This is a genomic window from Nocardia sp. NPDC058633, assembly GCF_042717045.1.
Taxonomy (GTDB): domain Bacteria; phylum Actinomycetota; class Actinomycetes; order Mycobacteriales; family Mycobacteriaceae; genus Nocardia.
In genome coordinates this window covers 1-52,929 of record NZ_JBHXRA010000026.1, presented here as the reverse complement: position 1 = coordinate 52,929, position 52,929 = coordinate 1, and the positions used below count along the sequence as shown (strand labels likewise).

At 67.8% G+C, this 52,929-nt stretch carries 45 protein-coding genes and 1 tRNA gene; 26 read left to right on the top strand and 20 right to left on the bottom strand.

Annotated features, from left to right (window positions below; genetic code table 11):
* Positions 1-290: 290 nt before the first annotated feature.
* Positions 291-512 carry an RNA-binding S4 domain-containing protein gene (locus ACFWUR_RS27585; protein ID WP_378910684.1) on the bottom strand — a complete coding sequence of 74 codons (222 nt, stop codon included), beginning with the start codon at positions 510-512 and terminating at the stop codon, positions 291-293.
* 151 nt (positions 513-663) lie between these two features.
* Here ACFWUR_RS27585 and lysX point away from each other — a divergent pair, with 151 nt between their 5' ends.
* The 3 genes from lysX to ACFWUR_RS27570 all read left to right on the top strand — a co-directional run bounded on the left by lysX (position 664) and on the right by ACFWUR_RS27570 (position 5,182).
* Positions 664-3,942, top strand: a complete 3,279-nt coding sequence (gene lysX, locus ACFWUR_RS27580) for a bifunctional lysylphosphatidylglycerol synthetase/lysine--tRNA ligase LysX (RefSeq protein WP_378910686.1) — start codon at positions 664-666, stop codon at positions 3,940-3,942.
* Between the two features lie 160 nt (positions 3,943-4,102).
* Entirely contained in the window at positions 4,103-4,420 is a 318-nt protein-coding gene (locus tag ACFWUR_RS27575; RefSeq protein ID WP_378910683.1) for a hypothetical protein, read from the top strand.
* Between the two features lie 141 nt (positions 4,421-4,561).
* Complete coding sequence (locus ACFWUR_RS27570; RefSeq protein WP_378910681.1) at positions 4,562-5,182, top strand: histidine phosphatase family protein; 621 nt, start codon at positions 4,562-4,564, stop codon at positions 5,180-5,182.
* Between the two features lie 77 nt (positions 5,183-5,259).
* On the opposite strand, the gene ACFWUR_RS27565 is transcribed toward ACFWUR_RS27570, so the two are convergent.
* The 8 genes from ACFWUR_RS27565 to gltB form a co-directional block, all read right to left on the bottom strand.
* A complete protein-coding gene (locus ACFWUR_RS27565) occupies positions 5,260-6,114 on the bottom strand; it encodes a cutinase family protein (RefSeq protein ID WP_378910679.1) in 855 nt (284 codons plus the stop codon).
* 268 nt (positions 6,115-6,382) lie between these two features.
* Positions 6,383-6,754, bottom strand: a complete 372-nt coding sequence (locus ACFWUR_RS27560) for a hypothetical protein (RefSeq protein ID WP_378910677.1) — start codon at positions 6,752-6,754, stop codon at positions 6,383-6,385.
* A 10-nt stretch (positions 6,755-6,764) separates the two neighbouring features.
* Positions 6,765-7,268 carry a roadblock/LC7 domain-containing protein gene (locus tag ACFWUR_RS27555; RefSeq protein ID WP_378910676.1) on the bottom strand — a complete coding sequence of 168 codons (504 nt, stop codon included), beginning with the start codon at positions 7,266-7,268 and terminating at the stop codon, positions 6,765-6,767.
* A complete protein-coding gene (locus ACFWUR_RS27550; RefSeq protein ID WP_378910674.1) occupies positions 7,265-8,200 on the bottom strand; it encodes a hypothetical protein in 936 nt (311 codons plus the stop codon). Before ACFWUR_RS27550 ends, ACFWUR_RS27555 begins: the two co-directional genes overlap by 4 nt.
* Positions 8,197-8,544: a hypothetical protein gene (locus tag ACFWUR_RS27545; protein ID WP_378910672.1), complete on the bottom strand. Its 348-nt coding sequence runs from the start codon at positions 8,542-8,544 to the stop codon at positions 8,197-8,199. Before ACFWUR_RS27545 ends, ACFWUR_RS27550 begins: the two co-directional genes overlap by 4 nt.
* A gap of 340 nt (positions 8,545-8,884) precedes the next feature.
* Positions 8,885-9,511, bottom strand: coding sequence for a tetratricopeptide repeat protein (locus ACFWUR_RS27540; RefSeq protein WP_378910670.1), 627 nt, complete (start codon positions 9,509-9,511; stop codon positions 8,885-8,887).
* A gap of 262 nt (positions 9,512-9,773) precedes the next feature.
* Positions 9,774-11,246 (bottom strand): glutamate synthase subunit beta, encoded by a 1,473-nt coding sequence (locus ACFWUR_RS27535; protein ID WP_378910669.1) that lies wholly within the window; start codon positions 11,244-11,246, stop codon positions 9,774-9,776.
* Complete coding sequence (gltB, locus tag ACFWUR_RS27530) at positions 11,239-15,906, bottom strand: glutamate synthase large subunit (RefSeq protein WP_378910668.1); 4,668 nt, start codon at positions 15,904-15,906, stop codon at positions 11,239-11,241. Before gltB ends, ACFWUR_RS27535 begins: the two co-directional genes overlap by 8 nt.
* 913 nt (positions 15,907-16,819) lie before the next feature.
* On the opposite strand from gltB, the gene ACFWUR_RS27525 reads away from it, so the two are divergent.
* Entirely contained in the window at positions 16,820-18,646 is a 1,827-nt protein-coding gene (locus tag ACFWUR_RS27525; RefSeq protein ID WP_378910666.1) for a DUF4407 domain-containing protein, read from the top strand.
* Positions 18,647-18,664: 18 nt separating this feature from the next.
* On the opposite strand, the gene ACFWUR_RS27520 is transcribed toward ACFWUR_RS27525, so the two are convergent.
* On the bottom strand, positions 18,665-20,176 hold the full coding sequence (locus ACFWUR_RS27520) for an MFS transporter (protein WP_378910665.1): 1,512 nt from the start codon (positions 20,174-20,176) through the stop codon (positions 18,665-18,667).
* Between the two features lie 80 nt (positions 20,177-20,256).
* On the opposite strand from ACFWUR_RS27520, the gene ACFWUR_RS27515 reads away from it, so the two are divergent.
* The 6 genes from ACFWUR_RS27515 (at position 20,257) to ACFWUR_RS27490 (ending at position 26,924) form a co-directional block, all read left to right on the top strand.
* Positions 20,257-20,802: a TetR/AcrR family transcriptional regulator gene (locus ACFWUR_RS27515; protein ID WP_378910663.1), complete on the top strand. Its 546-nt coding sequence runs from the start codon at positions 20,257-20,259 to the stop codon at positions 20,800-20,802.
* Positions 20,803-20,965: 163 nt separating this feature from the next.
* A complete protein-coding gene (locus ACFWUR_RS27510; protein ID WP_378910661.1) occupies positions 20,966-22,582 on the top strand; it encodes an adenylate/guanylate cyclase domain-containing protein in 1,617 nt (538 codons plus the stop codon).
* 152 nt (positions 22,583-22,734) lie between these two features.
* A complete protein-coding gene (locus ACFWUR_RS27505; RefSeq protein WP_378910660.1) occupies positions 22,735-23,619 on the top strand; it encodes a hypothetical protein in 885 nt (294 codons plus the stop codon).
* Positions 23,616-24,641: a DUF4129 domain-containing protein gene (locus tag ACFWUR_RS27500; RefSeq protein ID WP_378910658.1), complete on the top strand. Its 1,026-nt coding sequence runs from the start codon at positions 23,616-23,618 to the stop codon at positions 24,639-24,641. Before ACFWUR_RS27505 ends, ACFWUR_RS27500 begins: the two co-directional genes overlap by 4 nt.
* Positions 24,638-25,633, top strand: a complete 996-nt coding sequence (locus ACFWUR_RS27495) for an AAA family ATPase (RefSeq protein ID WP_378910657.1) — start codon at positions 24,638-24,640, stop codon at positions 25,631-25,633. Before ACFWUR_RS27500 ends, ACFWUR_RS27495 begins: the two co-directional genes overlap by 4 nt.
* 4 nt (positions 25,634-25,637) lie before the next feature.
* Positions 25,638-26,924 carry a DUF58 domain-containing protein gene (locus ACFWUR_RS27490; RefSeq protein WP_378910656.1) on the top strand — a complete coding sequence of 429 codons (1,287 nt, stop codon included), beginning with the start codon at positions 25,638-25,640 and terminating at the stop codon, positions 26,922-26,924.
* A 180-nt stretch (positions 26,925-27,104) separates the two neighbouring features.
* Here ACFWUR_RS27490 and ACFWUR_RS27485 read toward each other — a convergent pair whose 3' ends face one another.
* Positions 27,105-27,851: an RDD family protein gene (locus ACFWUR_RS27485; protein ID WP_378910654.1), complete on the bottom strand. Its 747-nt coding sequence runs from the start codon at positions 27,849-27,851 to the stop codon at positions 27,105-27,107.
* An 18-nt stretch (positions 27,852-27,869) separates the two neighbouring features.
* Between ACFWUR_RS27485 and ACFWUR_RS27480 the strand changes: the two genes are divergently transcribed.
* Complete coding sequence (locus tag ACFWUR_RS27480; protein WP_378910652.1) at positions 27,870-28,904, top strand: stage II sporulation protein M; 1,035 nt, start codon at positions 27,870-27,872, stop codon at positions 28,902-28,904.
* 822 nt (positions 28,905-29,726) lie between these two features.
* Here the strand turns inward: ACFWUR_RS27480 and ACFWUR_RS27475 are convergent.
* Complete coding sequence (locus ACFWUR_RS27475) at positions 29,727-31,148, bottom strand: hypothetical protein (RefSeq protein WP_378910650.1); 1,422 nt, start codon at positions 31,146-31,148, stop codon at positions 29,727-29,729.
* A gap of 93 nt (positions 31,149-31,241) precedes the next feature.
* On the opposite strand from ACFWUR_RS27475, the gene ACFWUR_RS27470 reads away from it, so the two are divergent.
* From ACFWUR_RS27470 to ACFWUR_RS27460, 3 genes are read left to right on the top strand one after another with little or no spacing between them, the layout of a single operon-like run.
* Positions 31,242-31,880 carry a methyltransferase domain-containing protein gene (locus ACFWUR_RS27470; RefSeq protein ID WP_378910649.1) on the top strand — a complete coding sequence of 213 codons (639 nt, stop codon included), beginning with the start codon at positions 31,242-31,244 and terminating at the stop codon, positions 31,878-31,880.
* 42 nt (positions 31,881-31,922) lie between these two features.
* On the top strand, positions 31,923-32,765 hold the full coding sequence (locus ACFWUR_RS27465; RefSeq protein WP_378910647.1) for an alpha/beta fold hydrolase: 843 nt from the start codon (positions 31,923-31,925) through the stop codon (positions 32,763-32,765).
* Positions 32,762-33,298, top strand: coding sequence for a TetR/AcrR family transcriptional regulator (locus tag ACFWUR_RS27460; protein ID WP_378910645.1), 537 nt, complete (start codon positions 32,762-32,764; stop codon positions 33,296-33,298). The genes ACFWUR_RS27465 and ACFWUR_RS27460 overlap by 4 nt, the downstream gene beginning before the upstream one ends.
* Before the next feature lie 75 nt (positions 33,299-33,373).
* Here the strand turns inward: ACFWUR_RS27460 and ACFWUR_RS27455 are convergent.
* Positions 33,374-33,456 (bottom strand) — tRNA-Leu (locus tag ACFWUR_RS27455).
* A 219-nt stretch (positions 33,457-33,675) separates the two neighbouring features.
* Here ACFWUR_RS27455 and ACFWUR_RS27450 point away from each other — a divergent pair.
* The 8 genes from ACFWUR_RS27450 to ACFWUR_RS27415 all read left to right on the top strand — a co-directional run bounded on the left by ACFWUR_RS27450 (position 33,676) and on the right by ACFWUR_RS27415 (position 44,108).
* Positions 33,676-35,094 carry an FhaA domain-containing protein gene (locus ACFWUR_RS27450; RefSeq protein ID WP_378910643.1) on the top strand — a complete coding sequence of 473 codons (1,419 nt, stop codon included), beginning with the start codon at positions 33,676-33,678 and terminating at the stop codon, positions 35,092-35,094.
* A 168-nt stretch (positions 35,095-35,262) separates the two neighbouring features.
* Complete coding sequence (locus ACFWUR_RS27445) at positions 35,263-35,739, top strand: FHA domain-containing protein (protein ID WP_266294852.1); 477 nt, start codon at positions 35,263-35,265, stop codon at positions 35,737-35,739.
* Complete coding sequence (locus tag ACFWUR_RS27440) at positions 35,736-37,184, top strand: PP2C family protein-serine/threonine phosphatase (RefSeq protein WP_378910641.1); 1,449 nt, start codon at positions 35,736-35,738, stop codon at positions 37,182-37,184. Before ACFWUR_RS27445 ends, ACFWUR_RS27440 begins: the two co-directional genes overlap by 4 nt.
* Positions 37,184-38,656 (top strand): FtsW/RodA/SpoVE family cell cycle protein, encoded by a 1,473-nt coding sequence (locus tag ACFWUR_RS27435; RefSeq protein ID WP_378910639.1) that lies wholly within the window; start codon positions 37,184-37,186, stop codon positions 38,654-38,656. Before ACFWUR_RS27440 ends, ACFWUR_RS27435 begins: the two co-directional genes overlap by 1 nt.
* Positions 38,653-40,125, top strand: a complete 1,473-nt coding sequence (locus ACFWUR_RS27430; RefSeq protein ID WP_378910637.1) for a peptidoglycan D,D-transpeptidase FtsI family protein — start codon at positions 38,653-38,655, stop codon at positions 40,123-40,125. The genes ACFWUR_RS27435 and ACFWUR_RS27430 overlap by 4 nt, the downstream gene beginning before the upstream one ends.
* A 37-nt stretch (positions 40,126-40,162) precedes the next feature.
* The gene (locus tag ACFWUR_RS27425; protein ID WP_378910636.1) at positions 40,163-41,692 is read left to right on the top strand and encodes a protein kinase; all 1,530 of its coding nucleotides are present in this window, start codon (positions 40,163-40,165) and stop codon (positions 41,690-41,692) included.
* Positions 41,689-43,590, top strand: coding sequence for a Stk1 family PASTA domain-containing Ser/Thr kinase (gene pknB, locus ACFWUR_RS27420; protein ID WP_378910635.1), 1,902 nt, complete (start codon positions 41,689-41,691; stop codon positions 43,588-43,590). The genes ACFWUR_RS27425 and pknB overlap by 4 nt, the downstream gene beginning before the upstream one ends.
* Positions 43,591-43,688: 98 nt before the next feature.
* Positions 43,689-44,108 (top strand): CBS domain-containing protein, encoded by a 420-nt coding sequence (locus ACFWUR_RS27415; RefSeq protein WP_378634571.1) that lies wholly within the window; start codon positions 43,689-43,691, stop codon positions 44,106-44,108.
* Position 44,109: 1 nt separating this feature from the next.
* Here the strand turns inward: ACFWUR_RS27415 and ACFWUR_RS27410 are convergent, their stop codons facing one another.
* From ACFWUR_RS27410 to ACFWUR_RS27400, 3 genes are all read right to left on the bottom strand, one after another.
* The gene (locus tag ACFWUR_RS27410) at positions 44,110-44,568 is read right to left on the bottom strand and encodes a deaminase (protein ID WP_378910633.1); all 459 of its coding nucleotides are present in this window, start codon (positions 44,566-44,568) and stop codon (positions 44,110-44,112) included.
* Between the two features lie 144 nt (positions 44,569-44,712).
* A complete protein-coding gene (locus ACFWUR_RS27405; RefSeq protein ID WP_378910631.1) occupies positions 44,713-45,393 on the bottom strand; it encodes a RibD family protein in 681 nt (226 codons plus the stop codon).
* A 58-nt stretch (positions 45,394-45,451) separates the two neighbouring features.
* Positions 45,452-46,114, bottom strand: coding sequence for an aminodeoxychorismate/anthranilate synthase component II (locus ACFWUR_RS27400; protein WP_378910630.1), 663 nt, complete (start codon positions 46,112-46,114; stop codon positions 45,452-45,454).
* Positions 46,115-46,207: 93 nt separating this feature from the next.
* Between ACFWUR_RS27400 and crgA the strand changes: the two genes are divergently transcribed.
* Complete coding sequence (gene crgA, locus ACFWUR_RS27395) at positions 46,208-46,471, top strand: cell division protein CrgA (protein ID WP_378910628.1); 264 nt, start codon at positions 46,208-46,210, stop codon at positions 46,469-46,471.
* 84 nt (positions 46,472-46,555) lie between these two features.
* Positions 46,556-46,996, top strand: coding sequence for a PH domain-containing protein (locus ACFWUR_RS27390; RefSeq protein WP_378910626.1), 441 nt, complete (start codon positions 46,556-46,558; stop codon positions 46,994-46,996).
* Between the two features lie 114 nt (positions 46,997-47,110).
* Here the strand turns inward: ACFWUR_RS27390 and ACFWUR_RS27385 are convergent, their stop codons facing one another.
* Positions 47,111-47,644 carry a peptidylprolyl isomerase gene (locus ACFWUR_RS27385; protein WP_378910625.1) on the bottom strand — a complete coding sequence of 178 codons (534 nt, stop codon included), beginning with the start codon at positions 47,642-47,644 and terminating at the stop codon, positions 47,111-47,113.
* A gap of 69 nt (positions 47,645-47,713) precedes the next feature.
* Between ACFWUR_RS27385 and ACFWUR_RS27380 the strand changes: the two genes are divergently transcribed.
* Entirely contained in the window at positions 47,714-47,863 is a 150-nt protein-coding gene (locus ACFWUR_RS27380) for a hypothetical protein (protein ID WP_170112099.1), read from the top strand.
* Between the two features lie 6 nt (positions 47,864-47,869).
* Here the strand turns inward: ACFWUR_RS27380 and ACFWUR_RS27375 are convergent, their stop codons facing one another.
* Together ACFWUR_RS27375 and ACFWUR_RS27370 are read right to left on the bottom strand one after the other, a co-directional pair.
* The gene (locus ACFWUR_RS27375; RefSeq protein WP_378910623.1) at positions 47,870-48,724 is read right to left on the bottom strand and encodes an ABC transporter permease; all 855 of its coding nucleotides are present in this window, start codon (positions 48,722-48,724) and stop codon (positions 47,870-47,872) included.
* A complete protein-coding gene (locus ACFWUR_RS27370) occupies positions 48,721-49,722 on the bottom strand; it encodes an ATP-binding cassette domain-containing protein (RefSeq protein ID WP_378910621.1) in 1,002 nt (333 codons plus the stop codon). The genes ACFWUR_RS27375 and ACFWUR_RS27370 overlap by 4 nt, the downstream gene beginning before the upstream one ends.
* A 606-nt stretch (positions 49,723-50,328) precedes the next feature.
* Between ACFWUR_RS27370 and ACFWUR_RS27365 the strand changes: the two genes are divergently transcribed.
* Entirely contained in the window at positions 50,329-51,930 is a 1,602-nt protein-coding gene (locus ACFWUR_RS27365; protein ID WP_378910620.1) for a serine hydrolase, read from the top strand.
* Here the strand turns inward: ACFWUR_RS27365 and ACFWUR_RS27360 are convergent, their stop codons facing one another.
* Positions 51,931-52,830 (bottom strand): acyl-CoA dehydrogenase, encoded by a 900-nt coding sequence (locus ACFWUR_RS27360; protein ID WP_378910618.1) that lies wholly within the window; start codon positions 52,828-52,830, stop codon positions 51,931-51,933. It abuts the gene before it with no gap.
* Between the last annotated feature and the right edge of the window lie 99 nt (positions 52,831-52,929).

The following is a 52,929-nucleotide window of genomic DNA, read 5'->3' as shown; positions in this document are numbered from 1 at the left end:
GTCAGCCGCCGTTGCGTAGGCGACGAAGGAGCAAGCAACGGCGGCTGACCGGCGGCCCCTCGGGGCCGCGGACACGCGCGCGCCAGCGCGCCAAAAACACAGCGTCAAACCTCTTGGGACTACCGAACCCAGGTCATCCCGCAACCCCCCACCAGCACTACTTCAACCCCGGGACTGCTTCCCGCACATCCCCATAAAAGCTCATCCCCCACAACAACATCCCCGAACACCAGTCCCCAAAGCCCAGTCAGCCGACGAACTGGTCACCGGTGCCCGAGCATCCCCCAGAACTAGTCCCCGGACACCCGAGCCTTGTTCCCCGCAAGAAGAACAACATCCCCGATCTGCAACTGCCTCCCGCGCCGCAACTCCACTTCATCGTTGACCCGCACCAACCCCTGCGCGATCACCGACTTGGCCTCGGAACCCGAATCGATCAGGTTGGCCAGTTTCAGGAATTGCCCGAGCCGGATGACAACGTCATCGATCGGCACATCAACTGGTTCTGACATGCGCTAATACTTACCTCGTCACCGGAAACCGGTCACCACCGCCCCCGGCGTTGTGCGCGGTGACGAACACGCCGCAGCCACCGCCACCCGGATCCGGCTCGATTGGACGCACACTGGATCGGTGACTCCCACACAGGACGAGCAGCACCCCATCGTCGAGGACCGCACGCCGGTGCCCCATCGCGCGCACGGCCGGTTGTCCGAGGTACCGCACATCGCCGGGTTGGTTCTCGGTGTGTTCGCGGTGTTGTTGTTCCTGTGGAGCCTCTCGCCCAGCCTGCGCAGCCTCACGCAGGTGCCGCGGCACTATGTGGACACCTACTACTTCGACGCCCCCGACACCAGCCTGGTGTGGGCGTTGGTCGTCGGGTTGCTCGCCGGGGCGACCGCGGCCCGTAAGCGGATCGCCTGGTGGCTGCTGGTGGTGTATTCGCTGCTGTACGCGGTGGCGAACATCCTGGACTTCTTCGCCGACGACGACGTGGACGCGCTGGTCGCCTGCATCGCGCATGTGGTGGTCATCGGGATCCTGATAGCCGCGCGTAAGGAGTTCTACACCCGGGTTCGCCCCGGCGCGCTGTGGAAAGCTCTCGGCGTGCTGGTGTCCGGGCTGGTGCTCGGCTGCCTGCTCGGCTGGGGCCTGGTCGAGCTCTTCCCGGGTTCGCTGCCCGCGGGCGTCCAGCGGCCGCTGTGGGCGGTGTATCGGGTCACCGCGGCCGTGCTGGTGAACAACGAGCATTTCGACGGGCATCCGCGGTCCTGGGTGAACTTCCTGCTGGGTCTGTTCGGCGCGATCGCACTGCTGGCGGCGGTGGTCGTGCTGCTGCGCTCGCAACGCGCCGACAACGCGATGACCGGCCTGGACGAGTCGGCGATCCGTGGGCTGTTGGCGGGCAGCGATGTCGAGGACTCGCTCGGCTACTTCGCGACCCGCCGCGACAAGGCGGTGGTGTTCGCGCCGAACGGCAAGGCGGCGATCACCTATCGCGTCGAGTTGGGTGTGTGCCTGGCCAGTGGCGATCCGATCGGACCGAAACAGGCGTGGCCGCAAGCGATTCAGGCGTGGTTGGAGCTGGCCGACCAGTTCGGCTGGCAGCCCGCGGTGATGGGGGCGAGCGAACTCGGTGCCACCGCCTACCGCAAGGCGGGACTGTCGGCGCTGCGCCTCGGCGACGAGGCGATCCTCGATACCCGCACGTTCTCGCTGGCGGGCCCGGAGATGAAGCAGGTGCGTCAGGCCGCGAACCGGTTGCGCAAGCACGGCCTCGAGGTACGGGTGCGCAGGCACCGCGACATCCCCGCCGCGGAGTTCGCCGAAATCGTCACCCGCGCGGACGCGTGGCGCGACACCGAGACCGAGCGCGGCTTCTCGATGGCGCTCGGCCGTCTCGGCGACTCACTCGACGGTGACTGCCTGCTGGTCGAGGCGGTGGACCACGACGACCGGGTGCACGGCATGCTCTCGCTGGTCCCGTGGGGACGCACCGGGGTCTCGCTGGAACTGATGCGCCGCGACCCGCAGAGCCCGAACGGCGTGATGGAGCTGATGATCTCGCAGCTCGCCCTGAATTCCGACCAGTACGGCGTCACCAAGGTGTCGCTGAACTTCGCGGTGTTCCGTTCGGTGTTCGAGGAGGGCGGCCGGATCGGCGCCGGGCCGATCCTGCGGGCGTGGCGCGGGGTGCTGCTGTTCTTCTCCCGCTGGTGGCAGCTCGAGGCGCTGTACCGGTCGAATGTGAAGTATCACCCGCGCTGGGTGCCGCGGTTCTTCCTGTTCGAGGAACGCAGGCAGTTGCCGCGGGTCGCCACGGCGAGCGGGCTGGCCGAAGGGTTCCTGCCGCGCATCGGCAAGGCACCCGACGCTGGCGTGCACACGGGCACGAAGTCCGCTGTCCCGGCGACGGTCACCGGCCTGCACGCCGACGGCAGTGCGCCCGAGGCACCCGAGGGCACCGACGACGAGCAGGGCCCGCGCAGGCCGGAGCAGGTGCGGGTGCGTCTGGACAAACTCGACCGCCTCACCGCCTCCGGCGTGGACGCCTATCCGCCTGCCTACCCGCCGACCCACAACATCGCCGAAGCGCGGCGCTGCCCCAAGGGCACGACGGTGCGTATCGCGGGCAGGCTCTTGCGGATTCGCGACTACGGCGGGGTGATCTTCGCGATGGTGCGCGATTGGAGCGGCGAGATCCAGTTGGTGATCGACCGCGATCGGGTCGGGGTCGAGCGCAGCAACGAGTTCACCGAGTTCTTCGACCTGGGTGATCTGATCGAGATGAGCGGGCAGATCGGCGCCAGCCGCAACGGTGAGCTGTCGCTGCTCGCGCAGGACTGGCGGATGAACGGCAAGTGCCTGCATCCGCTGCCCGACAAGTGGCGTGGCCTGGCCGATTCCGAGGCCAAGGTCCGGCAGCGCTATGTGGACATGGCGATCAACCCCGAGACTCGCGAGGTGATGGCCAAGCGCAGCGCGGTACTGCATTCGCTGCGCGATTCGCTGTTCGTCTGGGGCTTTCTCGAGGTGGAGACGCCGATCCTGCAGCAGGTGCACGGCGGTGCCAACGCCACGCCGTTTCGCACCCACATCAACGCCTACGACCTCGATCTGTATCTGCGCATCGCCCCCGAGCTGTACCTCAAACGGCTGTGCGTGGGCGGCATGGAGAAGGTGTTCGAGATCGGCCGGACCTTCCGCAACGAAGGCGTGGACTTCAGCCACAATCCCGAGTTCACGATCCTGGAAGCCTATGAGGCGCACAGCGATTACCAGCAGATGATGCACCTGTGCCGTCGGTTGATCCAGCACGCGGCGATGGCCGCCAACGGTGCCGAGGTGGCATTGCGCCCCAACGACGACGGCGGCTTCGACACCGTCGACATCTCCGGGGAGTGGCAGGTCAAGACCGTGCACGGCGCGGTGTCGGAGGCGATCGGCACCGAGGTGACCCCGCGCACCGAGCTGACGCGGTTGCGCGAACTGTGTGACGAGGCGGGCGTGAACTACCAACACGGTTGGGACGCGGGCCAAGTGGTGCTGGAGATGTATGAGCACCTGGTGGAGTCGCAGACCACCTACCCCACCTTCTACCTGGACTTCCCGACCTCGGTCTCCCCGCTCACCCGCTCGCACCGCAGCATCGCCGGGGTGGCCGAGCGCTGGGATCTGGTGGCCTGGGGCGTCGAATTGGGCACCGCCTACAGCGAGCTCACCGATCCGGTGGAGCAGCGGCGCAGGCTCACCGAACAGTCGATGCTGGCCGCGGGCGGCGACCCGGAGGCGATGGAGCTCGACGAGGACTTCCTGCAGGCGCTCGAGCACGCGATGCCGCCCACCGGTGGCCTCGGGATGGGGGTGGACCGGGTGGTCATGTTGATCACCGGACGCAGCATCCGCGAGACGCTGCCCTTCCCTCTGGTGAAACCTCGATGACATCGGGACAGCTGTTCACGAATCGCGGCGTGTGCGCGATCAACAACCGCTCCGCTGGTACGCGCGCGGCTTTCGTGCCGAAAGCCGCAGCGAGAACGCTAGTCTCGGAGTTCCGGCACCGGGAGGATGTCGGGCCACCAACAAATCGGGATGGGATCACATGTATCTGGACTTGCTGACCACGGCCACACTCGTCGATCCGCACGTGTTCGCCGCCGGCTTCGACACCCTCGCGGGCTCGGACGCGGTGAACAACGCGCTGGAACTCGCGGCGAAGAAGAAAAAGAAGAACAGCAGCTTCTTGATCATCGGCGGCATCTGCTGCCTGGTCGTCGTGGTGCTCATCGTCGGGGGCATCTACCTGCTCAAGAACAAGAAGAAGAACGACCAGCCGCCCTCCAACGGCGGTCAGCCGCCGTTCAACGGCCCGCAGGGTGGTCAGCCGCCTTACGGCCAGCCGCCTTACGGCCGGCCCTGACCTGACCGGAGGACTCGCGGCGATACCCCTCGGTCGGACGACGAGGCATTTCCGCGGGTCCTCGGAAGCCCACGGTCGCGAGAAGATCATCGTGGGGCCGTCCGTAGCCCGCGTACACCTCGATACGGCAGAGTGTGTGACGTGCAGCTGATACTGGTGCGTCATGCCCAACCCGAACGCGTAGTCGGCGACACCACCGCCGCCGACCCCGGCCTCACCGAGATCGGCGGACGCCAAGCCGACCGCGTCCCCGCCGCGCTCGCCGCCCACGACATCGCCCGCGTGGTCAGCAGCCCGCAGCGCCGCGCCCGCGACACCGCACTCCCCACCGCGACCGCGCGCGACCTGCCGGTCGACATCGTCGACGACCTCGCCGAGTACGACCGCGACCTGCCCGCCTACATCCCCATCGAGGACGCGAAAACCGAATTCGCCGACGCCTACGCCCGTATCAAAGCGGGCCATTTCCCCGAACAGATCGACGGACCGGCCTTCACCGCGCGAGTCCTGGCCGCGGTCGAGAACCTCGTCGCCACAACAGCACCCACCGACACCGTCGTAGCCTTCGCCCACGGCGGCGTGATCAACGTTCTGCTGGCCGACATCCTCAGCCTGCCCCGCCCGCTCACCTTTCCGATCGACTACTGCTCGGTCACTCGAATCCTGTACTCCCGCACCGGCACCCGCACGGCGGCCACCATCAACGAAAACGCCCACGTGTGGAACTTGCTGCCGAGGTCCCTGTCCCGATCCACACGCTAGGTCGGCCGCCCGCTACCGCACCCACCGACAGAAAGGGCCCGGCACCGCCGAAGCGATACCGGGCCCGGTGAACCGGCTCAGACAGCCTGAGCGATCCAGTTGTGCATCCAGGTGATGGCGGTCTGTCCGCCACCCACCGAGTAACTGCCGTACAGCGTGTGCGCCTGCGACCGGTAGAACTCCTCCAGGTCCTTGGCACGCTTCTGGTTGGCGGCGTCGGTCAGCTGCGCCCCCAGCGTGGGCACCCCACCGTGCGACATCAGGTCGGTCATGATCGCCCCGGCCTCGAGCTGGTAGCGCCACAGGTTGGCCGGATTCGCATCCGAACTCTGTGCGAGGAACCCCGCGAACCGCGTCACGAAATCGTCGGTGGCGGTAGCGCAGTACAGATCGTCGACCGCGCAGATGGTGCGAGTGCGGTCGCTCAGGAAGCCGAACCCGCCCGGGCGGGCGCCACCGGCACCGGCGCCGGGGGCGACCGGGCCGATCTGAATATCGGTCGGCGAACGGCGGGGATCGGAGATGAGGCCGACAGCGGCGATCCGGTCCTGCGAAATCGGGCTGATGCCGGTGCCGATCTCGGCGGCCAGATCGCCTGCGGCGTCGGCACCCTGGCTGTAACCGACGATCGCGGCCCTGGTGTTGCCGCAGGAAGCCAGCTTCGCGCTGATCAGGCCGCGCGCGGAGTCGACGGCCTGCTTCTTGGAATTGCCGTAGACGTCGCCCTCCCAGGGAAACGCCGTGGCGGCATAGGTGACGTAGTCGACGTCGGTGTTTCTCGGCAGGCCGTTGGTGACGCCGGCGAGCATGCCGGGGCCGGGGGCCTTCTCGTGGCCGGTCTCCCAGGTGCCGGGAATGGCGACCACATACAGACTCGGGCAGGCGGGCGCCGCGTTGGCGCTCGTGCTGCCGACAACAATTCCGGACATCATTGCCGCGGAAGCTCCCAAAGCCGCGACAACCTTTTTCAACTGCATACCGCTCCAGTTCACCCTTGCTCGTCGATGTGAGAGCAAACCCCGATTACTGACGTTGTGGCCCCGGACCTCGCCGCGAATCACAATAGGCGTACGAGCCGTCCCGTGCCACACGGCCTCTCGATTTTATGGCAGGCAACCTCGACAGATCGAGCAGAACGCGCATTCCAGTGACGGAATGTCGGCGGCACGTCACCGCCGACACACCCCCCGTTCGCGAAACTCACACCTCCAGGTCTTCTTCGATGCCCTTGAGCTTGTGCCGCCCCAGCGCCAGATTGGCCCGGCTGCGATCGAGGGCGAGGTAGAGGAACAGCCCTTTGGACTTGCGCCCCGTCATCGGACGGATCACGTGGTACTGCGTGCCCAGGGTGATGAGGATGTCCTCGATCTCCTCGTTGAGGCCGAGCTGCTCGATGGTGCGCATCTTCGCGCGCACCACCTCGGTGTTGCCCGCCGCGGCGACCTGCAGGTCCAGCGACTTGGTGCTGCTGAGCATTCCGAGCGCCATCCCGCTGCTGTAGTCGACGATCGCGGCGCCGATCGCGCCCTCGATCACCATCATGTCCTTCAGAGCCAGATCCATATTCGACATGTCGTGCCTTTCATTCGTCGATCGTCGCCTGGTCTTTCCCAGGCGAATGCGCCGCCGCCAGATGGCCGGCGATGGCGCGAGCTACCGGTCGCGACTCCAGATGGAGCCGACCGACATTCACTTCGGGTCCGGCGAGCACGGTCAGCGAGGTGTAGCCGGCGGCGTAGATCACCACCTGCCCCTCGGTGCCGTGCACGACGACCTCGCTGAACCCGCCGCCGTGCGCGGTGTTGGCCAGCCGATACGACAGCGACAACTGCGCGGCCGACAGCGCGGCCAAGCCCGCGGGTTCGAGATGGGCAGGCAGGTCGTGTTCGATGAGCAGCCCGTCGCTGGAGGCCACCAGCGACCCGGTGAGCTGAGGTAGCCGCTCACGCAGCGACTTCAGTTCCGCCTGCACGGCCGGATAGTGTTCGGGAGCTCTGTATTCGGACTCCCTGGGTTCGGGCGCGGTCATCGCCACCTTCGTCAACCTTCCCCTCCATTCACCGAGCAGTTTCTTCCGCGCGGTCACGCAAGCTCCTCCAACGCCGCCCTGAGCCGGATGAGTGTTTCGCGGTCGACCTGGCGCCAGCGTTCGGGTTCTGCCGCGCTGGAGAGGTTTCCGCGGTGGCGGGCGGTCGCGGTCGCTTCCTCGTCGATCGCGTGCCTGCCGTGTGGTGCGCCCGGCCCCGCCAGGGGTCGGGTCGGTCCCGCGCTGCCCGGAATGCGCCGGGGCAGGGTGGGCACGGGTGGTGTCGACACTGTCGACATGGCGTGCTCGGCCGGGTCCGGCGCGAGGGCGAGGTGGCGCCCACGCTGTGGTTGTTCGGCCGGGACAGCGGGTTCCGGTGTCTCGATCAGGCCCGCGGCGGTCAACTCGCGGACGGCGACGAGGCAGCCGTAGGTGGTGCGGCCCAGATCGCGGGCGATCTCGGCGATGCTGCGACGAGTGTCGGCGGCGGCGAGCACCTCGGCCTGGCTTCCGGTGAGTACCACTTGATTTCGCTTGATGCGACGCGCCGGAACCACCGCGACCTCGGTGACGTGGTCGGCCGACCACGGGCCACGGTCGCCGTCGTTGCGGCGTTCGCATTCGTGGACGAGTGCGCGCGGAGCGATATGGCAGACCGGAGCAAGCCAATGTTCGGGTGTGGGGCGGAATTCCGGTTCTTCGGCGGAAGCGAGCAGAAAGTAGGCGGCGTCGAACACCGAAAGTAGCGCGAGGGTTTCCAATTGCGGCTGGTCCAGCAGCGGACCCGGGTCACCGGCGCCGGCGCGGCGCCAATCTTCCGCCGTGGCCACCCCGGCTTCGACCACCAATCGGTCGAGTCCGATGGTGCGCCCGCAACCGACCGAGGCGATAGTGCCGCGCACCAAATGGAATTCGCCGTCGCCCGCGCGCAATACACCGGTCGAACCTTCTTCGCCGAGCCGATGCAACGCGTCGGCGAGCGCGACGCTCATCGTTTCCCGCCCGTCAGTTCTTCCAGCGCCGACCTGAGCTGATAGCGGGCCATTCCGAGATTTCCGGTACCGCCGTCGAAGACGACATGCATGAACAACCTGCCGTCGAAATCACCGTCGACCAGATGTAGGAGGTGAAAGCCCCTGGTCCGGCACACCACGATCTCGGTGAGGTCGTCGTCGGCACTCCCCAACGCCGGACACCCGAGCGCGGCCCGCACCACATCGGTGGTCCCCGCCGCGTCTTCGTGCTCGTCGACGCCCTGATGCTCGCCGGCGCCGGCGACGGCCAAGCCGCTCGCCCCGTCCACCAGCGTCGCACTGCGCGCCCCGGGAATATCCATGATGCGTTTCAGGCACCCATCAAGAGAATTCACCGAGCCCCCGAACCGTCATCGATTATTGATCGAAACGAGACGCTATACCCCTCGGCTATCTTCCGCATCTCGAACGCCGGAAAATTGCTGCCGCACAATATGTTTGCTGATGGTTGCTGGAAAACCGCTCGGTATCAATACTTTTCAGTAACTTCTATGCCGATTCGCTGTCCACCGCTATAACCGGTGATCACTCCCCTATTTCGCCCGCCAGCGATCTTCGCGCGAACTTCGGAATCAGCTTCTTCGCAGACCTCGCCGAATCGACGGCACACCGCTGCCCGACCGATGTGCTCGAAATATGCGATCAGCCCGCGGCGCGGCGGTACCAGGACTCCGCTTCGCGGTGAGCGCCTTGGGCCTCCAGGAGCGCGGCGAGGTTGGCCATGGCTCGGGGGTGGCCGAGGTCGGCAGCACGACGGAAGCAGCGACGCGCCTCGGTGGTGGCGCCGCGACGGCGCAGCAGCATACCGAGGCAGTTGATGGCATCGATGTCGCCGTGATCGGCGGCCTCGCCGTACCAGGCTTCGGCGTCGTCGAGGCGGTCCCGGTCCTCCAGCAGCCGAGCGAGGTTGAACATGGCGTCGACATGGCCGGCCATCGCGGCGTGGTGGTACCAGGTTTGGGCATCGCGGCGGTCGCCACACTGGAAGAGCATGGTGGCCAGATTGAACATCGCGTTGCAGTTGCCCGCGGCCGCCGCACGGCGGTACCAGGATTCGGCCTCGTCGAGTTCGCCGAACTGATCGAGCAGAACGGCGAGGTTGTTCATCGAGCGTGTGTGCCCCGCGGCGGCGGCGCGCCGAAACCAGTACTCCGCGGCCTCGAAATCGCTGTGGTCGTGGTAGAAGTGAGCGAGATTGTGCATGGCGGTACCGTCACCACGCTCTGCGGCGCGGCGCAGGTTCGCCAACGCTTCCGGCGGCAACGGCACAGCTCCCCCTCGGAACTTCGGCGTACACCTCGACACGGAAAGTCTATGTGCTGCACCGAAGATCGGCCACGTCGTTTGCGCACGCATCGAACCCGTCGGGCAACCGAGTAGTTCAGTGGCCTATGCACATTCCCGGCTAATCCGTGTCCTGCCCCGTGGAGCCGCGAATGCGATGACGAACCACACTCCGCGCTGTCGGGCAGACGGGACAAAAAGGCGCCCGCGGACTTGAGAGTCCGCGGGCGCCTTGGATTTTCAGCGATCAGCGCTGGGCGACGGCCGTCGGGGGGATCGGCGCGGGAAGCGCGGTCTCACCCTCGAGGTACTTGTCGACCGCCGAGGCCGCGGCACGGCCTTCGGCGATGGCCCAGACGATGAGGGACTGGCCACGGCCCATGTCGCCGGCGACGAAGACGCCGGGAATGTTGGTGGCCCAGCTCTTGTCGCGCTGCACGTTGCCGCGACCGTCGTAACCGACGCCGAGGTCGGTGAGCAGACCCGGCTTCTGCGGGCCGACGAAGCCCATGGCCAGCAGGACCAGATCGGCTTCGAGGGTGAAGTCGGTGCCCTCGACCTTCTCGAAGCGGCCGTTGGCCATCTTGACCTCGTGGGCCTCGAGACCGGTGACCTTGCCGTCCTTACCGACGAAACGCTCGGTGTTCACCGAGAACAGACGTTCGCCACCCTCTTCGTGTGCCGAGGCGACCCGGTACATCAGGGGGTAGGTCGGCCACGGGGTCGAGCCCGCGCGCTCCTCGGGGGGACGCGGCATGATCTCGAACTGGTGCACCGACTCGGCGCCGTGGCGGTGCGAGGTGCCCAGGCAGTCGGCGCCGGTGTCGCCACCACCGATGATGATGACCTTCTTGCCCTTGGCGTGGATCGGCGGCAGGCCGTCGGCGTCGGCGATGTCGTCACCGAGCTGCACCCGGTTCGACAGCGGCAGGAACTCCATCGCCTGGTGGATGCCGTCGAGCTCGCGGCCCGGGATCGGCAGGTCGCGGGCGATGGTGGCGCCACCGGCCAGCACGATCGCGTCGTATCGCTCACGCAGCTGCTCGGCGGTGATGTCGACACCCACGTTGACGCCCGCCTTGAAGATGGTGCCTTCGGCTTCCATCTGGGCCAGGCGACGGTCGATGACCGACTTCTCCATCTTGAATTCCGGGATGCCGTACCGCATCAGGCCGCCGATGCGGTCGTCACGCTCGAACACGGTCACGGTGTGACCGGCGCGAGTGAGCTGCTGGGCGGCGGCCAGACCGGCCGGGCCGGAGCCGACGACGGCGATCTTCTTGCCGGTGAGACGGGTCGGGTACACCGGGGTGACCCAGCCCTCGTCGAAGGCGTTCTCGATGAGCTCGACCTCGACCTGCTTGATCGTGACCGGCTCCTGGTTGATGCCGAGCACGCAGGACGCCTCACACGGAGCCGGGCACAGGCGGCCGGTGAACTCCGGGAAGTTGTTGGTGGCGTGCAGGCGGTCGATGCCTTCGCGCCACGCGCCCTTGTAGACCAGGTCGTTCCATTCGGGAATCAGGTTCCCGAGCGGACAACCCTGGTGGCAGAAGGGAATTCCGCAGTCCATGCAGCGGCTGGCCTGGGTCTTCAAGGTGTCCTGGGAGAACTTCTTCTCCTCGTAGACCTCTTTCCAGTCCAGCAGTCGCAGCTCGACCGGACGACGGGCCGGGGTTTGCCTCGAGGTGTGCTTCAAAAATCCCTGTGGGTCAGCCACGAGCCGCCTCCATGATCGCCGTGTCGACATCCTTGCCGGCCTTCTCGGCCTCGGAGATGGCGAGCAGAACCTTCTTGTATTCGCGGGGCATGACCTTCACGAAGTGGTTCACCTGCTGGGACCAGTCGCTCAGGATGCGTTCGGCCACAGCCGATCCCGTTTCGTCGCGGTGGGTGTTGATGATGTCGCGCAGCCAGGTGAAGTCGTCACCGGAGAGCTGCTCGATCGCGTCGGCCTGATCCGGGTTGACGCGCTCGGCGAGCTTGCCCTCCGGGTCGTAGACGTAGGCGACACCACCGGACATACCGGCGCCGAGGTTGCGGCCGGTGTCACCGAGGATGACCACACGGCCACCGGTCATGTACTCGAGCGCGTGGTCGCCCACACCCTCGACCACCGCGGTGGCGCCGGAGTTGCGCACGCCGAAGCGCTCGCCCGCGACACCGTTGATCAGGATGCGACCGCTGGTGGCGCCGAACATGATCACGTTGCCCGCGATGATGTTGTTCTCGGCGACGAAGCTCTCCGGTGCGTCGGCCGACGGGCGGACCACGATGTGGCCACCCGACAGGCCCTTGCCCACGTAGTCGTTGGCGTCACCGAAGACCCGCAGCGTGATGCCCGCCGGGACGAACGCGCCGAAGCTGTTGCCCGCCGAACCGGTGAAGGTGATGTCGATGGTGTCGTCGGGCAGGCCCGCGCCACCGTAGAGCTTGGTCACCTCGTGGCCGAGCATGGTGCCGACCGTGCGGTTCACGTTGGTGATCTTGGTTTCGATCTTGACCGCCTGGCCACGCTCGAGCGCGGGGGCGCTCTGCGCGATCAGTTCGTTGTCGAGCGCCTTGTCCAGCCCGTGGTCCTGGGTGGTGGTGCACCGGGTGTCCTGGTTCATGAACGCCGTCTCCGGCATGTCCAGGATCGGCGACAGGTCCAGCTTGGCGGCCTTGAAGTGCTGCTTGGCCTTGGCGGTGTCGAGCAGGTCGACGCGACCGACGGCCTCGTCGAGAGTGCGGAAGCCCAGCTCGGCGAGCAGCTCACGCACCTCCTCGGCGATGAACATCATGAAGTTCTCGACGAATTCCGGCTTGCCGGTGAAACGCTCACGCAGCACCGGGTTCTGGGTCGCGATGCCGACGGGACAGGTGTCGAGGTGACACACGCGCATCATGACGCAGCCCGAGACGACCAGGGGTGCGGTCGCGAAACCGAACTCCTCGGCGCCGAGCAGCGCGGCGATCATCACGTCGCGGCCGGTCTTCATCTGGCCGTCGACCTGGACGACGATGCGGTCACGCAGGCCGTTGAGCAGCAGGGTCTGCTGGGTCTCGGCCAGGCCGAGCTCCCAGGGACCACCGGCGTGCTTGAGCGAGGTGAGCGGCGAGGCGCCGGTGCCGCCGTCGTGGCCCGAGATGAGCACCACGTCGGCGTGCGCCTTGGACACACCGGTGGCGACGGTGCCGACACCCGGCTCCGCGACGAGTTTCACGTGAATCCGAGCCTGCGGATTCGCGTTCTTCAGGTCGTGGATCAGCTGGGCCAGATCCTCGATCGAGTAGATGTCGTGGTGCGGCGGCGGGGAGATCAGGCCGACGCCCGGCGTGGAGTGACGCACCTCGGCGACCCACGGGTACACCTTGTGCGCGGGCAGCTGGCCGCCCTCGCCCGGCTTGGCGCCCTGGGCCATCTTGATCTGGATGTCGGTGGCGTTGGTCAGGTAGTGCGCGGTGACACCGAAGCGACCCGAGGCGACCTGCTTGATCGCCGAACGACGCCAGTCACCGTTGTCCTCGACCTCGAAGCGAGCGGGGCTCTCGCCACCCTCACCGGAGTTGGAGCGGGCACCGATGCGGTTCATCGCGATCGCGAGGGTCTCGTGCGCCTCGGCGGAGATGGAGCCGTAGCTCATCGCACCGGTCGAGAAACGCTTCACGATCTCGGTGGCCGGCTCGACCTCGTCGATGGAGATCGACGCGCGCTGACCCGACTTGAACTTGAACAGGCCACGCAGCGCGGCAAGGCGCTCGGACTGGTCGTCGACCAGCTTGGTGTACTCCTTGAAGATCGAGTACTGACCGGTGCGGGTGGCGTGCTGGAGCTTGAACACCGTGTCCGGGTTGAACAGGTGGTACTCGCCCTCACGACGCCACTGGTACTCGCCGCCGACCTCGAGCTCGCGGTGCGCGCGCTCGTTGCGGTTCTCCAGGAAGGCCACGCGGTGGCGCACAGCCACCTCTTCGGCGATCTCGTCGAGACCGATGCCGCCCAGTGGGGAGCGCAGGCCGGTGAAGTACTCGTCGACCAGGTCCTGACCGAGGCCGATGACCTGGTACAGCTGGGCGCCGTTGTAGGAGGCGAGGGTGGAGATGCCCATCTTCGACATCACCTTGAGCACGCCGTTGCTGGCCGCGGTGCAGTAGTTCGCGACGGCCTTGCGGAAGTCGGCGCCATGGTCACCGGTGGAGCCCGGCATCTGCAGCGAACCGCGCTCGAGCATGTCCTCGATGGTCTCGAAGGCCATGTACGGGTTGATCGCGGCGGCGCCGAACCCGATCAGCAGGGCCATGTGGTGCACCTCGCGGGCGTCACCGGCCTCCACGACCAGGCCGACCATGGTGCGGGTGCGCTCGCGCACCAGGTGGTGGTGCACCGACGAGGTGAGCAGCAGCGACGGGATCGGCGCCAGCTTCTCGTTGGACTCACGATCCGACAGCACGATGATGCGCGCGCCACCGTCGATGGCGGCCGAGACCTGGGTGTTGATGGCCGCGAGCGCCTTGCGCAGGCCCTCGCCGCCCTCGGCGACCGGGTACAGACCGCGCACGACCACCGAGCGCAGGCCCGGCTGGCTGCCGTCGTCGTTGATGTGGACGAGCTTGGCCAGCTCGTCGTTGTCCAGAATCGGCTGCTCGAGCGCGATCATCCGGCAAGAATCCGGGCCCGGGTGCAGCAGGTCGGCCTCGGGGCCGAGGTTGCGCTTGAGGCTGGTGACGACCTTCTCGCGGATGGCGTCGAGCGGCGGGTTGGTGACCTGCGCGAACAGCTGCGAGAAGTAGTCGAACAGCAGGCGCGACCGGTTCGACAGCACCGCGATCGGGGTGTCGGTACCCATCGAGCCCAGTGCCTCGCCGCCGGTCTTGGCCATCGGCGTGATCAGCAGGTTCAGGTCCTCGGTGGTGTAGCCGAAGATCTGCTGACGGATCAGCACGCGATCGTGCGACATGTGCACGTGCGGGCGGTCGGGCAGGTCGGCCATGCGGCTCACGCCTGCGTCGAGCCACTGCTGGTACGGCTGCGCCGCGGCCAGGTCCGACTTGACCTCTTCGTCGGTGACGATGCGGCCCTGCTCGGTGTCGACCAGGAACATCTTGCCCGGCTGCAGGCGGATCTTCTGGACCACGGTGGCCGGATCGATGTCGAGCACGCCGACCTCGGAGGCCAGCACGACCAGGCCGTCTTCGGTGACCCAGATGCGACCGGGACGCAGACCGTTGCGGTCGAGCACGGCGCCGATCTTGGTGCCGTCGGAGAAGCACACCGCCGCCGGGCCGTCCCACGGCTCCATCAGCATCGAGTGGTACTCGTAGAACGCGCGCCGCTCGGGGTCGAGGTTCTCGTTGCGTTCCCACGCCTCGGGAATCATCATCATGATGGCGTGGTGCAGTTCGCGACCGCCCAGGTGCAGCAGTTCGAGCACCTCGTCGAAACGCGCGGTGTCGGAAGCGCCGGGGGTACACACGGGGAAGATCTTCTGCAGGCGATCGCGGCCGGCTTCGTCCTTGCCGAACACGTCGCTGCGCAGCAGCGCCTCACGGGCGCGCATCCAGTTCTCGTTGCCGGTGACGGTGTTGATCTCACCGTTGTGGGCGACCCGGCGGAACGGGTGCGCCAGCGGCCACGAGGGGAAGGTGTTGGTGGAGAAGCGCGAGTGCACGATGCCGATGGCCGACTCGACGCGCTCGTCCTGCAGGTCCAGGTAGAACGCACGCAGCTGCGGCGTGGTGAACATGCCCTTGTAGATGAAAGTCTGGCCGGACAGGCTCGGGAAGTACACCGACTCCTTGCCGACGGTGCCCTCACCGGGGCCTGCCTTGCCGAGCTCGTGCTCGATCCGCTTGCGGATCACGTAGGCGCGACGCTCCAGGTCCATGCCCGAGAGCTGCTCGGCCGAGTTCTTCGGCGAACCGATGAAGATCTGCCGGAAGGTCGGCATCGCGTCGCGGGCCAGCGCGCCGAGCGAGGACTCCTCGATCGGCACCGCGCGCCAGCCGAGTACGGCCATGCCCTCTTCGGTGACGATCTTCTCGACGCCGTAGGCGGCACGTGCGGCTTCGCGACGGGCCTGCGGCAGGAAGGCGATACCGGAGGCGTAGGAGCCTTCCGGGGGCAACTCGAAAGCGGCGCCTTCTTCGGCGAGGATCGCACGGAAGAACTTGTCCGGGAGCTGCAGCAGGACGCCCGCGCCGTCGCCGGAGTTCGGCTCGGCACCCGCAGCACCGCGGTGCTCCAGGTTCAGCAGGGCCGTGATGGCCTTGTCGACGATGTCTCGACTGCGTCGTCCGTGCATGTCGGCAACGAACGCGACGCCGCAGGCGTCGTGCTCGAATGCCGGATCGTAGAGCCCGGTGACTCCGGGTGACCTGTGGCCAGGAAGTTGCGTCATGCCTCTGCCTTCAAGAAAGTCGGCTGTCGATGTCGGCCACCCAGCAAGCTGAGCGTGGGCCCTTCGTCGTTTCGCCTCCGTCAAGACTGCGTCCGTACGATCCGAAACCAGCGACGGTGGTGGTTTGCGGCGTTGACGTAGTTGGGGTGCTCAGAGGTAACGGGATGCTTACTTCTCCCTTACCTCTGCGCGGGGTTTCACCCGCTACTCTTGGCCCGGTTTCACCGGACCTCGAATGGGTGGTTGGCCGAACATGGGTGCGTTCGGCGTAAGAGCAAACGATAAGTCAGACCGCAGACCCAACCAACTAAGGTTGTGCTAAGTAACCCGTCTAGCTGGGGTTTGTAACGGCTGCTTGCATCGTCGCGCGCGTCGTCCAGTGTAAAGCAGACCGGGGCCCGGATCGATCCCGGACAACCCGTTCCTACCTGCGCGAACGCTGTCTACGAGCAGACTCGAAACAGCCGCCGACCCGGGGTCGAAAGCTGAACTCACCTGCACCGCACCAGGTTTCCCAGTCGATGACCTGGTCAAACCTCCCACCTCCGCTAACCGGGGGTGCCGACTGTGAGATATTCCCGACACGGGCCCCCACTAGCGCCCCAGTCAGCCGACCGTACGGTCTGTATTGCCGAATGTGTGCCACAGCACACCTTTGGCTAACTTCTGGCAGTGTCGTTCGACACAAATCGGGCACGAGCGGCGGCGCGATCCGGCTCGCCGCGCGCGACACGCCGAGGTCGGTGCCGAAATATCTCGGTCAGCGCGATGGCCCGCCCTGGCCGGTTGTGAGGCTGACCACAAGCAACGCCTCGGCACTCGGTGTGTCGGCGCCCGGCCTGTCACGCTGACACAACGAATCCATGCCAGTTTCGCCATGCCCAGTGGAGCGCACGACCCGGGGAGACCTTCAATGACCGGCTTACTCACCTGGCTCGGCGGAGGCCTCGCCACACCCCGGCGAGGGGACCCCGAAACGGGCGCCGACCAGGCTTTCCGCCATGAACAGGGCCGCTATCTCGTCACCGGTGCCGCGGTGTCGTTGTTCGCCGTGATCGCCGGACTCGTCACCTTGGCCGCCATGCTCGCCGCCGACGTGAGCGTCATCGGTGCGGTGCTGTTCCCACTGGTCGTGGCGGTCGCCATGGCCGCGCTCGGCCGGGCGTTGGTGACCACTCGCCCCGGCGCCGACGACGACCGGCTCGGCGCCACCGCCAGGATCGGGGTCGGGGTGCTGGCTGGGGTCTTCGTCGCCGAACTCGCCGCCACCGTGATGCTCGGCGGGACCGTCGACCGGGAACTGGATGTGCGCGCTCAGGCAGGCGCCGAGAACGCACCCGCCGTGGTCGCCGCTCGCACCTCGTTCGACCTGGCCACCGCCGACCGGGCCGCACTCGACCTGAGCATCGCCAAGTCGCAGGCCGACATCGACCGTGCGCTGGTGATCGCCCGCTGCGAGTACAACCCAACCCCGCAGTGCCCGCAGACCAGGATCACCGGGGTCCCGGGCCGTGGTCCGGAAGCCCAGACCGCCAACGACATGCTCGACGACGCCCGCAAGCAACTCGCCACAGCACAGGGCCGCATCGAAGGGCTCGATCAGCGGGTTCGCACCGAGTCAGCCGCCCTCGCCACCGCCAGGACCAGCGCGTTCGCCGACGGTGACCGTGGTCTCGGCGCCCGCTGGCTGGCCATGAACAGCTACACCAGCTCGCACGCCGGAGCCGCGGCGCTGCGCCTGCTGCTTCTTCTCGCCGGGATCGTGCTGGCTCTGCTGCCGTCGCTGCTGCGCTGGTGGCGTGGCGAAACCGCGCTCGATCGCCGCGTCGACGCCGCGGCAGTGGCCGACCGGGCCCACCGCGAAGCCGACGCCGCCATCGCGGTGAAAAGCGCCGAGGTACGCACCGAGACGGCCGCCTTGCGCGCCGAACAGGAGCTCACCAGCACGCGACTGGCCATCGAAGCCGATACCGTGATCGATCGAGAACGTCAGCGCACCAGGATCATCGCCGCGATCGGCGGTTTCGAGCTCGGGTTCACCGAGCCGCATCGAAAGGACGACTCCGTGTCTCTGGAGCCGAACGTGACATCGCAGCTGCCCGCGGGGTACGTCCAGCCCGCGCTGCCCACCGGTACCGGGGGGGCGCTTGTCCCCGCGCACCAGGCACCGCAGCAGCAGCCGCCCGCGCAGGCGCCGACCAGCGGCGGCGGATTGGAACTGCCGATCATCGGCACGGTGCCGTTCACCGACACCGCCGCCCGCTGGATCCGTCCGCTGGTTCCAGCGTTCGTCGCCAACGCCTTCGACTCGGCCACCCACCCGATGCGTACCGCGCGGCAGGCGTTCGAAGAGGTCGAGGAGGTGACGTTCACGCTGCGACGCACGCGCAAGGTCACCGTCGACACGCAGGACTCCTCGGCGCAGCAGCAGGTTCCCGCCGGGTATCAGCTGCCGGGGCAGCCCGCGCAGGGTTTCCTGCCGCCAGGGGCCTACCCGCAACAGCAGCAATACCAGCAGCCGTACCAGCCCTACGCCCAGCAGATCGCCTCGAACGTGGTCGACGCCCCGTCGAGCCGCTTCCACCCCGACCCGCGGCAGTACCAGTCGGCCCCGACCTATACCGCGCTGCCCGCGGGCCAGGGCAACGGCCTACCCGAGGCGGACGCCCACGGCGAGCTCCCCCGCGCCGACACCAACGAACTCCCCGGTGGCCGCCGTCAGCTGCCGCCCGCCCGCTGAGTACGAGCCGCACCTGGGTCATTCCACCGTGCTCTTCGTCCGCAGCGCGCTGTACGCCGCGAACAACAGCACCGCCACGATGCCGACCACTGTCAGATGGATACCACTGACAAACGCCTGATCGGCCGACGACAGGAACTGCTCGGCCACCGCGGCGGGCAGCTCACCGGCCACCTCGACCGCGCCGCTGAGTGAACCCGACGCCGTCGCCACCGCGTCCTCCGGGAGCAGCGACAGGTCGAGGCCGCGCCGGAAGATGGCCATCACCGCGCTGCCGAGCAGCGCGACACCGAGTGCGAGACCGGTTTCGTAGGCGGTCTCCGAGATCGCCGCGGCCGCACCGGCGCGTTCCTGCGGCGCCGATCCGACGACCAGGTCGGCGGCCACCGTCATGGCCACACCCGCACCGAGGCCGATGCCGACGAAACCGATCGCGAACGCCCCGGCGCCGTTGCCGACGTCGACCGCGAGGAAAGCCGCGGTGCCGATCGCCGTGACCACCAGCGCGCCCGCCAGCACCACCGTCGCGCGCCAGAACCGCACGAGCCAGGCCGCCGCCAGCGAGCCGAGCACGCTCGCCGCGAGTCCGGGCAGCATCAGCAGACCCGCTTGCAAGGGCGTGCGGCCCAGCACCAGCTGCAGATACTGCGAGCCGAAGAACAGCACGCCTGCCAGGGCGAACACCGCGAGCAGGTTGGTGAACACCGCGACCCGGAACCTCGGCAACTCGAACAGCCGCAGGTCGAGCATCGGATCGCTCAGTCGACGCTGTCTGCGCACGAACAGCACGGCCGAGACCACACCCGCCAGACCGACCAGCAGCGGGCCCACCGCCGGACCGTGCGCGGCGGTTTCCTTCACCGCGTACACCACCGGGACCAGCGCCAGCATGGACAGCAGCGCGCTGAGTGCGTCGAAGCGGCCGGGGTTGGGGTCGCGTGATTCGGGGATGAGCAGTGGTGCCAGAGCCAGCAGCACCAGCATGACCGGCAGGTTCACCAGGAACACCGAGCCCCACCAGAAGTGCTCGAGCAGCCAGCCGCCCACCAGCGGACCGGCCGCGGCGCCACCACCGGCCATCGCACTCCACACGCCGATCGCCATGGTGCGCTGGCGCGCGTCCTGGAACATCGAGCGGATCAAGCCCAGTGTGGCGGGCATCAGCGTGGCACCGGCGACGCCCTGCAGGACGCGCGCCGCGATCAGCATCTCCGGCGAGGTCGCCCACGCGGCCAGCGCCGAGGCGATACCGAAGCCGACGGCGCCGATCAGCAGCAGCCTGCGCCTGCCGATCCGGTCGCCGAGGTTACCCATCACGACCAGCAGGCCCGCGAGCACGAACGAGTACACATCGATGATCCAGAGCAGCTGTGGCGTGCTCGGGGCGAGGTCGGCGCTGATCGCGGGCACGGCCAGATCCAGCACGGTCGCGTCCACGGCGAGCAGCAGCAGGGCGAGGGCGAGTACGCCGAGGCCTGCCCACTCACGCGGGGTGGCGCGTGGCGGGGTCAGCACAGTGGGGGTGTTCATCGGTCTCTCGACTTTCAGGTTGGTAAACCGTCCAGACGGTACAGTAACAAAGAAACCGTCCAGACGGTACAGTGATTGCCGTGAGCTCTGACACCCGCGATCGCATCCTCGACGCCCTGGAGACCGTGCTGCTCGAACGCGGCTCGGCCCAGCTGACCCTCGACAACGTCGCCGCGGCGGCGGGCGTGTCCAAAGGTGGGCTGCTCTATCACTTCAAGAGCAAGGACGCCCTGCTGGTCGGTTTGGTACACCGGCTCGGGGAGCGCGCCCGCGCCCAGCTCGACGAAGCCAGAGCGAGCGGGACGCCGATCTCCGCGTGGTATCTACAGACGCCCGACCCCACCACGCAGACCGACGCCGTCGAACTCGCCCTGTACCGCTCCCTCCTGGCGACCATGCGCACGATCGACGCCTCGACGGGCAACGAGCCCGACGAGGTGCAGCGCGCACTCGACGCGGTGATGGCGTCCTGGTCCGACGATCTCGAGACCGAGGTGAGCGACCCGGTCCGCGCCGACACCATCCGACTCGTGGGCGACGGGGTCTACCTGCGCGCTCTACTGGGCCTACCGCAGATCGAACCCGCGCGCTACCGCGCCGTCGTCGAACGACTGACCGAGCACTGAGTGGACACTTGTTCACTCAGCCTCGCTCGGGGCAACACCCCGGTGAGTGAACCGGTAATTGGTCACAAAAGTAGGTACTACCAGTTGGTATAGCCACTCGACTCGCACAGTGACCCGCGCAACTCGGTGGCCGACACCCGGTCCACCGGTTTACAGTGCAGTGGTGATCAACCGCGAGGGACCGACAGGCGCGGCAAGATCAGCGCCGTGGGGCTCCCCACTGCTCGGACCGGAAGACGAGAAATCGACGGTCCGCCGCGTTCGGGTGCAATTGCTGCTCACCGTTCCGCTGCTCATCGCCAACTTGATCGGCATCGCGATGGTCGTGGTGCTGGCGGGGTTCGTGCTCCCGGGGCCCACTGTGTTCACCCGAGAACTACTGCTGGTCAACAGCTTCTTCACGCCCCTGTGCGCGGCGCTCGCGCTGGCGGTCGGCGCCGTGTGGGGCACCGTGGCCGGAGTGCGGTCGATGCGCTGGGCCACCGACCCCGAACACGTGCCGACCCCGGCCGAACAGCAGGTCGCCGTGTCGGCACCGCGCTGGATGGTGCTGCAACAGGCCCTGCTGTGGACGTTGACATTGACGGTGCTCACCGTCGTCTACGGGGTGCTCGAACCCGCGCTGATTCCCAAGGTCGCCCTCGCGATCGGTGCCGCGGCGATCGTCGTGTGCGCCAACAGCTATCTGATCATCGAGTTCGCGCTGCGCCCGGTGACCGCGCGCGTGCTCGCCGCCGACCCCCACCGCCGGCGCGGCATCGGCGTGTTCGGTCGGACCATGCTGTCGTGGTTCGTCGGCGTCGGAGTGCCGGTGGCGCTGACGATGACGGTGGCGGTGTGGGCCCTGGCCGATCCCGCGGTGAGCAAAGCCAGGCTCGCGGTGTGCATGCTCAGTCTGGGCGGCTCGGCGCTGGTGTTCGGATTGATCCTGATGGCCCAGGTCGTCGCGGCGACGGTGGCCCCGATCAAGGGTGTGCGCCAAGCGTTGCGCCGCGTGGAGAAGGGCGACCTCGACGCCGAGATCACCCTCTACGACGGCACCGAACTGGGCGAACTGCAGAGCGGTTTCAACACGATGGTGCACGGGCTGCGCGAGCGGGCCATGATCGAGGACCTGTTCGGCAAGCACGTCGGCCACGATGTCGCGATGGCCGCGATCGCCTCGTCCCAACCGGTGCTGGGCGGCACCGAAACCGAGGCCGCCGCGCTGTTCATCGACATCATCGGCTCGACCACGATGGCCGCCACCCTGCCCGCGCCCGAGATCGTCGGCATCCTCAACCGGTTCTTCGACATCGTCGTCGACGAGGTGGAACGGCACGGTGGCCTGCTCAACAAGTTCGAGGGCGACGCGGCTCTGGCGGTGTTCGGCACCCCGGTCCCGCTGGACGACCTGGCCGGGTCGGCGTTGTCGTGTGGTCGGGCGATCCAGCGCCGATTGCGTGACGCCTCCGATCTCGACGCGGGCATCGGGGTCGCCGCGGGCCGGGTCGTCGCGGGCAATGTGGGCACGCACAATCGTTACGAGTTCACGGTGATCGGCGATGCCGTCAACGAGGCCGCGCGGCTGTGTGAGCTGTCCAAGCAGCACGATGAACGGTTGCTCACCTCGGCGATCACGCTCGACGCCGCGGCCGACTCCGAATCCGCGCACTGGATTCTCGGCGAGACGGTCACGCTGCGTGGGCGTTTGAAGCCGACGCAGGTCGCGCTGCCGAGGGTGTCGGCGCCGGCTGACGAGAGCGCGTCCGCCGGGCTGGGGTCCGCCGAGGTTCGGTAGGACACATCAGGTCTCACCGGGGACGAGGGGCGGTAGGCAGGTGGCGAGATGCCAGGGCCGCTCGACGAGGGGTGTGGGTGGGTGGCGTCGAGTCCTCCGGCGCACGTCGCATCGACCGGGCGGTTCGGGTGGGATTGACTACACTCGGGGCCGTGCGTCCCGCCGTTGACACGGTCGGCGCCGTTGGGGCGGGAGTCGATCCGGCACGGGCGCCCGCGCCGGGGTCGCCATCACCACCGACGGTGCCGATCCGCCCCTTGCGTTTCCGCGAATTGCTCGATGAGCCGTTCGCCCTGATCCAGGCCCATATTCGGACCTTCGCGATACTCGGTGGCAGTGCGCTCGTGCTCGCCGTGCTCGCGGTGCTCGGACTCACGGGGCTGGTTTCCCATCTCACCGACGGCTCCGACGTGGGCACCGCGTGGGCGGCGATCCTGGCGACCGCGGCGGCGGTGTGGTCGACGCGGCTGGTGCTGCGCGGCGCCACCGTCGCCATCGCGCTCGCCGATTTCCACGGAGCGCGCTACGGCGTGCTCGACGGCTTGCGGGCCGCGGGCCGGAGAGCGGCTCCGCTGGTGCTCGCTCAGGTCGTGTTCACGCTCACCGGTATCGGGGTGCTGCTGCTGGGCAGCATTCTGGTGATCACCTATCCGCTCGCGCTCATCTGGCTCTCGTACGTGCGGTCGCGACGGTTCCTCACCGAGCCGGTGATCATCGCAGAGCACGCGAGTTTCGGTGTGGGCGTTGCCCGTTCGAAGGAACTCGTGCACGGTGCGGTCTGGCCGACCGCGGGCCTGTGGCTCACCCAGCGGTGCATCTTCGCGGTACTCGCGGTGCCCACGTTCGGCATTCCGTTCTTCCTGTCCGACTTCTCCGGCACCCACCGCTGGGCCGTCATCACCCTGCTGGTCGGCGGCTTCTTGCTGGTGGTGACGGTGAGCGAGATCGTCGAGGCGACCAGCCGCGTCCTCTGTCACATCAGCAGGCGGTGCGTTCGAGAAGGCATGGACATCCGAATCCCCGGTGATCACCGGTGACCGACCTTCCCGACGAAGTCCCGCCGCGGCCCCGCCTCGGTGCGGCCGCCGAACACCGCGCCGCCGCCGAAAACGCCGCGAGCCGACGCGATTACGACCGGGCGCTGCGCGAACGTTTCCGCGCCGTCCTACGCGGACTCGAACAGGACGGCAGCTTGCCGGTGCGCCGATCGCGCACCGCGCAGGAAACCGCCGACGACGCGACCACCGCGCTCGCGCCGCAACATTCCACCGAACTACATCCGGCGGCCCGCAGTTTCGACGAAGTCGTCTACGGCGGGCGCGCGGCCACCGAGCACGAGTACCGCCGCCTCGAATACGCCGACCGATACTCCCAGTCCGCACCACCGCCCGTGCTCGACCCGCTCGAGATCGAGGTCGTCGAACGAGAACCGAAGCAGCGCAGGACCATTCCCCCGCTGCCCGGGATCCTGCGCAGCCCGCGGTTCTGGGCGGCGCTCGCCGCCGGACTCGCCATCGCCCTGTTGCTCTACGCCACCATGCAGTCGTGCGGCGCCCCCAACGCGCCCGACACCCCCGACCTGCCCGACCCACCGAGTCCCCCCGAGAAGCCGCGCGAGGACGACCCGTTCGAGTTCGGCGGCGGCAAGGACTCGATCTTCACTCGGCTGCCCGGCTGGCTGGCGTTCGGCGGCTTGCAGTTCCTGCTCGCCTTCGCGGCGCTGATCTGGTGGCGAGCCCGCAGGCGCGGCGCGCTGGTCGGCGAGCCGCGCCCGGTCGAGGTCGCCGCGAACGAACTGCTCGCGGGGCAAGCGGGGCTGTATCGCCGTTCCGGCGACGTGGCCCATGTGGCGCGCATCCTGCGCACCGCGACGCTGCGCCGGATCAAGCGCCGCCTGGGCGGTGAGTTCACCGACGACCAACTCGTCGCCACCGTGGCGACCCGGCTCGGCGTGCCCGCTCAGCAGGTCGGCACTGTCCTGTTCGGCGACGTACCGGACGAACAAACCCTCAATGACATTGCCGCACACCTCGAATGGATCGAGACGGAGCTCGGATGACAAACATTTCCAAGGACAGCGTTGTGCTCGACACCCCGAACGCCCAGGAGGCGGCGGCGGCACTGGCCGCGCTCCGGGCCGAGATCGGCAAAGCGGTGGTCGGCAACGACCAGGCGGTGCTGTACCTGGTGCTGGCACTGCTGTGCCGTGGCCACGTACTGCTGGAAGGTGTTCCGGGCGTGGCGAAGACGCTGCTGGTGCGCGCGCTGGCCACCTCGCTGGCGCTCGATCACGCGCGCGTGCAGTTCACCCCCGATCTGATGCCGGGTGATGTCACCGGTTCGCAGATCTACGACCCGCATTCGGCCGAGTTCACCTTCCGCAAGGGCCCGGTCTTCACCAACCTGCTGCTGGCCGACGAAATCAACCGCACCCCACCGAAAACCCAGTCCTCGCTGCTGGAATCGATGGAGGAGCGCCAGGTTTCGGTGGACGGCCAGCCGCGTGCGCTGCCCGATCCGTTCGTGGTGGTCGCCACCCAGAACCCGATCGAGCAGGAGGGCACCTATCCGCTGCCCGAGGCACAGCTGGACCGGTTCCTGTTCAAGGTCGACATCCGGCTGCCCGACCGCGACGACGAGTTCCGCATTCTGCAACGCCATGCGAGCGGTTTCGATCCGCGCGATCTGGGTGCCGCCGGACTGCGGCCGGTCGCCGGACCCGAGCACATCGCCGCCGCGCGCGCCGCGGTGGGCGAGGTGGTGGTGAGCCCGGAGGTGCTGGCCTACATCGTCGATCTGTGCCGCGCCACCCGCTCCTCCCCCGCCGTCGCCCACGGCGCGTCTACCCGTGGCGCGACCGCGTTGCTGGCCGCCGCCCGTGCCTTCGCCTGGCTCAACGGGCGCCCGTATGTGACGCCCGATGACGTGAAAACCGTGGCGACGGCGGTGCTTCGGCATCGCCTGCAGTTGCGACCGGAGGCCGAGCTCGACGGGGTGAGCGCCGAGGGCGTGCTCTCGTCGCTGCTGGTCTCGGTGCCGGTTCCGGTCTAGCGACGTGGTGGTCACAGGCCGGTTCGCGCTGCTCGCCACGGTCGCTGCGGCGGTGGTGATGTTCGTGGTGCCGACAGGGGTCGGGGTGCTCGGCACGTGCGCGTTGCTGGTAGCGCTGCTGCTGGTCGACGTCGCGCTCACCGCCAGGGCGGATTCGCTGTCGCTGACCCGCGATCCACTGACGGTGGTGCGGCTCGGGCGCGGCGCCGAGGTGGAGTTGGTGGTCACCAATACCGGCACGGCCACGGTGCGCGGCAGGCTGTGGGACGCCTGGCCCGACAGCGCACGCGCCGAATACCGCGAACAGCACCTGGATCTGGCCCCACATACCCGAATCCGGCTGCGCACCAAGCTGACTCCCACCTATCGCGGGGATCGGGTGGCGGGCCCGGTGACGGTCCGGCTGCTCGGACCGCTGGGCCTGGCCGGACGTCAGAGCCGGATCGAGGTGCCCGCCAGGGTGCGCGCGCTGCCCGCGTTTCGCAGTGAGCGACTGCTGCGTTCGAAGGTGAAGCGGCTGCATCATCTCGAGGGCCGCAATGTGGCGAATTCGCGCGGGCAGGGCACCGAGTTCGACTCGTTCCGCGAGTACGTGGCGGGCGACGACGTGCGCAGCATCGATTGGCGGGCCACCGCGCGCGCCGACGACGTATTGGTGCGGACATGGCGGCCGGAACGCAACCGGCACATGCTGATGGTCATCGAAACCGGACGAGCCAGTGCGGGGCGGGTCGGCGAGGGGACCCGGCTCGACAGTGCGATCGAAGCGGCGCTGCTGCTCGGTGGTCTGGCCGCGGCCGCAGGCGACACTGTCGACCTGGTGGCCTACGACCGGCGAGTGCGGGCGGAAGTGAGTGGTGTCGGCGGCAATCAGTTGCCCTTGAAACTTATGCACACCCTTGCCGGTGTGTCTCCACAGTTGGTGGACACCGACACCCACGGGCTGGTCCGCACCGTGATCTCGCGGGTTCGCAGGCGGGCGTTGATCGTGTGGTTCACCAGTCTCGACGGGCCGACCGTCACCGAGCACCTGTTGCCCGCGCTACCGACGCTCACACAGCGTCATCGGGTGTTGATCGTGTCCGTCACCGACCCCGACATCGCCGCGGCGGCCGGTGATCGCTCCGCGGTCTACACAGCGGCCGCCGCCGAAACAGTGCTGGCCGAACGGGCTCTCGTCCAGGAGTCACTGCGGCGGCGCGGGGTGGCCGTGGTGGCCGCGGCACCCGATCAACTGCCCGAGGCGCTGGCCGACGAATACCTCGAACTGAAGCAGTCCGGCTCGCTGTGATCTGTGGACATCGCGAATTGTGCACAACCGTGCGCACTTGTGGACAACCTGAGTTTCCACCTGCACTCACAGTTCATCCACCGATTCACCAACAGATTCATCCACAGGCTGACTTGTGCACAGGTGGGTGCGCGCACAACCTGATTCGTGCACAGGTCGATTCATCCACAGGCTGGTGATCTAGACCAGTGAAAGCTGCTGTCGCCGAGCCAGAATCGCCCCGAGCACGTGATACGGCGGGTAGCCGGCGGGCACCGGGCAGCGCAGCGCCGCACACATCGCCTCCACCAGTTGAGTTCCCAGATAGTGCTGTGTGGGCGGCGTCAGGGTCGGCAGCCTGGTCAGATACCGTCGTGCCGCACCGGCCAGTTCATCGGAGATCGCGCTCGGATCCAGTTGCGCCGACCAGCCTGCCAACCACGGCGGCGCCACGGCCAGCGACGGAGCGGGCATCGTCTGGCGGGTGTGCACAACCACCGTTCCGGCGAGCACGTCGCCCACCCGCCTGCCATCGCGCGAACACAGCGACGTGACGACTGCGACAGCGCCGAACGCGCCCAGCATCCAGAAATCCACGATCGCGCCCGTCAGGCCGCGGGTGAGCGCGTGCCGGAAGTCGATCGGCCCGGCGTCGGCGCGCACCACGCGCAATCCGAAGGCCAGCTTGCCCAGCGACCGTCCGCGCGAGACGGTCTCACTGCACACCGGGTAGCCGATGAGCACGGTCACCAGCGTGACCACCGCCGTCACCGAGAACCAGGCGGAGTCGGCGTGGGTGGCGAACAGCATGAGCATCAAGACGTACTCCAGCGTCGCGGCGAGCGCGAGCTGGAGCATCAGGTCGAGCAGAAAAGCGCCCGCACGGCTGGGGATGCGCGCGATCGGGAGTTCGAGCGCCACCGCTTCGCCGGTGGTGAATTCAGCCATGTGGCTAGCATTCCCGATATGGACACCGATGCCTACAGCTGGGCGAGACAACGGTCGTGGTATCGGCTCGATCAGCTGGTTCGCCAGCGCAAGTTGTCGGGTGCCGAGGCCGATGAGCTGGTCCGGTTGTACCGGTCCACGTCGCAGCAGTTGGCGAGATTGCAGGGCCACCATCCCGATCCGGAGCTCATCGGCCGGCTGAGTGCGCTGGTGGCGCGGGCCCGCGGGCGGGTGTTGGCGGCGCGGTCGCAGCCGTGGCGCGAAGTCGGCCGGTTCTTCACCCGGCACTTCCCCGCGGCTGTGTACAGAGCCTGGCCGTGGTGGTTGGGGACAACTGCGATCTTTCTCGCCGTCGCGGGCGTGATCGGCGTGCTCGTGGACCGTTCGGCCGGAGCCCGCGAAGCGCTGGGGATACCCGAGGGCGACCTGTCGAACATCACTGGACCTGGGGGTTCGTTCGAGTCGTACTACTCCGAGCACCCCAACGAAGCCTTCGCCGCGAAAGTGTGGACCCACAATTCGCTGGTGTCGGCCATCGCGTTGTTCACCGGTGTCCTGATCCTCCCGGCTGTGTACGCACTGTTCATGAACGCGCTGAATCTGGGGATAACCGGTGGATTGATGGCCGAGGCGGGGCGGCTGGATTCGTTCTTCGGCTTCATCCTGCCGCACGGCACACTGGAGCTCACCGCGCTGTTCGTCGCGGGCGGAGTGGGGTTGAAGCTGGGCTGGACGCTGGTCGACCCGGGACGGCGCAGCAGGGCGGCCGCGATGGCCAGGCAGGGGCGCGCGACCGCGACGGTGGCGCTCGGGTTGGTGTGCGTGCTGCTGGTGTGTGGACTGCTGGAGGGCTTCGTGACCCCGAGCCCGCTGCCCGTCCCGGTGCGGATCGCGCTCGGGTTCGCGGCCGAGGCGCTGTTCCTCTACTACGTCTTCGTGATCGGCAGGCGGGTGGCCGAGGAACAGGACGCCGTGGCGATGGCGCCGGTCACGCCGGCGGACCCGTCCGCACGATGGCTGATGGCACCCGCACAGGCGCTCGACCGGGCATGAGCTCGCATCTGTGCGTGCATCTGTGAGGCCGACAACTTCGAGCACACCGCGCACGGACAGCACCGGACAACGGGCAGCTACGGAAGGTTAAGAGACGGTGACGAACTCCCCCATTTGAGTTCCGCTGGCCGCAGCGAGTCGGGCTCGAACTGCGGCCAGCGTTACCGTCAACTGTACACAATCGTTATGCCCGCGCAACCCCCAACGCGCAGGTCCGGGGTACGAATTGCGAACCTGCAAAGGCCTGTGAACGCCCTGATTTCCACCCCCGCAGCAAACTTCTGGCGCTACCCTCGCCGAGCGCTCGGCGGCACCGAGAATTCATCCCGGGCAAACCTTCGATAACGAATCACGCATCCTCGACAGCATCGGCGCGCGAATGTCGAGCTGGGTTGCCCCCGATCACAGCGAGCCGCCCACATAGCTGTCACCTGGGGTTTCGGCAACGGAATTACGGTTGCCGACTACTTGAAACACGAAAAGAAACTTCAAGTTTGTTAACGGGGTTGCAAACTAGACGCACGCCCAGCAATCAGCGTGAATCACCGCCTTCGCGGCCTCTAACTGGTTGGACGACTGGTTGCGAACGGTCCGCCGAACGATCAGAAATCAGCAGAAGAACATCCGGAATACAAGCTTGCACGGACAGTGTGACCTTCGCCTCACCTGCGAGAATCGGGACTATTCGACGCCGGTGCGGGCAAGGGAGCGCCGCCGCGCGGGATCGGCACCCCGCACCGGCGTCCGGGCAGCGGAAACAGGACCGAGGTCGGGTTGGGCGCGCGCAGACAGGGTGCTACGACGCCGGCCCCGGAGGTGACCTCAGCCGACCCGGACGATCCCGGTGATGGTTCCCTGCCAGAGCGCGCCGCCGCGGGTGATGAGCGCGGCCATCTGTAGCGGGTCCTCGGCGACCGTCCCCGGCAGCGGGGTGGCGTTGCGCACGGCGCCGGTTTGCGGGTCGATCACGACGTAGTCGAATCCGTCGAGGGGGGTTGTCGCGTCGGGTCCGATCCGGCGCAGCGTGTGGATGCCGCCGTCGGCGAGAGACAGGCGGGGGACGGCCGCGCTGCGTACCCGGCTGTCCCACACAGGGACACATCCGTCGGCGGTGAGATCGACCCGGCTCAGGCCACCGGGAAACGGCGCGCCCGCCGGAACGGCCGGGCCCGCATCCTCGGGAACCGCGGGATACGGATAGCCATAGGTGCTCGCGACGAAGATCGACGAACCGACCGCGATCGGCGAGTTCTCGCTGCCGCCGACGGGGACCGGCACCGAGCAGACCTGTTCGCCCGAACCGGAGCGCGCCACGACCAGCCGCACCTGGCCATCGGCGTTGTCGACGATGGCCAGATATTCGTCGCCGCGCACCGGCCCGAAGTACGTCGGCGTCGAGCCGGTGCCCCAGCTGAGCTGGCCCGGTTTCCGCGCGGACCCGCGATCGTAGGCCGAACGCCAAAGAATCTCGGGCTCACCGTCGTTCGCGGTCAGCTCGTACAAGGCGTGCGTACTGGCCACGGCCACACCACCATTGGGCGCAGACGAAATACTGTTGGCCACCATCTCCCCGGACGGCAGCCCAACCGAACGCACCCGCCCATCCCCTGCGACGAACCCGACGACCCCACCTCCCGTCGCGAACCAGACGTTGCCCTGCCAATCGGGAACCAGCCCGGTCACGTTGTCGCCCTGCGGAATCGAACCGCTCAGATCCGCCTGCACGGTGGCCGCCAACCGCCACGCACCGTCGTCGCCGCGAACATGGGCAACCCGCAACAGCTGCCGCCCACCGTCGACGACCACCAGCCGATCCTCGTTGTCCAGATAGGCGTACACCCCGCCGAGCAGGCTCCCCTTCGCCAACGGCAACGCGGCGAGCGCGCCACCGACCGGTCCCGACGCACCCGAGTCGAACAGAAACACCGTCGGCGTCCGCCCCGCGATGGCGGTGCACAGCCCCACCACCAATCCGTCAGCACCTTCGAGCAGCGTCGGGCAGGCGGCCCCGAGGGGATACACCGTGACCGCGGCCCCGACGGCAGGCCCGGCCAGCGGCGTCACATCCGAGGACCCCGCGTCCCCGTGCATGGTCGCCGTCCCGAGTGGGCCGAGGAAGGGATTGGTCACGAGCGGACCGGTGACCGCCCCCTGCTCGGCCCACGCGGGACCCGACCAGGCACCCGCCGAGACGAGGGCGAGGACGGCGGCGTGGGCGAGGACACGGCGAGCGACAGACGGCACGCTGTGTATCGAACCCGAATTCCGGGTCGGGCAAAAGTATTCGGACCACCCTGCGGGACCGACGGCGGCGAGAACGCGGCCTACGATGGCGACATGACCGGGGTCAGAGATCGCCTGCTCACGACAATCGCCGGGCAGCTCGGCAATCCGCACGGCGTACTCGGCAAGGGTGTGGCGTTCGTGCTCGATCGCGGGAACAAGCGTGCCATCGCCGCAGCCGTCGACGCGGCGTCGCCGCCGGCCGGCGCGACCGTCGCCGATATCGGTTTCGGCGGCGGGGTGGGACTGGGGTTGTTGCTGGCTCGCGTCGGCGCCGAAGGTGTGGTGCACGGCATCGAGCCGTCCCCCGACATGCTCGCGCGCGCCCGTGGCCGCTACGCCGACGAGCTCGCGCACGACCGCCTCGTCCTCGCCGACGGCACCCTCACCGCGCTCGGGCTGCCCGACGCGAGCCTGCACGCGGCGATCACCGTCAATACCGTCTATTTCCTCGACGACCTCGGGGCCGCCTGTGTCGAACTCGCCCGGGTGTTGCGCTCGGGCGGCATCGCGGTGATCGGCATCGGCGATCCGGAAGCCATGGCCGCGATGCCGTTCACCCGCTATGGATTCATTTTGCGCCCGGTGGCCGAGGTGGTGGCGGCGCTGAGCTCCGCGGGGCTGATCGTGGAGCAACGCACCCTGCCCAATACGCCTGTTCCGCACCACCTGTTGATCGCCCGTAAGGACTGATCGACTCTTGACCGACCGGTCGGTCATGGCTACCGTCGGTGCATGAGCACAACGATCACCGTCCCCACCCGGTACGGCGAGGTCGCTGTGCACCTGAGCGGACGCGCGCCCGAAGACGCGCCGGGACTGCTTCTGCTGCATGCGAATCCGGGCGACCATCGCGACTTCGATCAGATCGTCCCCACGCTCGGGCGGACGTGGGCCGTCGCCGCGGTCGATTGGCCGGGCTACGGCACGTCCACGGCCTCCGACCCGAACGCGATCACCGTCGACGCGCTCGGTGATGTCGCCGTGCAGGTGTCGAAGGCGTTGGCGGAGCGCGGTTTCGGCTCGCTCACAGTGATCGGCAACAGTGTCGGCGGATACGCGGCGGTGCGGTTGGCCGAACGCGCACCGGATCGGGTGCGCGGGCTGGTGCTGGTGCAGTCGGCGGGGTTCGCACCGCTGAATCTGTTGACCAGAGCCATGTTTCGCTTGGTCTCGCGCGCAGCGGTGGCCCGACGATTCGTCGTTCGGCACGCACGGCTGTATTTGGGCTCGGCGCGCAACGAGGGTGTTCGACCCCTGTTCGCGCGGGCTCGCGAGATACCCGGCGACCCGGTTCGGCTCGCGGTGTATCGCAGCCTCTGGCGGAGCTTGGACGACCCACGCGTCGATCTGCCCGCCGCGCCCCCGCCGCTTGCCGATATTCGGGTTCAGGTGGTCTGGGGCCGCAACGACCCGACCAACCCCTGGCTGGTGAACCGGCGCGGTATCGCCCGCGCCCTGCCCGAGGCGCGAGTCGTACTACTGCCCACCCGGCACGAACCGTTCGCCGAGGCCCCCGAGTTGTTCCTCGACGCCGTGCGCGAGTTCCTCACCGACCGTGCTGGAATGCGGCCATGAGATCCGCCGAACCCGGACGCCGGGCCCTGTTGAACGCGGGCAGGCAGCTACTGGCCACCGAGAACCTGAGCAAGCTCTCGGTCAACGCGATCGCGGCCGAGGCCAAGATGGCCAAGGGCAGCTTCTATCAGCACTGGCCCAGCCGAGAGTCCTACATACTCGCCCTCCACCGCACCTTTCACGACGAACTCGACGACCAGGTCAGCAAGGCGACCGCCGACCTATCCCCGGGCGAGGAACGCCTCACGGCCGGAATCGCGGCTTACCTCGACGGCTGCCTGGCCGCTCCCGCGACGAAGGGCCTGTTGGTCCAGGCGAGAACCGACGCGGGCCTGGCCACCGAAGTGCGCGCCCGCAATACCGCCGCCGCTGCCCTCGTCGCCGGAAATCTCGCGGAGATGGGCTGGTCCGACGCGGAACCCGTCGCCGTCCTGTTGGTGGCGGCGATCGCCGAAACCGCTCTCCTCGAGCTGGACGCGCAGTCGGCCCGACCGGATCTGCGCGCAGCCCTGCTTCGCCTCGCGCGCCCCTGAGCCCTCGAACGGCCCTCGAACGGCCCTGAAAACGACTGAAGGCCCGATCCAGAAGGATCGAGCCTTTAGTCTTTGTGGGCGAAGGGGGACTTGAACCCCCACGTCCTTACGGACACTGGCACCTGAAGCCAGCGCGTCTGCCATTCCGCCACTCGCCCGAGCGACTGGAAAAATCTAACATGCTCCGCGCGCGAAAATAAAATCGATTCCCTGACCTGCGGTGATGCTGCGTAAACCGGCGCGGGAACCGGGGGGCCGCGCCGGGAGTTACCCAGGTAGAGGATCGTGGATATCATGCAAGGAACGTGGTCGGGTCCGGACACGCCGTAACCAGCGTGTCGAGGAGGGCGGACACGCGCACCGAAGGGAGGGCTGTGATGGGCATCGTGTCGAGATTCGAACGTCGCTTGCAGGGCGCTGTCGGTGACGTGTTCGCGAGGGTGTTCGGCGGCAGCGTGGTTCCCCAGGAGGTGGAGGCCGCGCTGCAGCAGGAAGCCGCAGATCAGATCCAGGATCTGGAGGGCGGACATCGTCTCGCGCCGAACAGTTACGTGATCACGATCAACGAAACCGATCACGGCAAACTCGACGCCGATCACGACCTGACGACCAAAGCGTTCGCCAAACATCTGCAGGATTACATCCGCGAGCAGGGCTGGCAGACCTACGGCGAAGTACACGTGGCCTTCGAGGCATCACCTACGCTGCACACCGGAATGTTCAGAGCGAGCGGCCGCGTCGACCCCGACGCCGGTCGCGGGACGGCCCCACCTCGCCCCGGACCGCCACAACGACCCGCACACCCGCAACCAGGAGCTGGCCCCATGACGCATAACTCAGGCTACGAGCCAAGCCGAGAGCCCGCGGAGTCCGATCCACGCAACCGCGGGTACGCACCGCCGCCCGCCGGCGCGCCAGGGGCTTCCTACCCGGCCGACGATTACGGCCGCGGTGGCGGCTACGGCGCGCCCGAGGCGCAACCCGGATACGGCGGCGATGCCTACGGCCAGCAGGGTGGCGAATACCAGAACGGCTACGACCCCGCCGCGCCCGCGCAGCAGGGCTACGGCCAGCAGGGTGGCTACGGCGCCCCGCCCGCCTACGGCGAGCCCGGCTACGACCAGCAGGGCGGCTACGGCCAGCAGGCCTACAGCCAGGGCGGCTACGGCCAGCAGGGCGCCCAGCCCGGTTACGCCGAGCCCGGCTACGACCAGCAGGGCGGCTACGGCCAGCAGGCCTACGCCGAACCGCAACAGGGCTACGGCCAGCAGGGGTACGGCCAGCAGGGCTACGCCGAACCGGGCTACGACCAGCAGGGCGGCTACGGCCAGCAGGCCTACGCCGAACCGCAGCAGGGCTACGGCCAGCAGGGTTACGGCGCGCAGCCCGGTTACGCCGAGCCCGCCTACGGCCAGGAGGAGCAGGGCGGTTACGCCCAGCCCGCCGCCGGTTACGCCCAGCCGGGCTACGGCCAGCAGCAGGGCGCGGGCTACGGCGCCGCCCAATCGAGCTACTCGGCCACCCTCCAGCTCGACGACGGCAGCGGCCGCACCTACGCGCTGCGCGAGGGTTCCAACATCATCGGCCGGGGCCAGGACGCCCACTTCCGGCTACCCGACACAGGTGTGTCGCGTCGCCATATCGAGGTCCGCTGGGACGGCCAGACGGCCATGCTCTCGGACCTGGGTTCCACCAACGGAACCCTCGTCAACGGCTCCCCCGTGCAGGATTGGCAGCTCGCCGACGGCGACGTCATCCGGGCCGGACATTCCGAGATCCTGATCCGGATCGTCTGATCCCGTAAGCTGCGCGGTGCACGTCACGAGTCGACGCTGTCGGCTCTATGATGCTGCCATTACACGCACGGTCCCGACCTCGGGGCCCGCAAGCCAGCACGCTGGTGGGGGTGGTTCGCCCCGCACCTGCCGTACCGACGTACCCGGGCGAACAGGAGGTGGAACGCCGTGCAGGGATTGATCCTGCAACTGACCCGCGCGGGGTTCCTGCTACTGCTCTGGTTGTTCGTCTGGGCCGTACTGCGGACCTTGCGCAGCGATATCTACGCGGCATCCGGCATACGGATACAGCCGAGGGCAACTCGCGGTAGCCGCGGGTCCATCGGTCTGCCCTCCTTCAGCCGAAGCCAGAAGGGCGCCAAGTATCTAGTGGTGACTCATGGTTCACTCGCCGGCACTCGAATCACGCTCGGTACGCAACCGGTTCTCATCGGACGCGCCGACGATTCGACGCTGGTACTCACCGACGACTACGCCTCGACCAGGCACGCGCGACTGTCTCAGCGTGGTGACGACTGGTACGTGGAGGACCTCGGTTCCACCAATGGCACATATCTCGACCGCGCGAAAGTCACCACCGCCGTCCGCGTTCCGCTCGGCACCCCTGTCCGAGTCGGCAAAACAGTGATCGAGCTGCGATCGTGACACTTGTTCTGCGCTACACCGCGCGAAGCGACCGCGGACTCGTCCGGGGCAACAACGAAGATTCGGTCTACGCGGGCGCACGCCTGTTAGCGCTGGCCGACGGCATGGGCGGCCACGCCGCCGGAGAAGTGGCCTCCCAGTTGATGATCGCCGCGCTGGCGCATCTCGACGACGACGAGCCCGGCGACGACATCCTCGGAAAGCTCGACCACGCCACGCATTCCGGCAACGCCGCCATCGCCGATCACGTCGAGGCCGAACCCGAACTGGACGGCATGGGCACCACGCTCACCGCCATCCTGTTCGCGGGGCGCAAGCTCGGCCTGGTCCATATCGGCGACTCGCGGGCCTACATGCTGCGAGACGGCGAACTGACCCAGATCACCCGCGACGACACGTTCGTGCAGTCGCTGGTCGACGAGGGCCGGATCACCCCGGAGCAGGCGCACACCCATCCGCAGCGTTCGCTGATCATGCGTGCCCTCACCGGCAACGAGATCGAGCCGACGTTGATCATGCGCGAATCCCGCGCCGGTGACCGTTATCTACTGTGCTCCGACGGACTTTCGGACGTGGTGAGCGACGAGACCATCGGCAACACCATGCGCGAGGGCAATACCGACGAGTGCGCCGACCGGCTCATCGAGCTGGCCCTGCGCAGCGGTGGCCCGGACAATGTGACCGTCGTCGTCGCCGATGTGATCGACCTCGACTACGGCCAGAGCCACCCGATTCTCGCGGGCGCCGCCTCCACCGAGGAGGAGGAAGACTCCCCGCCGCCGAACACCGCGGCGGGGCGCGCCGCCGCCATGCGCCCGCCGCGCGCGCAACCGCGCCGGGCCGCCGCGGCACCGCCGCCGCCGGAGACCACCTCGCACAAGCTGCGCTGGCTGCTGCTGTCGCTGGCGTTGATCGCCGCGGTCGCCGTCGGACTCGTGGTGGGCTACAAGATGATTCGCAGCAACTACTACGTGGGCGCCGACAACGACAAGGTGGTCGTGATGCGCGGCCTGCCCGGTTCGATCCTCGGCTACTCGATCCACGACGTGGAGCTCACAGGTTGTGTGAACAACAAGAGCGAGCTCACCCTCGTCGAGGTCGGCAAGTCCGCGCCGACCGGTTGCAAATCGCTGATGGTCAGCGATCTCAAGCAGACCGGGCGCGACCAGGTGCAGAAGGGCCTGCCGCCGGATTCGCTGGACAAGGCGCGCGGCAGCATGAAGGTGCTGGCACAGAACGAACTCCTGCCGCCGTGCCCGAAGAAGGAATCGGTGCCCCAGCCCGGCGTACTGCCGCCCGAGCAGACCCCGGTGAACCCCGGTGGCGCACCGACTCCCGGTCCTGATCAGCCCGCCACCCCGACCACGACCCCCGCGCCGACCACCACGACCGTTCCCCCGACAACCCCGCAGATCTCAGGGGAGAACTGCCGGGTGACGGACTGATGTCCGCTCCGCCACCGCCGTCGGCCGGGGCGTTCCCCAGCCCCCCTGGTGGATTCGCGCCCGCGCCGCCGCCCTCCACGCGACGCAACCACGAGTTGCTGCTGCTCGCGGGGGCGGCGGGGATCACGACGGTGTCGTTGTTCATTGTCGAGGCGAGCCAGGAACAGTCGATCACCTGGGACATCGCCAAGTACGGTGTGGCGTTCCTCGCGCTGTTCGGGATCGCCCATCTCGCGGTGCGCCGGTTCGCGCCGTTCGCCGATCCCCTGCTGCTACCGATTGTCGCGCTGCTCAACGGACTAGGCCTCGTGCTGATCCACCGGCTCGATCTCGCGGAAGCGCAGAAAGCAGCGTACGACGCCACGCCGGTGCCCTCCCCCGACGCCAACCAGCAGATCATGTGGACCGGCTTGGGCATCGTGGTGTTCATCGGCCTGCTCATCGTCTTGCGGGACTACCGCACGCTGGCGCGTTACACCTACACCCTAGGCCTGGTCGGCCTGATCGCGCTGGCGATTCCGGCACTGTTGCCGAGCCGGTTCTCCGAAGTCAACGGCGCCAAGATCTGGATCCGGTTGCCCGGATTCAGCATGCAGCCGGGCGAATTCGCGAAGATCCTGCTGATCATCTTCTTCGCGGGCGTGCTGGTGGCCAAGCGCGATCTGTTCACCGCGGCGGGCAAGCACTTCCTCGGCATGGAATTTCCGCGCCCGCGCGATATGGGTCCGATCCTGATCGTCTGGATCGTCTGCATCGGCGTGCTGGTATTCGAGAAAGACCTGGGTACTTCGCTGCTCATCTTCGGCACGGTGCTGGTGATGATCTACATCGCCACCGAGCGGGTGGGCTGGCTGATCATCGGCGGCGGGCTGCTCGCGCTCGGATTCGTGTTCGCCTATCAGCTGTTCGGGCACGTGCGCGTGCGCGTGGACACCTGGCTGCACCCGTTCGACGACTACCACAACACCGGCTACCAGATCTCGCAGTCGATGTTCGGTTTCGCCACCGGCGGGCTGGCCGGTACGGGCCTCGGCAGTGGACGTCCCGATCAGGTGCCGTTCGCCAAGACCGACTTCGTCGTCACCACCATCGGCGAGGAACTCGGGCTGATCGGGCTCACCGCGGTGCTGATGCTGTTCCTGATCTTCATCGTCCGTGGGCTGCGCACCGCGCTGGCCGTGCGGGACAGTTTCGGCAAGCTGCTCGCGGCGGGCCTGGCCTTCACCATCGCGATCCAGGTGTTCGTGGTCGTCGGCGGTGTCACCAAACTGATTCCACTCACCGGTCTGACCACGCCGTTCATCTCCTACGGCGGTTCGTCGTTGCTGGCGAACTACGCGCTGCTCGGACTGCTGATGAAGATCTCCGACGCGGCCCGCGCACCGGCTCCGGCGCGTAAGCGCGCGCCGGCACCGATCGCCGACGCGGCGACCGAGCTGGTCCGCAGGCCGGAAAGCAGGGTGAGCGAATGAACACACCACTGCGTCGCGTCGCCGTCGCCGTCATGGTGATGGTGGTGGCGTTGCTCGTGAACGCGACCTATCTGCAGGTGGTCAAGGCCGACGACCTGCGCAGCGATCCGCGTAACTCGCGGGTGCTGCTCGACGAGTACTCCCGCCAGCGCGGCCAGATCTCCGCGGGCGGCACCGTGCTCGCCGGCTCGGTCGCCACCGATGACCGGTACAAGTACCTGCGCCAATATCCCTCCACCCCACCGGCCTACGCGCCGGTCACCGGCTTCTACTCGATGCAGTACGCCAAGACCGGGCTGGAGCTGGCCGAGGATCCGCTGCTGTCGGGCAATGATTCGAGCCTGTTCGGCCGACGGCTCGTCGACATGTTCTCCGGCCGTGATCCGCGCGGGGCCAACGTGCTCACCACGTTGAACCCGGTGATGCAGCAGGTCGCCTACGACGAGATGACGTCGAAGGGCTACACCGGCGCGGTCGTGGCGATCGAGCCGAGCACCGGCAAGATCTTGACCATGGTCTCCACGCCGAGCTACGACCCCAACGAGCTGTCGGCCCACGACGGGGCGGCGGGGCGCGCGGCCTGGGAGCGGCTCAGCACCGATCCGGCCCAGCCGATGCTCAATCGCGCTGTCTCGCAGACCTATCCGCCCGGTTCGACGTTCAAGACCGTCGTCACCGCGGCCGCGTTGTCGAACGGCGTCGCCGGCCCGAACGACCAGTTCACCGCGGCGCCCAACATCACCCTGCCCGGTACCAGCACCACGCTGGAGAACTACAACGGCAGCACCTGCGGTGACCAGCCGACCGCCAGTCTCTACGAGGCGTTCCGGCGTTCGTGCAACACCGCGTTCGTCGAACTCGGGGTGAAGGTCGGCGCGGCCAAGCTCAAGGACGAGGCCGCCGCGTTCGGCATCGGGGTCGAGGATCCGCCCGGTGTGCCGATCCCGGTCGCCGAATCGACGGTCGGCCCGATCCCGGACAACGCCGCGCTCGGCCAGTCGAGCATCGGTCAGCGCGATGTGGCGGTGACCCCGCTCAACATCGCGGTGGTCGCGGCGACCATCGCCAACGGCGGCACCAGGATGCAGCCGTACCTGGTCGACCAGACCCAGGCGCCCGATCTGTCCGAGCTCAGCAAGACCAAGCCGGTCAGCGTCGGGCAGGCGGTGAGCCCCCAGGTAGCGTCGACGCTGACGGATCTGATGGTCGCCTCGGAGGCCAATACCGCGGGCGGTGGCCGGTCGCCGTACCAGATCGCGTCCAAGACCGGAACCGCCGAACACGGCAGCAATCCCCGTAACACCCCGCCACACGCCTGGTATATGGCCTTCGCGCCCGCGCAGAACCCGAAGATCGCCATCGCGGTGATCGTCGAGAACGGCGGCAATCGGGCGCTCGCGGCCACCGGCGGTTCGGTAGCCGCGCCGGTCGCCAGGGCGGTACTGGACGCGGGCCTGGCAGGGGGCTGAACGAAATGAGTGTGCGAGTGACAACACGGGGGCCCCGATGCTGAACAACGGCGCCATGATCGCCGACCGCTACCGCCTGCAGCGGCTCATCGCCACGGGCGGTATGGGTCAGGTGTGGGAGGCGATGGACACTCGGCTCGACCGCCGGGTGGCGGTCAAGGTCCTCAAGACCGAGTTCTCCGCCGACCCGACCTTCCGTGCGCGGTTCCGCGTCGAGGCGCGCACCACCGCGCAGCTCAACGCGCCCGGGATCGCGGGCATCTACGACTACGGCGAGACCACCGACCCGTCGGGCGGCGAGACCGCCTACCTGGTGATGGAGCTCGTGCAGGGCGAACCGCTCAACGCGGTGCTCAACCGGATGGGCAGGCTCTCGGTCATCCAGGGCCTCGACATGCTCGAGCAGACCGGGCGCGCGCTCGAGGTCGCGCACGCGGCGGGCGTGGTGCACCGTGACGTGAAGCCGGGCAACATCCTGGTCACGCCGACCGGTCAGGTGAAGATCACCGACTTCGGCATCGCCAAGGCGGTCGACGCCTCGCCGGTGACCAAGACCGGCATGGTGATGGGCACCGCCCAGTACATCGCGCCCGAACAGGCCGTCGGCGAGGACGCCACCGCGGCCTCGGACGTGTACTCACTGGGGATCGTCGGCTACGAAGCACTGGCCGGAGTCCGCCCGTTCACCGGCGAGGGCGCGATCACGGTCGCGATGAAGCACGTGCGTGACGCGCCGCCGCCGATGCCCGACGATCTGCCCGCGAACGTGCACGAGCTGATCGCGATCACGATGGCCAAGGATCCGCTGCAGCGCTACAGCAGCGGCGGCGAGTTCGCCGATGCCGTGGCCGCGGTGCGCGCCGGGCATATGCCGCCCGTCCCCGGCGGCGCCGCCGGCACGCCGATGACGGGCGCGACCAGGGTCCTTCCGCCCGGACCGACCGTGGCGATTCCGGCCGCGGCCACGGCTGGGGCTGCGGCCGACTACGACGGCGCGACCATGCGTTTCGGCCATCAGCCCGGTGGCCCGGTCGGTCCGCCCACCGGCGGCTACAGCGGCCCGGCCACCCAGGCCGCGGCGCCCGCGCCGGTTCCGGCGAGCAACGCCAAGAACAACCAGAAGTGGCTGATCGCGCTCGGTGTCGGCGCACTGCTGCTCGGTGGCGGTGTGCTGTGGCTGTTGTTCGGCGGTGAACCCAACCGCGGTACGGGGCCGACGACCACCACCGTGCAGACCACGAGGCCGGTGCCGCCGCCGGTGACCACCACCCGGCCCCTGCCGCCGCCGGTCGTCACCACCGAGGAACAGCCCACCACGGAACCGCCGCGCCCGACGACCACCACCGAGGTGCCGCCCACCACCACGGTGCCGCCGACCACCACGGTGCCGCCGACCACCACGACCAAGCCCACGCCGACCACCACGGCCAAGACGACCAAACCGGAGTCGACCACCACGGCGCCCGCCGTGGGCACCACCACCGTGGGTCGGCCCCGGCTGCCCACCTTCGACCTGCCGTTCCCCGATGGCGACACGGCCGTAGGCCCGAACATAGGACGACGATGACAACCCCGAAGAATCTCTCCTCGCGGTACGAGCTGGGCGAGATCATCGGGTTCGGCGGCATGTCGGAGGTGCACCGCGCCCGCGACGTACGCCTGTCCCGCGACGTCGCGATCAAAGTGCTACGCGCCGATCTGGCCCGCGATCCCACGTTCTACCTGCGGTTCAAGCGCGAAGCCCAGAACGCCGCCGCGCTGAACCACCCGGCCATCGTGGCCGTGTACGACACCGGCGAGGCCACCGTCGACGGCGGGCCGCTGCCCTACATCGTCATGGAGTACGTCGAGGGCGACACCCTGCGCGACATCGTGCGCGGCAAGGGTCCCCTGGCGCCGCGCAAGGCGATGGAAGTCGTGGCCGACGTGTGCGCCGCGCTCGATTTCAGCCACAAGGCCGGGATCGTGCACCGCGATATGAAGCCGGCCAACATCATGATCAACCGCGCCGGTGCCGTGAAGGTGATGGACTTCGGCATCGCCCGGGCGATCGCCGACAGCGCCAACCCGATGACCCAGACCGCCGCGGTGATCGGCACCGCGCAGTACCTCTCGCCCGAGCAGGCGCGCGGCGAGACCGTCGACGCCCGGTCGGATGTGTACTCGGTCGGCTGCGTGCTGTTCGAGATCCTCACCGGGCAGCCGCCGTTCACCGGTGATTCGCCGGTCGCGGTCGCCTACCAGCACGTGAAGGAAGATCCGCCGCTGCCGTCGTCGGTCAATCCCGGCGTGCCGCGCGAGCTCGATTCGGTGATCCTCAAGGCGATGGCCAAGAACCCGGCCAACCGGTACCAGACGGCCGCGGAGATGCGGGCCGATCTGATCCGGGTACTCGGCGGGCAGCGGCCGAGCGCGCCGATGGTGATGAACGACGAAGACCGCACCGACATGGACTACGACGACGAGCCCGGCGCGCGGACCTTCCACGACCGCCGCGACGACACGTCCGAACATGCCGCCATCGGGCCGCCCGGCGAGGAGCGCAACCGCACCGGGCTGATCGCCCTCGGTGTCGCGGCGGCGCTGGCGGTCGCGTTCGGGCTGTTCTGGGTGCTGGTGGGTCCCGGTAGCAAGGCCGATCAGGTGGCGATTCCCGATCTGTCGGGCAGGCCCGCCCAGCAGGCGCAGACCGACCTGCGCAGCGCCGGTTTCCATGTGGCCGTGCAGGAGAAGCCCGACGGCAAGGTGGCGCCCGGCAATGTGATCGCCACCCAGCCGCTCGGCGGTTCGCGCATCGACAAGGGCAGCACGGTGACGTTGCAGGTCTCGACCGGACCGACACAGGTGCAGCTGCCGCGGCTGATCGGCATGAGCCAGGCCGACGCCGAGCGGCAGCTGAACGCGCTGGGCCTGCAACTGGATCCGAAGGTGGCGCGCGAGCCGTCGAGTACGGCCGACACCGACAAGGTGATCGCGCAGGATCCGAGCGCGGGCGTGCGCGTCGACATCGACCGTCCGATCGTGATCACCATCGGGTCCGGTCCCGAGGAAGTCCGTGTGCCGACCGTGGTCGGCCAGGACATCTCCGTCGCCCAGCCCAATCTGGTCGACTCCGCCGGCTTCAAGGTCGAGATCCAGGAAGTGAAGTCCTCGCAGCCGAAGGGACAGGTGCTGTCCACCAGCCCGGCAGGCGGCACCAACGCGGAGAAGGGCTCGACCATCACCGTCCAGGTCTCCGCCGGTGACCGGATCACCATCCCCGATCTGACCGGGCTCACCCCGGTGCAGGCGCAGGAGACGTTGCGCGGGCTCGGCTGGACCGGTCAGCTCAGCCAGACCACGGTGATCACACTCGACGGCAATGCCTCGGGCAGGATCGTCGGGCAGAATCCGGCGGGCGGTTCGTCGGTGACGATCAACAGCAACGTGGTGCTGCACGTGGGAGCTTCGCCGATTCCGCGTTGAGGTCTCGATTGGATGGCGAACGCGCCTGCGGCGGCTACGCGGGCGCAGAATGAGGCTGCTTTCATCCATCCAGCGTTGCTGACGAGGAGGCAGACCCTATGACGACAGCCAGGGACATCATGAAGCCCGGTGCGCAGTGGATCACCCGAGGTGACACCGTGACGACCGCGGCCACGGCGATGGCCGATCTCGGCGTCGGATCGATCGTCGTCGCCGATGACGACGAGCGCATGTGCGGCATCATCACCGACCGCGACATCGTGGTGAAGTGCGTCGCGCTCGGGCTGTCCCCGGATCTGACGACGGCGGCCGAACTCTGTGAGTCGACGCCGCGGTGGGTCAGCGCCGACGCCGATGTGGAGGATGTGCTCGACCAGATGGAATCGCACCGGGTGAAGCGGATGCCGGTGATCGAGAACAAGCGCCTGGTCGGGATGATCAGCGAGGCCGATCTGGCTCGCCACCTCGACGACAATCAGCTCGGCGAATTCGTGACCGCCATCTACGGGCGGCCCTGAACTAGCTCAGATCCAGGTGGGTGTTCATCGACCTGGCCGCCGCGGCCAGGTCGGTGAGTTCCACCACGCGCACACCGTGGGTGCGGAGTTTGTCCACACCCTCGCAGGCGGCGACGAACAGGCTCGGCTCGCGCCAGGCGATGACCACCGTGGGAATGCCCGCGTCCAGGATGCGGTCGGTGCACGGCAGCCGCGTGACGGTGGCGCGGGTGGAGCACGGTTCGAGGGTGCTGTAGATCGTCGCCCTGGTGAGCCGCGGGTCGTCGGGGTCGAGCTTGTTCAGCGCGGCCTCCTCGGCGTGCACTTTCTCGTCGGTTTCCCGGGAGAAGCCGGTCGCGATCTCCACACCGTCGGCGACGATCACCGCGCCTACCGAATAGGCCGTCTCGCTGGGCGGACAGTTCCTGGCGAGCTCTATCGCCCTGTGCATGAACCGGTGGTCGGTGTCTTCGTGGCTCATGTCGTTTCCCTGTGGTCGGCGAGTTATCCACAACCCCGGCGTGATGTGGAATCGGTCATGTTCAGGTGTGGAGCAAAGTTGTCCGCGAACTGTGAACAGCCGCATTTTCCCAGGTCAGTGTCATGAACTTGTTCGCGGTACCAGTTATTTGACGGGTTCGGTGTCGGGTCTGACCAGGTAGTTCAGCACAGCGACATCCCCAAGTTGTTCCACACCCGCCAGGTGCAGCCTGCGACCGGCGCCGCCCGGGAAATCGGCGGGGCCGACGAAGCGTGGGGCCGCCGGGTCACCGACCAGGATCGGGGCGATCGCCAGGCGGATCTCGTCGACCAGACCGGCGGCGAGGAAGCCGGTGTGCATGCCGGTGCCGCCTTCGACCATGAGCCTGTGGATACCTCGCGCCCGGAGGTCGTCGACGAGAGCGGGGAGCGCGAGCCGCTCGCCGAGGCTGATCACCCGCGCGAGTCCGTCGAGGCGGCTGCCCAGCTTCGCGGCGCCCGCGTCACCGGTGTAGACGAGTTTGTCGCCACCGGTGTGCCAGAACCGCAACCGCGGATCGAGGTCTCCGGACTCGGTGACGGTCACTTTCATCGGATACTCCGGCTTGCCCGCCGCCACCCGCGCTGCCCGGCGCTCGGCACTGTTCACCAGCAGCCGCGGATTGTCGGTGCGCAGTGTCTGCGCACCGATCAGGATGGCGTCGGATTCGGCGCGAATCCGGTCGACCTGATCGAAATCGGCGGTGTTCGACAGCAGCAGTCGCTGCGCGCTCGCGTCATCGATATAGCCGTCGAGGCTGGCCGCGACCGAAAGCAGAACCCTCACTGTGACCCTCCGGTGTTCAGCTTCGCTCCTTCTGTCGGTCCAGCGTCGAGACGGGCACCTACCGAGTCACGAGCGCGGCGACCTCCGCCTCGAGCGCGCAGACCAGCGCCTCCGACGGGCGTTCGCCGCAGACCTCGAGCCAGTTGGCGAGCATCCGGTGCCCGCCCTGGGTGAGTACGGACTCGGGGTGGAACTGCACGCCGTGGATGGGCAGGGTGCGGTGGCGCATCGCCATCACGATGCCGCTCTCGGTGTGGCCGACGACCACCAGTTCTTCGGGCACGGTCTCCGGCAGAACCGTCAGCGAGTGGTAGCGGGTGGCGGTGAAGGGGTCGGGCAAGCCGGCCAACACGCCCGACCCGAGATGGAACACCTCGCTGGTTTTACCGTGCAGAAGTTCGGGCGCCCGGTCGACGGTGCCGCCGAACGCCTCGCCGATCGCCTGATGCCCGAGGCACACACCGAGCAGCGGCACAGTGTGCTTCGCGGCCGCGTGCACGAGCGGGATGCTCGCGCCCGCGCGGTCGGGGCTGCCCGGGCCGGGACTCACCAACACGCCGTCGAAGGTGCCGCCGGAGTCGCCGAGGGTGAGCAGGGTGTCCAGGTCGTCGAGGCGGGGGTCGTCGTTGCGCCACACCACGACGTCGGCACCAAGCTGGCCGAGGTACTGCACCAGGTTGAACACGAAGCTGTCGTAGTTGTCGACGACCAATACACGCATGCGTCGAGGGTACGTGGCGGCCTGGTAGGTCGTCGCATCCATTGCCTGGTGGGATAGCCTAGGAGTTCCAGTACTGTCGAATTCGAGGACGTCATGCCCAAGTCCAAGGTCCGCAAGAAGGCCGACTACACCCCGAGCCCCGCCAGCCGCACGCCGGTGAAGGTGAAAGCGGGGCCGTCGCCGGTCTGGTACGTCGCGATCATGCTGGGCTTCATGCTCGCCGGCCTGGTGTGGCTGATCGTCTATTACCTGGCAGCCGAGCACATCGGCTTCATGAACGACCTGAACGCGTGGAACTTCCTGATCGGGTTCGGCCTGATGGTCGTCGGCCTGATCATGACCATGCGTTGGCGCTGATCACAGCGGATTACACCGGTGTTATTCATGCACACCTGTGGATAACCCTGTGCACAACTCGAGGATAGAGGGGCGAGCAGCCGCGTGAACGACGCACAACCCGTCTCGTGGTCGACCCCGGTCGCGGGCTTGCTCGCTGTCACCGGTGGCGGAATCCTGCTGGTCGTGGCCGCGATCCTCGCCCAGGACGGGCCGAGCAGGCTGCTCGTCGGCATCGCCGCGGTCGCGGTGCTGGCCATGGCGGCACTGGGTATCCGGCAGCGACCCCGGCTCACCATGGTTCCCGGCTCCGCGCCGCGCCTGGTGGTCGGCACCCTCACCGGCCCGAAGGAATACCCGCTCGACCGCATCGACCGGATCCGGATGGTGTCCTACCGCCGCATCGGCCGCAAAACCGCGATGCTCGAGGTCGATGTCCGTCATGACGACACCGAGCGTTTGCTGATCTTCGGCCGCTGGGACCTCGGCACCAACCCCCACGATGTGTACGACGCGCTGGTCGTGAACGGTTTCACTGTGTCATAGGCGGCCGGCGCCGCTGTTCTCGGCGCTCGACTCCGCCTGACGTTGTTTCACGTGAAGCAAAGAACTCCCAGCCGCGATGATCTGCGGCGGGGAGTTCTGTGTGTGTGGCCTTGATCAGTCGATACTCACGGCCGAGATGATGACCGGCTCGGTGGGACGATCATTGCGATCGGTCTTCACCGAGGCGATCGCGTCGACCACCTTGCGCGAATCGGGGTCGACCACCTCGCCGAAGATCGAGTGCTTGCGGTTCAGGTGCGGCTGCGCGCCGACGGTGATGAAGAACTGCGAACCATTGGTCTCGGTGCCCGCGCCCGCATTGGCCATCGCGAGCAGATAGCCGCGATCGAAGCGCAGATCCGGGTGGAACTCGTCGGCGAACTCGAAGCCCGGCCCACCGCGACCGGTGCCGGTGGGATCGCCGCCCTGGATCATGAACCCCGGGATGATCCGATGGAAGACGGCGCCGTCGTAGAACGGGCCGCTGTCGGTACCCCCGGCGTTGACGGTGGAGTACGGCGCACTGCCGTCGGCGAGACCCACGAAGTTGCGCACCGTCTTCGGGGCGTGATTACCGAAAAGCGCGATCCTGATGTCGCCGTGGTTGGTGTGCAGAGTCGCCACGGCCGTCTGGTTGGGTGAGGTCACGCAGTTATGGTGCCACGCGGCACGCCGAATCTGTTTGTGCCACGTGGTCGAATGAAGCACAGTGGTCGAATGAAGCTTCGTAACCCACTTCTCGCGTCGATCGCGCTCGCCGGGGCGGGCGCCCTGGCCTACCTGGCCCGCGCCAAGCGCCCACAACTGCCCGAACCAGCCGCCGAGCCGCCGCGTCTGGGGTACTCCCGCAACGGCTCGGCGCACTAGCTCCGGTCAGCGGCTGACCGACTTCTTGTACTGGATCTGCGCCAGCGGCACGAACACGACCAGGATCACCACGACCCAGATCAGCGACGTCGCCACCGGATTCTGCATCGACCAGGCATCCGATGGCGGCGCCAGCGGGCTGGTGTTGCCGAACAGTTCACGCACCGACTGGGTGACCGCCGACATCGGGTTCCACTCGGCGAATATCCGCAACGGCGTCGGCAGATCGTTGATCGGCACGAACGCGTTCGACAGGAAGGTCAGCGGGAAGATCACCATGAAGCTGGCGTTGTTGAACACTTCCGGTGCCCGTACCAGCAGGCCGACCACGGCCATCATCCACGACAGCGCGTACGCGAAGAGCAACATCAACGCGTAGGCCAGCACCGCGTCGAGGAACGACCCGCGGATGCGCCAGCCGACGACCAAACCGGTCAGCGACATCACCACCAGGCTGACGATGTTGATCACCACATCGCTGATGGTGCGCCCGACCAGCACTGCCGACGACGCCATCGGCAGTGATCGGAATCGGTCGATGATGCCCTTCTGCATATCCTCGGCCAGTCCCGCGCCGGTGAACGAGGCGCCGAACACCACGGTCTGGACGAAGATGCCCGCGATCAGGAATTCGCGATAGCCGCCTTCCATGCCGGGGACCTTGATCGCCGAGCCGAAGACGTAGGCGAACATGAGCACGAACATGATCGGCGACATCGTCGTGAAGATCAGCACGTCGGGCACGCGCTTGATCTTGATGACATTGCGTTTGGCGATGGTGATGCTGTCGCTGGCCACCATCGACATTCGTTCACCGAAGCTGGGATACGCCACTGCCGGCTTGTCGAGCGTGACGCTCATCGGTTCTGTCCTTTCGCGGCGCCCACGGTCTCCGACTCGCGATCGCCGTTGACGAGTTCTTCGGCTTCGTGCCCGGTGAGCGTCAGGAAGACGTCGTCGAGCGAGGGTCGGCGCAGGGCGACGTCGTTGATGGTCACCTTGTGCTCGGTGAGCCTGCCGATGGCGGTGACCAGATCCTGTGATCCGTCGGCCACCGGCACGGTGAGCTTGCGCAGGCCGGGTTCGAGATGGATCTCGCCATCGGCGAGCCCGCCGAGCACCTGCTGCGCGACGGCCAGTTGGTCGACGGCGCCGACAGTGAGTTCGATCCGGTCGCCGCCGACGAGAGCCTTCAGTTCGTCGGCTGTGCCGCGCGCGATCACCTTGCCGCGGTCGATCACCGCGATCGAATCGGCGAGGCGGTCGGCCTCTTCCATGTACTGGGTGGTGAGCAGCAGCGTGGTGCCGCCCGCGACCAACTCCTCGATGACGTCCCACAGATCGAGCCGGGCACGCGGGTCCAGACCCGTGGTCGGCTCGTCGAGGAACAGCACCGGTGGGTTGGCCACCAGCGCGCCCGCCAGGTCCAATCGCCTGCGCATTCCGCCCGAGTAGCCCTTCACCGGCCGGTCGGCGGCGTCGCTGAGCCGGAAGCGGTCGAGCAGTTCGCGGGCCCGCTCCTTACTGCGCTGGGTACCGAGGTGGTAGAGCCTGCCAACCATCTCCAGGTTCTCGAAACCGGTGAGGTATTCGTCGACCGCGGAGTACTGGCCGGAGGCGCCGATGCGCGAACGCAGGGCCTGTGGATCGTTGAGCACGTCGATTCCGGCGACGGTGGCGGTGCCTTCGTCGGGGATCAGCAGTGTGGTGAGCACGCGAACAGTCGTGGTCTTTCCCGCGCCATTGGGGCCGAGAAGCGCGGTAACGGTACCTTCCGGCACGGACAGGTCGAGCCCGTCCAGGGCGACGAGCTGCCCATACCGTTTGACCAGACCCTCGGCGACGATTGCGTCGGGCATGATTCTCCTGAAGTCGTGGTTGGCGATGTTTTGCCCAGTATTGCCCTACCCACCGACAAGTCGCATCCCCAATTCGGCGTGACTCCCCATCAGATGTACACAGATGTTCGACATGCCGAGACGCTGCGACACGCGGCGAATCGGACTGATTTTCTGTCGCACGACACGAACAAGATCACCTGTTCCCTGGATGATAGCCAAGCGCGCGACGAGAACATGTTCACCGGCAATCCTTCGTAAAACCCTGCGTACCAGGCAATTCCACTCGATGTAAGACACCTGGCAAGGTCTGGGCGCGGGTACCGCGCGGTCAGCGCGCCCCAGACGGCCACCGGCCCACGCGTCGACGTTCGAAAAATCTCACGAACTCGTACAGTGCGCGTACACGAATTCCGCGCGTATCGCGTAGGATCGTTCAGGTCGGCCCCTCCCCCCCGGGCCGACCCTACGCGGGCCTCGGCTAACTCCCCCCCTTCGCCGAGGCCCGCTCCCCATTTTCCGGCAAGGTCGCAGCTCGGCAGATCAGCCGACGCGCACCGCCACGCCGAGCGTCACAGTCCGGCCACGTTCCGGCGATCACCCGGCTACCGGGGTTATCGTCGGCCCATGGTGCCTGGTCGCGGTGCGATCGCCGGGGTCGTCCTCTCGATGACGATCCTGGTCGGTTGCGCCGGATCCACCGACGAAGAGCGCCCTTCGGCCACAGCCACGGCCATGGCCACGACCACGGCTGAACTCCCCCCGAATCAAGTCGCCGGAGTCGCCCTGCCCGCCGACGCGGTCGACAAAGCAGTCGGAAAGCTCGATGAGCTGGCGGGTTCGCTGATGGACACCAGCGGCATCCCCGGCATGGCTGTCGCCGTCGTTCACGGCGGAAAAACCGTGTATGCCAAGGGTTTCGGTGTTCGCGCCGCCGGCGCGCCGGACAAGGTCGACGCCGACACCGTCTTCCAACTGGCCTCGGTGTCGAAGTCGCTCGCCGCGACCGTGGTGGCCAACCAGGTCGGTGCGCAGGCGGTCGAGTGGACGACCCCGGTCATCACCCACCTTCCGTCGTTCGCGCTCGCCGACCCCGCCACCACCGCCCAGCTCACCGTCGGCGACCTGCTCGCACACCGCAGCGGCCTGCCCGACCACGCGGGCGACCGGCTCGAAGACCTCGGCTACGACCAGGCCGCGATCTTCGACAAGCTGCGCATGGAACCCCTCGACCCGTTCCGGATCACCTACCACTACACCAACTTCGGCTTCACCGCCGGCGCCGAAGCCGTGGCCGCGGCCGCCGGTAAGGACTGGGCTCAGCTGTCGTCCGATGTGCTCTACACACCACTGGGCATGCGCGACACCAGCTCTCGCTTCGACGACTTCCACGCTCGGCCCAATCATGCTGTGGGGCATGTGAACATCGACGGCGAATGGGTTGCCCGCTATGTGCGCGACCCCGACCCGCAATCCCCCGCGGGCGGGGCGAGCTCGTCGGTGAACGACATGGCCCGCTGGCTGACGATGCTGCTCGGTAACGGCACCGCGGGCGCGACCACCATCGCCCCGGCCGAAGCGCTGCTGCCCGCCGTGACGCCCCAGATCGTCTCGGCGCCGCCGACCAGCCCCGCCGCGCGGGCAGGCAGCTACGGGTACGGCTTCAACGTGTCGGTCTCCTCGGCGGGTCGTACCGCCAACAGCCATTCCGGCGCCTTCACCCTCGGCGCGGCGACCACCTTCCTGGTGATCCCGTCCGCCGACGTGGCCATCGTCGCGCTGACGAACGCGGCGCCACTCGGCATCCCGGAGACGCTGACCGCCGAGTTCGGCGATCTGGTGCAGTTCGGCGAGATACGCGAGGACTGGCGCGGGCTGTATCGCGACGCGTTCACCGGGGTCAACGAGCCCGAAGGCGACCTGTCCGGCAAGCCGGCCCCGGCGAATCCGGCACCCGCACAGCCACTGTCGACCTACGCGGACACCTATGACAGCGAGTATTGGGGCCCCGCGACGATCTCGGCCACCGACACGGGCTTGGTCCTCACCATCGGACCCGCGCGCCGGGAGTATCCGCTGCGGCATTGGGACGGTGACACCTTCGCCTTCGAGCCCAGCGGCGAGAACGCCCCGCCGGGCAGCGTCTCCTCGGTCCGGTTCGACGACGGCACGCTGACCATCGACTACTTCGACGAGAACGGCCTCGGCACCTTCACCCGCGGCGGTTGATCAGGCGAGCGCGCGCCATGCGGTCGCCAGCCGCGCCGCCCTGACCTTGCCCGCGACCCCGAGCAGCGGCTCGTCACGCTCCCACCGCTTGCTTACCTCGGGATCTACCTGCGCCCACAGCGGCTCCAGTTCGGTTCGCAGACCGGTCAGCCGGGCGAAGAGGCCGCCGAGAGCGATGTGCACACCCGGGGAGTTCGGGTCCTCGGCACCGACACCACGGACCGTCGCAAGCAGCGCCAGCAGCTGCTCTACCGACTCCGCGGGCCACTGTGCCAGCCGGGCAACCCGAACGAGCTGTCCGAGCACAGCGGCCACCACATGGAGGTCTTCGACCGTCCGGAACGGCTTGAGATAGTCGGCGTAGCCGTCACCGGGCAGCAATTGGCCCGGTGCGGCATCGAAGGTGACTTCCGCGTGCGGGATCTCGGGTGCGAACGGCAGCGCGGGCAGCGGGGTCACCGCGGCGCGGGCGCCCGCGGGCACCAGCACGGCTCGCAGGATCGGCCTGCCGTCGGGCCGCGTACCGGCTCGGGCGATCACCACGAACCGATCGGCGAACGCACCGAGCGTGGCGAAGGATTTGGTTCCGCTGACGACACCGTCCTCGTTCACCGTGGTGGTCATCGTCGAGGGCCGCGCCCCCGCGGCCTCGGTGGCACACATCGAGGAGAGCTCAGCGGGTTCGAGCGAGGGCACCAGCGCGTGCAGCGCTTCCTGATAACCACCGAGAAACGCGGGACCTGTGCCCGCACTGTCGAATCCGGCGATCGCCGCCCGATCGACCGAACTCGCGAAATCGTGGGACCGGGCGCGGTGACGTGCCCACACCGCGGCGAAATCAGCCGAATCAGCGTCGGCGGGTGCGGCGGTGAGAAGAAAATCGAATACCGAGGAATTCACAGATGTGGAGCCTAGGGGAATCGAACCCCAGTCCGGCACCCTTTCTACCTGCGACAACGGTGGCCGTTGCGCTCATGTCCTGCGGTTCGTCGGGATTCG

Bases quoted from the DNA above. Each gene is read 5' to 3' on its own strand.
- ACFWUR_RS27400 (WP_378910630.1), bottom strand. From the start codon at position 46,114: ATGCGTGTATTGGTCGTCGACAACTACGACAGCTTCGTGTTCAACCTG.
- ACFWUR_RS27465 (WP_378910647.1), top strand. From the start codon at position 31,923: ATGAGCACAACGATCACCGTCCCCACCCGGTACGGCGAGGTCGCTGTG.
- ACFWUR_RS27410 (WP_378910633.1), bottom strand. From the start codon at position 44,568: ATGAGCCACGAAGACACCGACCACCGGTTCATGCACAGGGCGATAGAG.
- ACFWUR_RS27430 (WP_378910637.1), top strand. From the start codon at position 38,653: ATGAACACACCACTGCGTCGCGTCGCCGTCGCCGTCATGGTGATGGTG.
- ACFWUR_RS27565 (WP_378910679.1), bottom strand. From the start codon at position 6,114: ATGATGTCCGGAATTGTTGTCGGCAGCACGAGCGCCAACGCGGCGCCC.
- ACFWUR_RS27485 (WP_378910654.1), bottom strand. From the start codon at position 27,851: ATGGCTGAATTCACCACCGGCGAAGCGGTGGCGCTCGAACTCCCGATC.
- ACFWUR_RS27495 (WP_378910657.1), top strand. From the start codon at position 24,638: ATGACAAACATTTCCAAGGACAGCGTTGTGCTCGACACCCCGAACGCC.
- ACFWUR_RS27560 (WP_378910677.1), bottom strand. From the start codon at position 6,754: ATGTCGAATATGGATCTGGCTCTGAAGGACATGATGGTGATCGAGGGC.
- ACFWUR_RS27370 (WP_378910621.1), bottom strand. From the start codon at position 49,722: ATGCCCGACGCAATCGTCGCCGAGGGTCTGGTCAAACGGTATGGGCAG.
- ACFWUR_RS27480 (WP_378910652.1), top strand. From the start codon at position 27,870: ATGGACACCGATGCCTACAGCTGGGCGAGACAACGGTCGTGGTATCGG.
- ACFWUR_RS27365 (WP_378910620.1), top strand. From the start codon at position 50,329: ATGGTGCCTGGTCGCGGTGCGATCGCCGGGGTCGTCCTCTCGATGACG.
- crgA (WP_378910628.1), top strand. From the start codon at position 46,208: ATGCCCAAGTCCAAGGTCCGCAAGAAGGCCGACTACACCCCGAGCCCC.
- ACFWUR_RS27470 (WP_378910649.1), top strand. From the start codon at position 31,242: ATGACCGGGGTCAGAGATCGCCTGCTCACGACAATCGCCGGGCAGCTC.
- pknB (WP_378910635.1), top strand. From the start codon at position 41,689: ATGACAACCCCGAAGAATCTCTCCTCGCGGTACGAGCTGGGCGAGATC.
- gltB (WP_378910668.1), bottom strand. From the start codon at position 15,906: ATGACGCAACTTCCTGGCCACAGGTCACCCGGAGTCACCGGGCTCTAC.
- ACFWUR_RS27425 (WP_378910636.1), top strand. From the start codon at position 40,163: ATGCTGAACAACGGCGCCATGATCGCCGACCGCTACCGCCTGCAGCGG.
- ACFWUR_RS27450 (WP_378910643.1), top strand. From the start codon at position 33,676: ATGGGCATCGTGTCGAGATTCGAACGTCGCTTGCAGGGCGCTGTCGGT.
- ACFWUR_RS27545 (WP_378910672.1), bottom strand. From the start codon at position 8,544: ATGGATATTCCCGGGGCGCGCAGTGCGACGCTGGTGGACGGGGCGAGC.
- ACFWUR_RS27585 (WP_378910684.1), bottom strand. From the start codon at position 512: ATGTCAGAACCAGTTGATGTGCCGATCGATGACGTTGTCATCCGGCTC.
- ACFWUR_RS27460 (WP_378910645.1), top strand. From the start codon at position 32,762: ATGAGATCCGCCGAACCCGGACGCCGGGCCCTGTTGAACGCGGGCAGG.
- ACFWUR_RS27435 (WP_378910639.1), top strand. From the start codon at position 37,184: ATGTCCGCTCCGCCACCGCCGTCGGCCGGGGCGTTCCCCAGCCCCCCT.
- ACFWUR_RS27575 (WP_378910683.1), top strand. From the start codon at position 4,103: ATGTATCTGGACTTGCTGACCACGGCCACACTCGTCGATCCGCACGTG.
- ACFWUR_RS27525 (WP_378910666.1), top strand. From the start codon at position 16,820: ATGACCGGCTTACTCACCTGGCTCGGCGGAGGCCTCGCCACACCCCGG.
- ACFWUR_RS27550 (WP_378910674.1), bottom strand. From the start codon at position 8,200: ATGAGCGTCGCGCTCGCCGACGCGTTGCATCGGCTCGGCGAAGAAGGT.
- ACFWUR_RS27520 (WP_378910665.1), bottom strand. From the start codon at position 20,176: ATGAACACCCCCACTGTGCTGACCCCGCCACGCGCCACCCCGCGTGAG.
- ACFWUR_RS27375 (WP_378910623.1), bottom strand. From the start codon at position 48,724: ATGAGCGTCACGCTCGACAAGCCGGCAGTGGCGTATCCCAGCTTCGGT.
- ACFWUR_RS27415 (WP_378634571.1), top strand. From the start codon at position 43,689: ATGACGACAGCCAGGGACATCATGAAGCCCGGTGCGCAGTGGATCACC.
- ACFWUR_RS27380 (WP_170112099.1), top strand. From the start codon at position 47,714: ATGAAGCTTCGTAACCCACTTCTCGCGTCGATCGCGCTCGCCGGGGCG.